Here is a 57,671-nt window from a genome sequence, read left to right as displayed (position 1 = left end):
TACTTCACCACATTAATTAACTAGGTGAAATTAAAAATCTTTATTACACACATTATGAAATAAAGGAATGATTAGTTTGAGTACAGGTGTAAAAGCAAACGACGTGAAAACAAAAACAAGAGGAGCAGATCTTGTTGTTGATTGTTTAATTAAACAAGGTGTTACACATGTTTTCGGTATTCCAGGAGCGAAGATTGATTCTGTATTTGATGTACTGCAAGAAAGAGGACCAGAGTTAATTGTTTGTCGTCATGAACAAAACGCAGCATTTATGGCAGCTGCTATTGGTAGATTAACAGGGAAACCGGGTGTGTGTCTTGTAACTTCAGGACCAGGGACATCAAATTTAGCGACAGGTCTTGTTACTGCGAATGCGGAGAGTGATCCCGTTGTTGCTTTAGCTGGTGCAGTTCCGCGTACAGATCGATTAAAACGTACGCATCAATCTATGGATAATGCTGCATTATTCGAACCAATCACAAAATATAGCGTAGAAGTCGAGCATCCTGATAATGTGCCAGAAGCACTTACTAATGCATTTCGAAGTGCTACTTCTACAAATCCAGGAGCAACACTTGTAAGTCTTCCGCAAGACGTTATGACTGCGGAAACGACAGTAGAGTCTATTGGTGCGCTTTCTAAGCCACAGCTTGGAATCGCTCCCACAAATCATATTGAATACGTAGTAGAAAAAATAAAATCAGCAAAATTACCAGTAATTTTACTCGGTATGAGAGCAAGCACCAATGAAGTGACGAAAGCAGTTCGTGAGTTAATTGCGGATACAGAACTTCCTGTTGTTGAAACGTATCAAGCAGCTGGTGCAATTTCACGTGAGTTAGAAGATCATTTCTTTGGCCGCGTTGGATTATTCCGTAACCAACCAGGTGATATTTTACTAGAAGAAGCGGATTTTGTTTTATCTATCGGCTATGACCCAATTGAGTACGATCCGAAATTCTGGAATAAACTTGGCGACCGAACGATTATCCATCTTGATGACCACCAAGCAGATATCGACCATGATTATCAACCAGAGCGTGAATTAATTGGTGATATCGCTTTAACTGTAAATAGCATTGCGGAGAAATTACCGAAGCTTGTATTAAATACGAAATCAGAAGCAGTTTTAGAGCGATTACGCGCGAAATTATCAGAGCAAGCAGAAGTTCCAAATCGTGCTTCAGAAGGTGTTACGCATCCACTTCAAGTCATTCGTACACTTCGTTCTTTAATTAGTGACGATACAACCGTTACATGTGACATCGGTTCCCATTCTATTTGGATGGCAAGATGTTTCCGTTCTTATGAACCACGTAGACTATTATTTAGTAACGGTATGCAAACGTTAGGTGTTGCACTTCCTTGGGCAATTGCTGCTACTTTAGTAGAACCGGGTAAAAAAGTAGTCTCAGTGTCAGGTGACGGTGGTTTCTTATTCTCAGCGATGGAATTAGAAACAGCGGTACGTTTAAATGCTCCGGTTGTCCATCTCGTATGGAGAGACGGTACGTACGATATGGTTGCGTTCCAACAAATGATGAAATACGGCAGAACATCAGCTACAGAGTTTGGCGATGTCGATCTTGTGAAATATGCGGAAAGTTTCGGGGCGTTAGGTCTTCGTGTCAATACACCAGACGAATTAGAAGGTGTATTGAGAGAAGCGTTAGAAGCAGAAGGCCCTGTCATTGTTGATATTCCAATCGATTACCGTGACAACATTAAATTAAGCGAAAAACTATTACCAAACCAATTAAACTAATGGGGGCATGAGTGAGATGACTGTTGCGCAATTAATTGATATTGATGCAAAAAGAACGAAAACGAATAATGAAGTATATCAAACATCTACAATGCTTGCGCTATTAGATGGTATATATGATGGTGTGATTAGCTTTGAGGAATTGAAAGAACGTGGTGATTTCGGCATCGGCACATTTGATCAATTAGATGGTGAAATGATCGCGTTTGATAACGAATTTTACCATTTACGTTCAGACGGCTCCGCAGAAAAAGTAGAGCCAGAGGAAACAACACCGTTTGCGACTGTAACGTTTTTTGAAAAAGAAATGAGTTATACGGTAGAGCATCCGATGAATCGTGAAGAAGTGGAAGCGTTATTACATGAATTAATGCCAAGTAAAAACTTATTTTATGCGATTCGAATGGATGGTACGTTCCGTGAAGTAAGAACGAGAACTGTTCCAAGACAAGAAAAACCGTATACGCCGCTCGTTGAAGTGACGAAATCACAACCGATCTTTTCATTTAAAGATACAGAAGGTACGCTAGCTGGATTTTGGACACCAGATTACGCGCAAGGTATTGGTGTAGCTGGTTTCCACTTACATTACATTGATAATGAAAGAAGCGGTGGCGGACATGTTTTCGACTATGTTGTAGAAAACTGTACGATCCAAATTTGTCAAAAAGCTCATATGCATTTAGCACTTCCTGAAACAGCTGATTTTATGGCGGCGGAATTATCAAGAGAAAACTTAGAGAATGATATTGCGGCCGCGGAAGGTGCGGAGTAAAAAGGAATCGAAATTATGTATTCTCTATATAAAGAACCGAAGTCTTGTTCAGGCTTCGGTTTTTTTCATTGATTTGCAATCTTCGAGTGAAATTCCCCTATCCAATTTCACTGCACCGCCTCATTATGTTTCTTTTGTAAAATGAAAACTCAATTTTGAAGCAAAAGAAATATAAATTTCTCTCCAAACATATACATCAAAAGGATAGGGGGGATATGATGGAAAACTCCATTACTATTAGTTTATGCATGATTGTAAAAGATGAAGAACAAACTATATCAAAATGCTTAGAATCGGTTAAAAGTGTTGTGGATGAAATTATTATTGTAGATACAGGTTCAACAGATGGTACAAAAGAAATTGTGAAGAAGTACGACGCGAAAGTTTATGATTTTCAATGGATTGAAGATTTTTCAGCGGCACGAAATTTTGCGTTTTCTAAAGCTACAAAAGAATATATTCTTTGGCTAGACGCAGATGACATAATAGATATGGAAGATATAAAGAAATTGTTGCAGTTAAAACATACGTTAGATCGTAGTACGGATGCAGTATCTATGAAATATTATTTAACTTTTGATATAGAAGGAAATCCAACACATTCTTTAAGGAGATATCGATTAGTCAACAGAAGTAAAAATTTTCAATGGTATGGATTTGTTCATGAATATTTAGAGGTGTATGGAAATCTTATAAATAGTGACGTAGGGGTAAGTCATAAAAAAGAAAAAGCATATACTAATCGTAATTTAAAAATATATGAAAAACATCTTGAGAGTGGAAAAGAGTTTAGCCCCCGCGATGTTTACTATTATGCAAATGAATGTAAGGATCACAGATTATTTGATAAGGCTGTTAAGGGGTATTCTAAATTTTTAGATGAAGAAAAGGGTTGGGTTGAAGATAACATTCAAGCTTGTTTAAAAAGAGCCGAATGTTATTTAGAATTGGGGGACTTAAAAAAATCTATACAGTCTTGTTTGCAATCATTTACGTATGACACGCCTAGAGGAGAACTTTGTTGCCACTTAGGACGTGTATTTTTGCAACAAGGGGAATATTCTAAAGCGATATATTGGTACCATGCAGCAATTGATGGGCCAAGGCCAAAGGATTCTCCGTTTGTCCGAGAAGAGTGTCATACATGGTTGCCGCATATTCAACTATGTATTTGTTATGATCGAATAAAAGAATATGAAAAGGCAATTCATCATAACGAACAAGCTGCACAGTTCATACCTAATAATCCAAGCATTGAATATAATAGAAAATATTTTGATAGTTTATCGGAAAAATAATATTTAATAATACTAGATAATCATTTTGGCTGCTGAGAGGAGTTTGATTCATGCTCACAAGTATAATTATATTGACTCATAATCAATTACAATATACAAAAGAATGCATCCAAAGTATTAGAACTTATACAGTGGAACAAGAGTATGAGTTAATAGTTGTGGACAACGCGTCAACAGATGGTACTGTAGAATGGTTACAAAAACAATCGGATATTATGCTAGTGGAAAATGCGGAGAATATGGGTTTTCCAAAGGGATGCAATCAGGGAATTAAAGAGGCAAAAGGTGACAATATTTTATTATTGAATAATGATGTGGTCGTAACTGAAAATTGGCTAAGCAACTTAATTCGGTGTTTATATGAAAGTAAGGATGCTGGAGCGGTAGGGCCCGTAACTAATAATGCCGCTTACTATACTGCTATACAAACTTTTTATAAAGATATTGAAGGAATGCAGAAGTTTGCAACTTTATATAATCAAAGTGATAAAGATAAATGGGAAGAACGTATGAAATTAATCGGATTCTGTATGCTTATAAAAAAATCAGTGTTAGATGAAGTTGGATTATTAGATGAACGATTTACACCGGGGAATTATGAAGATGATGATTTGTCACTAAGAATGTTTGAAAAAGGATATAAATTGTATTTATGTAAAGATACATTTATTCATCACTACGGAAGTGTCTCATGGAGAGAAGATAGTGTTAAATTTTCTATTTGTTTACATGCGAATAATATAAAATTGTATGAAAAATGGGGATTTTATGGTGAAAGTTTATATATTCATTGTGACTTACTAGCGATTTTAGAGCGATTTGCGCCTGATAAAGTAAATATTCTTCATATAGGAGCTGGATGTGGTGCCACTTTATTAAAAATGAAAGGGTGTTATCAGGCAGTTTCTTTATTCGGAGCGGAAAGTAATGAAAAAGCGGCAGCTCTTGCAAATAGGGTAGCTCCTACAACTTCTGCTGCGTATGACAAGTTACATGAGGTATTTATAGATGAAAAATTCCAGTACATCCTACTATCACATCCCATTGAGCCAGCGAAATTACCGCATGTTATACAATCTATGGCACAACTTTTAACGCCAACAGGAACTTTCGTTATGTCGAAATTCAATTTGGAAAATTATTATGCATTAAAAAAATAATGCTTTTAAGATTTTCTCTTTGGAGATGAACTGTATTTGGAAATGCTTTAGGAACAACGGTTTCTTTTATAGAAACAAAACCGAAATCCGATCCCGGATTTCGGTTTTTCGACGTGTGATGAATTACGAAAAAAGAGCTATCCTATAAGTTGGTTTCACTTACTTATAGGATAGCTTCTTTATTTTGAAACAAACGGGTGCTTTTCATAATAAAACCGCCATGGATAGTGAACGGCTTCTTCTGCATAATCAATGTTAATACGAGGGCCCGCTATTATGTTATGTGTGGATGATAAATGGTCTTCTTCAGGAACTAATTCAATATGTAACGTATCACTTTGAAGTGGTACGCCGCGCTCTTCTAAAGTGATTCCGAGCGCGCGGCATAGTTTTCCGGGGCCATTTGTTAAGTTTTTATACTGAGCTTTCGTAATGTCAGTTTTGTTGTAGCGCGCTAGTTTCATGTCTTCGATTCCATCTACAGGTTCAAGAGCACGAATGAGAACTCCTTGCGGGGTACCGATTGGTGCTGTAATTACGTTAAAGCAATGATACATGCCGTAAATTAAATATACGTAAGCATGTCCTGGTGCGCCGAACATTACTTCTGTTCGATTAGTCCGTCTGCCTCCGTAACTATGAGCGGCCTTATCATCTGGACCTTTGTATGCTTCTACTTCTACAATAATTCCGCTCCGCTTTATGCCGTCTACAATATGAACGAGTTTATGTCCGAGTAACTTCTTTGCGACCACTAACGTATCGCCTTCATAAAAAGAAGGTGGTGCCTGCATTGTGCTATCTCCTTTGCCAGTTGTATATGTATATAGTAAACCAAATTTTCAGTAGTAATTCTAACTCGTTCTATTTACTACATTTATTTCATAAATTATGGATAGAGTACAACAGCGAAGAGGGGGAGTGCGACATGATTTATCGCTTACTAGCTCTTAATATAGATGGGACACTACTATACAACAACGGAAAAATCGCAAAAGGGTTACGGGAGACAATTGACTTTGTGAAAAGAAAAGATGTATACGTTACATTGTTTACGAATCGTAATTTTCAATCTGCTCATAAAATAGCGAAGGCGTTAAAATTAGATTCTATATTAGTTACACATGGTGGTGCTTTCGTTTCAGCAACGTTAGATAAGCCGTTCGCTCAAAGGAGATTATCTGAAGAGAAAACCTTTAATATCGTGCAAGTGTTAGAGCATTTTGATTGTAATGTTCGCATTTCTCATGAACGATATTCAATTGGGAATCGTGAAAGAAATACACCAAACTTAATTGCGCGTACTGTATTATCAAGCGCAGATCCATTGTTTTATCCGGTTCAATTTGTAGATTCGCTAGGGGATGCACTGCGTGATCATCCAGTAGCTGCACCAAAAATTGATATTGTTTTCCATACGAAAGGTGAAAAAGAAAGAGGGATGAATACGTTAAGAAAGGCATTTCAAGATGTGGAGTACGTTGAGTGTGATGAGAGACGTATAGAAATTCTCCCTCAAAATGTATCAAAACTACGTGGTTTACAATTACTTGGGGAGCATTTAAATATTAACCTTAGTGAAATGGTTGCGATTGGAGATAGCATAGAAGACTTAGAGGTAATTGAAAATGTTGGGCTTGGGGTAGCGATGGGGAACGCTCCTGTAGAATTAAAGAAAGCCGCAGACTGGATTACACGTTCTAATACTGAGAACGGCGTAGAGTATATGATTAAAGAGCATTTTCGTAAGCAATTCCCGCTTCCTTTTTTAAAGAATCATAAACATACACCGAAACGATGAAAAAAGAAACGTAGCATTTTCGCTACGTTTTTTTGTCGACTTTATTTGAAAAGTTTAAATCAATATTCCAATAGGGAATGAAAGCTTTTCAGGGGATGAATTGTGTCTGGAATCTATACAATTCACTTGAATACTCTAGGAAACTGTTGTAGAGTGGATGATGTTGCCGAAATATTTACACCACATGAAATATTCTTCAGATTAATTTTATTGAGCTCCCGTACGTAAAAACATTTCCGCGTGATAGTTTAGTTCACGTATTATCTCAAAAATGAATTGTAGTAATTTTATTAATTAGTTGTAGAGTTTCTTTGTTTTATTTAAATGGATTATTTTAAATTAATGTGAGTAAGACTTGGTACATATGAAATGTACTTCTTTTGTGGGTTTAGGAAGCTTAAAAGGGGGAATGAATTTCTTGAGGAAATCATTTAATCAAAAAGTAAAAAAAATAAGTAGTAGTTTTATAGTTGTATTACTAATATGTATGAATTTTTTAATCCATTTACCATTTAAAGCAGAGGCAGCTACAACAGAATTAAAAGGTTTAGGTGATGTATCTTATTACAACGCCATCATTTTTGGAGATCATAGTGCAACGAGTGCGGATATTGAGGGTGCGATGGCTGTTCAAAAAAATATGAACGCATCAAGTTATACAGTCCTAGCGGCTGCAACTGGAGCAAACAACTTAGCTGGAGCAACATGGAAAGATGAAGGATATCCATCATTATTACTAGGTGGTCAATTTACGAAAGCGGGAGCAGGACAAGTAATCATCCAAGATGGAACAGTGGCGATGACAAAAGATGGTGACCCAGAAGGTGCAATGAAATCATCTTATGACCGTATCTCTTATAAAGAGCAAGCAGAGATTGATGCCAAGTTCAAAGAATTTAGAAAAGACGTTGATGGTGTAATTGGGGATGCGGGTCAATTGCAAACTGATAAGCCAAAACTTAATATGAGCTTTGGAATCGGTGAAGATGTAAACAACCCTAATATTTACGTTTCTTCAGGCTTAACAGGAAAGAAAATATTTGATGTAAGAGATGTTTATCTTCCGAATGTAAATAACAAAGACTTTATTGTTATTTATTCAGACGCAGAAGAAGTGAATTTTGGTAGCGGTGCAATTTTGTACGATACGAGAAATACTGGGATGGCAACAGACTTAATTAATACATCTCAAGCATATGACCCTAATTCAGCTTTTACTGAGTTAGCTAATAAAGTCATTTGGGTGTTCCCTAATGCTACAAAGATAACAACTAAAGGTTATGGTGTAGTAGGTAGTTTGTTTGCGCCTAATGCTGTTGTAGAGACAAAAGGTGGTTCTATTAACGGACAAGCCTATGTTGGAGGATTACACCAAAGAGATGGATTTGAGGTTCATAACTTTAAATTTAATTGGCCAAAGTGGAATAAGCCAGTAGTTGAAAAAGGAAACTTACAAATTAAAAAAGTTGATGCAAATGATGAAAATATTGTTTTAAAAGACGCAAAGTTTGATGTTATAGACAAAGATAATACTGTTGTGGCTACTGTTACAACGAATGAAAAGGGTATTGCTGAAGTCAAGGATTTACCACTTGGTGACTATTTTGTAAAAGAAATAAGTGCACCAGAAGGATATATAAAAGTTGATACACCAGCAAAAGTAACAATTGATAGTACAAACGTAATTGAAATTGTTATGAAGAATACGAAAAAAGTAGAGAATGGCCAATTTAAATTATTGAAAAAAGATAGTGAATCTGGTCAACTTCTACCAGGTGCAAAATTTGATGTTATAGATAAAGATGGAAATGTTGTTGAAACAATTATTACAGATGGTAAAGGTGCAGCTTTATCAAAACAACTTCCAGTTGGAACATATACATTAAAAGAAGTTGAAGCACCAAAAGGTTATGAACTATCATCTAGTTTAGTTCATGTTGATGTAGCTGCTAATAAAACAGTAACTGTAGATGTGTTGAATAAAAAGATCGTTGAAAAAGCTACAGGTCAATTTGAAATCGTAAAAGTAGATGCAGAAGATAAAGCGAAAGTATTATCAGACGCAGAATTTGAAGTGTACAAAGATGGTAAAAAAGTAGATACGTTACGAACAGATAAAACAGGTAAAGTAATATCTACGAAATTAGAACCAGGAAAGTACACATTAAAAGAAACGAAAGCACCACAAGGATATAAGTTGTTAAAAGAAGAAATTGAAGTCGTTGTGGAGGCGAACAAAGTAGTACAAGTACAAGTAGAAAACGCAAAAGAGCTAGGAAGCTTACAAGTAGTCAAAAAGGATGCAGAGAGTGGAAAAGTTCTAGAAGGCGCGGAATTTAGACTGAAGAACGAGAGTGGTCAGGTAGTTGGAGAAGCGAAAACAACGAATAAAGATGGTGTAGTTCAATTCGAAAACTTAGTACCAGGAAAATACACGTTAGAAGAAACGAAAGCACCAGAAGGCTACAAAGCAGTAGAAGTAACAGTAGAAGTAAACGTTGTAGCGAATGAAATGGTAAAACAAGAAGTTACGAATGAAAAAGTAACAGGTCAATTTGAAATCGTGAAAGTAGATGCGAATGATAAAACGAAAGTGTTATCAGGTGCAGAATTCGCATTGTATAAAGATGGCAAAAAGGTAGCGGAACTGAAAACAGATGAGAGTGGAAAAGTGATGTCACCGAAATTACCATTAGGTGAATATACAGTGAAAGAAACGAAAGCACCAGAAGGTTACAAGCTTTCTAATAAAGAATGGAAAGTAACAATTCAAAATGAGAACGAAATAGTAAAAGTAGAGGCAGAAAATGAAAAAGTCTTAGGTTCTCTACAAATTATTAAAACGGATGATAAAGATCAAGCGAAACGTTTAGCAGGCGCAGAATTTACATTGAAAGATGTGAAAGGAAATGTTGTAAAAGAAGGAATTACAACAGATGAGTCTGGAACTGTTAAAGTAGACGGACTAGTGCCGGGTGAATATACGTTAGAAGAGACGAAAGCGCCAGAAGGTTATGAGTTAACAAAACAAGTAATTCATGCAACAGTTGATGGTGAAAAAGTTATTGATGTAAAAGTAACGAATAGTAAGAGCCTTGGTCAATTCGAAATCGTAAAAGTAGATGCAAATGATAAAGCGAAAGTATTATCAGACGCAGAATTTGAAGTGTATAAAGAGGGTGAAAAAGTAGAGACATTACGAACAGATAAAACAGGTAAAGTAATCTCTAAGAAATTAGAACTAGGAAAATACACAGTGAAAGAAACGAAAGCACCACAAGGGTATAAGTTGTTAAAAGAAGAAATTGAAGTCGTTGTGGAAGCGAACAAAGTAGTACAAGTACAAGTAGAAAACGCAAAAGAACTAGGAAGCTTACAAGTAATCAAGAAGGATGCAGAAAGTGGAAAAGTTCTAGCAGGTGCAGAATTTAAATTAAAGAACGAAGCTGGTCAAGTAGTTGGAGAAGCGAAAACAACAGATAAAGATGGTGTTGTGAAATTCGAAAACGTAGTACCAGGAAAATACACGTTAGAAGAAACGAAAGCGCCAGAAGGTTATAAAGCGCTAGAAGTAACAGTAGAAGTAAACGTTGTAGCGAATGAAGTAATAAAACAAGAAGTTACGAACGAAAAAATAGCAGGTCAATTCGAAATCGTGAAAGTAGATGCGAATGATAAAGCGAAAGTATTATCAGACGCAGAATTTGAAGTGTATAAAGAGGGTAAAAAAGTAGAGACATTACGAACAGATAAAACAGGTAAAGTAATATCTACGAAATTAGAACCAGGAAAATACACGTTAAAAGAAACGAAAGCACCACAAGGATATAAGTTACTAAAAGAAGAGATTGAAGTCGTTGTGGAAGCAAACAAAGTAGTACAAGTACAAGTGGAAAACGCAAAAGAACTAGGAAGCTTACAAGTAATCAAGAAGGATGCAGAAAGTGGAAAAGTTCTAGCAGGTGCGGAATTTAAGTTAAAGAACGAAGCTGGTCAAGTAGTTGGAGAAGCGAAAACAACAAATAAAGATGGTGTTGTGAAATTCGAAAACGTTGTACCAGGAAAATACACGTTAGAAGAAACGAAAGCGCCAGAAGGCTATAAAGCGCTAGAAGTAACAGTAGAAGTAAACATTGTTGCAAATGAAGTAGCAAAACAAGAAGTATTGAATGAAAAAGTGAAAGAAAAAATTACAGGCCAAGTAGAAATTACAAAGGTAGATGCTAATGATACAGATAAAACATTAGCAGGCGCAGTCTTTGAAATTTTGAAAGACGGAACAAAAATAGACACATTAACAACAGATAAAAATGGTAAAGTAACTTCGAAAGAATTGGAGCCAGGAGATTATATTTTAAAAGAAGTTCAGGCTCCAGAAGGATACACTTTATCTGATAAAGAAATCAGATTTACGATTTCTAATCAAAAAATTGAAGCTATAAAACTTCAAATTACAAATCAAAAAGAGCCAGGTGAAGGAACGGAAACACCAGGTGAAGGAACGGAAACACCAGGTGAAGGAACGGAAACACCAGGTGAAGGAACGGAAACACCAGGTGAAGGAACAGAAAAGCCAGGCGAAGGAACAGAAAAGCCAGGCGAAGAAACAGGAAAGCCTAATTTACCAGAAAAAGGACCGGGTTCTTCTAATAATCAACAACTGCCAGCTACAGGGCATGATATGAATTATCTTCCATTCGTCGGTTTTGTTCTTCTGTTATTAGGAATACGTTTAAGATTTATGACTAAAAATAGTTAATAGATGTATAAAAGGCATAAGAGGAATGTTATCTCTTATGCCTTTAAGTTATTAATAGAAGAAATAAGGTAAAAGCTTCTGTATTGACCTGCAAACGCCCTTCAAGTAAACTAAAGAGAGTTTGCAAATGAAAAGGTGATAATGTTGTTAATTTCAATTAAAACGTTACAAGACGATCGTTTTTTACGTCCGCTACAAAATATTGGCGGTTTATTTTTTGAAGAGAGCACGATAGGGTTTGATAAAGAAGAAGCAAATCTGATCGTTGATATACAGATAGAAGGTAATGTGACAGCATCGGCTCGTTTAACAGATGTTGCAACCGGAAATGTATATGAAGAAACATTCGCAAAAGATTTATCTGCTTTCACAGAAGAAAAAGAACGTATGAAGCAAGTGAAACATGTTGTTTCTTACGTATATCTTTCTGTACTTCAACAGCTAACTGGACTTGAACAGAGCTGGGGAATATTAACTGGGGTACGCCCAACGAAACTTCTTCACAAACTGCTTCAAAATGGTATGTCAAAAGAAGAAGCACATAAAGAACTTCGTGAAAGTTATTTAATTCATGAAGAGAAAATTGAACTTCTTCAGCGTATTGTTGATTGCCAATTAGCGGTTGTTCCGGATTTATACCGTTTGAAAGAAGAAGTAAGTATTTACATCGGTATTCCGTTTTGTCCTACAAAATGTGCGTACTGTACGTTCCCGGCTTATGCAATTAACGGACGCCAAGGATCAGTTGATTCGTTCTTAGGCGGGTTACATTATGAAGTTCGTGAAATTGGTAAGTTTTTAAAAGAAAAAGGTGTTACAGTTACGACGATTTATTACGGCGGCGGTACACCGACGAGTATTACAGCAGAAGAGATGGATATGTTGTATGAAGAAATGTACCAAGCTTTCCCTGATGTGAAAGATGTACGTGAAGTAACAGTTGAGGCAGGTCGCCCAGATACAATCACACCAGCAAAGCTAGAAGTGTTAAATAAATGGAACATTGACCGTATTAGTATTAATCCGCAGTCATACCATCAAGAGACACTAAAGGCAATTGGACGTCATCACACTGTAGAAGAAACGATTGAGAAGTATCATTTAGCACGTGAAATGGGAATGAACAATATTAATATGGATTTAATTATTGGTCTTCCTGGTGAAGGATTAGACATCTTCAAGCATACGTTAGATGAAACAGAAAAGTTAATGCCAGAATCGTTAACAGTTCATACGTTATCATTTAAACGTGCTTCTGAAATGACGCAAAACAAACGTAAATATAAAGTAGCAGGTCGCGAAGAAATTACTGCGATGATGCATGAGGCGGAAGAGTGGACGAAGAACCATAATTACGTACCATACTATTTATATCGTCAAAAAAATATTTTAGGTAACTTAGAAAACGTTGGGTATGCAATACCGACGCAAGAAAGTATCTACAATATTGTTATTATGGAAGAAGTACAATCGATTATCGGACTTGGTTGCGGGGCATCAAGTAAATTTGTTCACCCACAAACAGGAGCAATTACACACTTTGCGAATCCGAAAGATCCAAAATCATATAACGATGGCTTCGTGAAATATACAGAAGATAAACTGAAAATTTTAGAAGAGCTATTCGTGTAAGAAGAAGGGGGTTGTTCCGATTTGGAACAGCCTCTTTTTATATTGTCAGTTTTTGTCGGTAAGTCGATATATTCGAAAAATAGCTGATATAAATTTGGTTGCGTTCGATATATTCAAAAAATCACCGATATAATTTCATTTACCATCAAACGGTCCATTTGTAAAACTATGTCGATAATAATCAGAAAAATTAGTCAGATTATTAGAGGACAATGTCTACTTATAGACGAAATGATAGATTTATGAAAGAGAAAAGGGGGAAATTGTTGGCATGTACATGACGATAGGGAGAATTTTTGATTTGACAGTTGGCAAATATCCGAATAAAGAGGCGTTAGTAGAACCAGAAAAAAATATTCGTTGGACATATAAACAGTGGGATGAGCAAATAAATAAAACGGCGCAAGCTCTATTGAAAGAAGGAGTAAGAAAGGGAGATTGTGTATCTGTTTACCTATATAACTGTCGTGAATTTGTAAACGTTTACTTAGCCTGTGCGAAAATTGGCGCGATCTTCAATCCAATTAATTTCCGCTTAAAAGCAAAAGAACTATCGTATATCCTCCAAGATGCAGCCTCGAAAGTAGTTGTCTTTGAAAAAGCAGTCGAATCAACAGTTGCTATGATTGAACGAGATTTTCCAAATTCGTCTTTTTGGTACGTGGAAGACGATGCACCTTCCTATGCTAGTTCTTACCATGAAAAAGTAAATGAAGCATCAGCTGAAAAAGTAGATATTGTAGTCGATGAAATGGATTTTTGTTCTATGCTTTATACGAGCGGAACGACTGGTCATCCGAAAGGCGTACTACATCGTCATCGTGATATGGCTGAGCATAGTATGATTTGTACGTATTTCATAAAATATAACAGGGATAGCGCCGGGCTTGTGGTAGCACCTTTATATCATTGCGGCGAGTTAAATGCTGGAATTATACCGCGCATTCAAGTTGGCGGAAAGAATGTTATTTTACATCATTTTGATACGGATAGAGTATTACATACCATTCAAGAAGAGAAGATTACGACGTTTTTTGCAGCACCGACGATGTGGAATATGTTACTGCAAAAAGATCTAACTAAGTATGATTTAACTTCAATGAAAATCGGTGTATATGGCGGGGCTGCAATGGCACCAGCGCTAGTGAAGGAATGTAAAGAGCGCCTTTATATTGATCTTGTTCAAATTTACGGAATGACAGAAATGGGACCAGTTGTTGCGTTTCTCGTAGAAGAAGATCAAATTACGAAAGCAGGTTCAGCAGGAACACCGTGCTTTAGCCATGAAATTCGAATTGTGAAACCGAACGAAGATGGACCAGCAGAGCCAGATGATACGTTGCCTCCTTATGAAGTAGGGGAAATTATTTTGCGCGGTCCAACTATGATGGCTGGTTATCATAATCGAGAAGAAGCAAATGCAAAATCGATGTATAAAGGCTGGTATCATTCTGGTGATTTAGGATACTTCGATAAAGACGGCTATTTATTCGTTGCAGACCGCGTTGATGATATGGTAATTAGCGGTGGCGTAAATATTTATCCTCGCGAAATTGAAGATTTTCTTCATAGTCACCCTGGGGTATTAGATGTTGCAGTACTTGGTGAGCCAGATGAACTATGGGGAGAGCGTGTCGTTGCGGTTGTTGTAAAGAAAGATAAAAATATTTCAGAAGCTGATTTAGAAATGTATTGCAAAGACAGTGATGAATTAGCAGACTATAAACGTCCGCGTCATTACTTATTTGTAGATGAACTTCCTCGTAATGCGAGCGGGAAATTACAAAAATTTGTGCTAAGAGAGTCGTTAAAAGGCGCGAAAAAATAGGGGGCTATCTTTACAAATAAGATTATCTTTCTTAATAAGGAAATAGTGTCAAGCTCTTGTGTTTTTAGTTTGAGAACGGGCAGTATATAAAAAGCGGAGACTATGTGTCTCCGCTTTTTATTGTTTTTGTACACAGCAATCTGGATAAAACGTATTGCTGAAAGGTTTTAATAACATGCTGCGCGTTTAATTTAGATTTTTTATAAACACATGTTTTATTTTTTTGCGAAATCGGGTGATTAGCGTAATGATAATAATACCGAAGATAATTTTCCAAATGTGTTGTTCAAGTACGATGAATATATCTTCTAAGTTTTCCCCTAACCAGTAACCACCGATTAAGAAGAAGGATACCCAAAATAGGGCACCTGAATAAATTGTCATCGCAAAGCGGCGAAACGGTAAGTTGATAATTCCTGCAAAGTATCCAGTAAAGTGGCGGACGCCTGGAATGAAAAAGGCGATAAAGATTAGAAAATATCCGTATTTATCAAACCATATTTTCGTTAAATTAATTTTTCGTTCTGTTAAAAATACATATTTCCCGTATTTCTGAATGAAAGGCATGCCAAGTTTATTTCCTAAAAAGTATTGGAATGTCATACCTACACTTGTCCCAATAAAGGATAAAATAATTAAAATTGGTAAACTTAAATCACCTTGATGTGATAAAAATCCTGCATAGGCTAATGTTGGCTCTCCTGGAAACGGAAGAGCAATATATTCTAAAAGTAATCCAATAAGTACTACATAATACCCATATTGCTGAAATAATTCGTGAATCCATTCCATGTTGTGCGCTCCTTTTTAAATTGAAGTTGTTACACATCTTCCTCTTTTTCACGCTAATCGAACTGAAACAATAGTAGTAGAAGAGTTTGGCTGGAGGATTTAAGCTAGTATGATTTTTTGACAACCACTCGCGAGTGATATCATACTTAATATAGCTCTTTGCTAATTAGCAAAGAGCATTGAAGTGTAAATGTTACTATTAGTTAAAGTTATAGCGGTACAAAAACACGTTGAAATCTTCTTCTTTTGGTCCAAAATTAACTGCTTTTTCTTGTATACGTTGGAAGTTTTGTCTGTCATAAAATTCATAGTTGCATTCATTATCTGTATATAAATATAAAGATGTCACTTCTTCTTTTGTCATGTATTGGAATAAGTGATTTAATAAAGATTTCCCAACTCCAAGACCTCTAGATTCTTCGGATACGATGAATAATTGTATACAGCCTTGAAAATGATCTTCTTTTCCTTGAATTAGTTCTTTATATGTTTTTTGAACTTTTATAAATGCTTTTAAAAACTCTCTATTCTCTTTATTCGTCATGAATAGTTTCAGCGTGTTAAAGGCAAAGCTAACAGTATTATGGAATCTCTTTAAACGGTTTTTATCTTTTTCGGAATCGCCTAAAATGACACCGATAATTTTATTATCTTTTTCAGCTACCTTACTAAAGGAGCTTCCTAAAATGCAACTGTGTAGGTAGAAGTTTAATATTGAATTTAAAAATTTTTTATCTGTAATGAATTCATTAAATCCAAATGCCTCACCAATTAAATGTTTTATAGGCTCATAGTCTTCTTTGACAAGATTTCTATATTTTACTGTGTTCATAATTGTATACTCCCTTTATTAATGTAAATGACTTATTATAAATAGTAAGGTCTCCTCTAAGGGGAGAGTCAATAGTTGCATGCGAAAAAATAAAAAGGAAGAGATTCAGGTGAAAACATTATTTTCTATTGGAGAAGTTGCAAAAATAAAGGATATTACGATAAAAGCGTTAAGGTACTATCATAAGATGGGGATTCTTATTCCAAAACATGTTGATGAATCAACAGGATATAGATATTATTCTATAGATCAATTCATTCACATTGATATTATAAAAAGCTGTAGAGAGTTGAATACCAGTATAGTAGAACTTCAAGAGATTTTTAAGGAATGTGATATGGATAAATTGCTGCAATTTTTACAATTAAAGAGGGCGGAAGCGGAAGAGCATATAAAGAAAATGAAAGAGGTAATTGAAACGATTGATGGGTTAAATGAGAAAGTAGGGAGTTCACAGGAAATATTAAAAGGTGATGAAGTGTGTATTCAGTTCTTTGAGCAGCGGAATGTGATTGTAGCGCCATGCAAAGAGGTGGGGAGTTTACAAGAGTTACTGTATTATTCTAATTTAGAGAAAATCATTCAAGAGTATGAAGATAAGATGTCAATGGAAATGGGTATTCTATATAATGTCAATGAAAAGTGGGATGTAGAGCCAAAGTATGTTTTTAATAAGGTGCAAGATCATGTACATATGGAAGAGATGCCAAATATAAAAGTATTACCGGGCGGGAAATATGTAACATTAGCGTATAGTAAAGAAAATGAAGAAAAACGTCGAAATACTATAATTAAATATATAAAAGAAAATAATATAGAAGTGGCGAGTTTTATTGAAGTAGAGTTAGTTAATGATTTTTTTAATACGGAGTCTTATAGTTGTCAAATTCAAATTTTTATAGGGGATAGTGAAAATAAGAAGTTTTGATTCCATAATTTTATGGGGGACTGTCTCAAAAGCCTAACCCTAAATATATCGGCTTAACTACAAAATAAGACAATGATAGCCTACCTATTAATAAAAAGAGGGCCATCCCCAAAAAAACTGGGACGGCCCTCTTTAGTAGTAAGGAACGTATTATTTGCGTGAGAAACCTTCTTCATCAAGGTATTCCTCAGCTTCTGGATAAGAGTTGAATGTACCGTCTAAGTTTACGCCAGCGTAAACGTTCCACATGTCATCCTCTTGAATAAGAGTTAGGATATGACCGTCTTCGTTCTTCCATTCTTCTTCTGCAGCAGGTTCCATTGGTGCTATAATTTCCTCTGGCTCCTGTGATAGACGTTCAATTACTTTTTCAATTAATGAACGCAGTTCTTCTTCTGAAAACTCACGGATGTTAATCATACCTTTAGCATCTGTTTTATAACCTTTAATGAAGTATGCATATACAAATCCGTTTCCGTTTGGGTGTAAATGATATACAACGTTCTTTTTATCTAAACGACTTTCTTCAAAGTGAAAGTTTACGCGTTTTAATGATACGTTCTTTCTTTCTAATTCCGGGAAAGATTCAATAATTGATAATTTTTCTTCAAAAGTTAGCATAGTGCCTCCAAGTATATAGTAAAAGATTTAATTTGTTCATTATAGCATAGTCAAGTTTGTTTCCAAAGGTAGATTCGTCATATTGCTGTTTTTTAGTTTGACTTTGGAAGGCTATTTGTAAATGTAGACGTTTACTTCACGAGACTGTAAAGAGTTTTTTATAAATACGCTAACGAATGATTTGTTTTAGATGTACAATGGAACATGGACTTTATCCCGCTATTTGCGGGCTAATAATCAGTGGGGATGAACAAAACCCCACTGATTAAAGTTTCACTTTATACGAAGGTGGTTATTTATATGTTTCAAAAAATAGCAAAGGAATGTTTAGCAGGGTTTACTGTTGCGATTGTTGCCTTGCCGCTAGCGATTGCATTTGGTATTGCTGCAACGGGAACGTCTGAGGGAGCACTGGTCGGATTGTATGGTGCAATTTTTGCAGGTTTGTTTGCGGCGTTATTTGGCGGTACACCGGGGCAAGTAACGGGTCCTACTGGGCCGATTACAGTAATTGCAACAGGCGTTATTGCAACTCACGGATTAGAAGCAAGTTTTATTGCATTTATGATGGCGGGGTTATTTCAAATTTTATTTGGTGTATGTAAGCTCGGCTCTTACGTTCGTTACATTCCGTATCCTGTTGTTTCAGGGTTTATGAATGGGATTGCACTGATTATTATTTTAGGTGAAATGAAGCACGTACAAAATAGCTTTCTGCTTGTGTTATTAACGATCATTGTAATGATTGTTTCTGGAAAATGGATTAAGGCCATTCCATCAAGTTTAGTAGCATTAGTAGGTGTTACAGTAACGTTGCCGTTATTTTCTTCTATGCTACAAGGGATTACAGTGCAATTACCATTTATAGGAACTCTTTCTTTAAATAAGATGATTGAAAAGATAGGTGCAATTCCAGAGGCGATGCCATCTCTTCACGTACCGACTTTAGACGCAAATGGCATGCTAGCACTTGTATTACCAGCACTTAGCATTGCTTTACTAGGATCAATTGACTCGTTATTAACGTCTGTCGTAATGGATAATGTGACGGGGACACGTCATAAAAGTAATAAAGAGTTAATCGGACAAGGTATTGGCAATATTGCGAGTGGTTTGTTCGGTGGATTAGCAGGAGCAGGTGCAACTGTTAGATCTATCGTCAATATAAGAAGCGGGGGGAAGACGGCACTGTCGGCTTGTATGCATAGTGTCATATTATTTATTTTCATTATGGGACTCGGTTCAGTAGTACAATATATTCCGCTTGCTGTATTATCAGGTATTTTAATTTTAACTGGCATCGGGATGTTTGATTGGGAAAGCATGAAGAAAGCACATGTAGCACCAAGAGGTGATGTGATTGTTATGTTCGTGACGATGGTTGTGACAGTGAAATTCGATTTAATGGTTGCTGTTGCGTTTGGCATTATTCTTTCCTTTATTATATACATGGTGAAGTGTAAAGAACGTAAAGCTTCTATTATAAAAGAAAAAGAAGCGACGTATACGATTCAGGGACCACTTTCATTTCTATCAGTAGATCGTATTTTTGCTTCTTTACAAGATGTGAAGTCACCAGTTAGTTTGCGTATGAAAGATGTACATTATATGGATGTATCAGGAGCTATGGCGTTATTAAACTTTGTTGAGCAATCGGATAAAGCAGGAGCGAGTGTGACACTTGAACATGTACATCCGCATGTTGAAAAGACGATAATAATGATGGCGAATGATGAGCAAAAAGAGAAACTACAGTTTTTGAAAGCTGAGACAATATAGGAATAGGAACCTTCACATGAACTGTATTGTAGAGTGTGAGGGCTCTTTTTATTTGGACATGTGTTGTTTATGTGAGAAACCCTTATATCTGGATGTTGTAAATCCGTTGAGCATCAATTACATCGTCTAACTTCAAATTATATTCACGCGTTGAGAAATGGCTACCTTCACAAATTAATTGTGTACGGTTAACGAAATCATAAACTTAGGATGGTTGAATAAGCCCTATTTCGTCTGATTTTTCGACTTTCTCAACTTCTTCGTATGCAAAGCACTTTAGTATCTCGTTTTCTAAAGAAAGGGAAATTCGAGAATTTTTTACTAAATTTAGCATGTTGTAAACACTCCTCTTACTGACAAGAGCTACATTATATTACAGGTTTATCTTGAATAAGTAAAAGTAGTAAATTTAAGGGAAAACAGGATGGAAATAATCTTATTTTGTACATATTATATTTGGAACGAGAGTATTCAATATATAAGAAATTTGGTATGATAACTAAATGAAATAGAGTGAAGTTTCTCTAGATTAAGCAAGAATACTGGCTTGATATTTATTTAAATCATATTTGAAAGAAAAGAGATAGAAGATGAATAAAAAGTTTGTAAAAGGCGCTGCGATTTTAACCGTTACAACGTTTATATCGAAAGTAGTGGGGAGTTTTTTTCAAATTCCATTGCAAAATATAGCAGGGGATGAAGTGCTTGGGATTTTTCGTCTCGTTTTTCCTGTATATATGATAGCCTTAACTTTATCAGTAGCGGGGGTTCCGCTAGCAATATCCCAGTTAATAGCTGATCTTCATGAAAAGAATGATCGTGATGGAATAGCTAAATTGTTTACGTCCGCATCTATTATCGGTGTTATATTTGGGGTGCTCGGATTTTTAATTATTATCATTGGATCGAGTAGCATTGCAAATATGCTTGGTGGGCAAGAGACGAGGCTAGCATTAATTGTTACTTCGTTTGCTTTATTAATTGCACCATATATGGCAGTGTACCGTGGATATTTCCAAGGGTTTGGAGATATGATACCTACTGGTGTATCGCAAGTAATTGAACAGTTGATTCGCGTATTCTTTATGCTAACAATTGCTTATATATTTGTATATTGGAATAAAAGTAGTGATATCATAACAGGCGGAGCGATGATCGGTTCTTGTTTTGGTGTTATTACGTCACTCATATATTTGCGAATGAAATATGTAAAAAGCACGTATCGCTATAAGAGCGAAACATATTCATTACAAGATTTTAAGACAAACGCAAAAAACATACTCCGCGTTTCAATTCCAATTGCAATCGGAGCGTTATCGATGCCTGTTTTAAATTTAGTTGATTCTGTAACAATTCCACATGTATTACATGAATCTTCTACAACGATTCAGGAACAATTTGGTATATATAGCCGTGGTTTTGCATTTACGCAATTAATCGTTGTATTTGCAAGTGCGATAGTATTTCCGTTAATTCCATTATTAACAGCGGCTTTAACAAAAAAAGATATAGCTTTAGCTAAACTGACAGTAAAACGTACAAATGAGTTTGCACACGTTTTAACAATGCCGATAACGATATGGCTTATGGCGCTTGCAGTACCGCTTAATGTTGCATTATTTACAGATACAAAAGGAAGTGGCATGTTAGCTATTTTAATTGGTAGCTCGTATTTCACATCACTTATGGTATTATCAATAGGAATCTTGCAAGGGATTAATCGTTCGATGCGAGCAGCATGGATTGTCATCGGTGTAAGTTTCGTGAAAATTGTATTAAATATAGCGCTAGTAAACCAATTCGGTATAAATGGAGCAGCGTATAGTACTCTAATTATTTATATAATGATTTGTATCGCAAATCATATTTATATTAGAAAAGATCTTTCCTATTCAATAGCTATAGGGAAATTTTTGGCTGTGATTGGAGTATCTAGTATTTTAGGTATAGTATTATACTTTGTGTCCACATTAATCAATGTGACAGATTCCAGGATTTTAGCAATGATATATAGTGCTGTGGCGCTAAGTATAGCTTCAGTGTTATATGGCATATGTGCACTGAAACTAAACTGGATATCGAAAGAACAAATTCCATTTTTACGTAAATAAAATCGTTGATTATAGAAAATGAACAATATTATACATGGGTATGACTTGTTAGATGTTTGTGAAAGAAATCAATTTGAAGTTATCAAACCTTCCTCGGCAAGGAATGGATAACAATTTGTTTAATTACAAAAAGAGTTGATTGCGAAATGTTGGAGGAGATTAAGAGTGCGGTTAGTTTTATCAGGATATTATGGTTTTTATAATGTTGGGGACGAAGCAATTTTGCAATCAATTATTAAAGCGCTACATGAAGAGGATCCTACTCTTGAGCTTGTTGTACTTTCAAATGACCCCAACTATACAAGGAAAATGTACGGTGTAGAAGCAGTAAACCGCTGGGATATAAGAGCGATTTACCGAGAAATAAAGAGAAGTAATGGTTTAATTAGCGGGGGCGGAAGTCTCTTACAAGATAAGACGAGTATTAGGAGTATTCTATATTATACAGGTATTATGCGGCTTGCTCGTTTTTTGAAAAAGCCGTATTATATTTACGCCCAAGGAATCGGACCTATTACGAAGAAGCAAAATCGTTTATTAGTGAAATGGCATGTATCAAAGGCTGAATATATATCAGTACGTGATGAAGACTCTTTTTTGTACTTAAAAGAAATTGGTATTAAGAAAGACATCGAACTTGTTCCAGATCCAGTATTAGCTTGTCAGCCAGAAGAAAAGAAATCCGATTGGCTTCAAAAACATGCGCTGCAAGGAAAGGTCGTTGCGGTTAGTGTAAGGTACTGGGATGCAAAAGAAGATTATATGAAGAAGTTAGCAGATACGCTGAAAAAGCTTAAGCAAGAGGGATACCATATTTTATTTGTACCGATGCATGGACCATTTGATCAAAATGCATCAAGGGATATCATTAATTTGATGGGAGAAGAAGCGCACATGCTCCCTTATAAAATGGATATTCATGAGAAAATCTCTATTTTATCAGAATGCTCTCTTTTAATAGGAATGAGACTGCATGCTCTTATATTATCGGCAGTTGCAAACACGCCTATGGTTGGAATTTCATATGATCCAAAGATCGATTCGTTTTTACAACAAGTAAATCAGCCGATTATTGGGAATGTGGATGGAGAATGGACGACAGAAACATTACATAGTATGGCGATTAAACAATTAGAGCAGACAGAATATGTACAGGAAACGTTAGGGCAAAGGGTGGAGGAATTGCGAGAGCAAATTTCCATAGCGTCCAAATATATTATTAATGACTTACATGCAAAAGAGTCTATAAAAAGAGGAATGGAATCTTAGGATTAGAGGCCATTCCTCTTTTTATTTAGTGCGTTGTCATTAAATAAAAGAGATAGAGGGAAATTTCCTATCTCTTTCTCCTTTTTGTATTTGAAGGTAGTGATTAAAAAAGAGAAGGGACAAGTGAAATAATAACAATGTCGTAATCTATAATGGTTTAAGTTGTTACTGCCGGAAAATAGCGGAAATAATATAAAGAAGCCTCTTGTAAATTTACAAGAGGCTTCTTTTATTGTTTAAACTTAAACATATCACCACTCAAATTCGAATCACTATACACAAACAATACCATGTTAATGTTGTTGTCTTTAATGTATTGATATACATCCTTTTCGTGATAGTGACGAAGGTCGAGGATAGATGTGTGTTTGAAGCTTTGTGCTAAGTGAGGCACGATTGCGTTTGCGAATGAGTCTTTTAGGACTAAAGCTCGTACATCATTTGGTGCATTGTTGTTTTCGATAACGATTTCTGGATAGTCGTTTGTGTAATAGCCTGCGTATGATGTTGTATCATTTTGCTTTTCTACGCCGTATAGCTCGTCTAGTGTGCGATATACTGTGCCATTTACATCTTTTGCAGCTACGCTCGTAAAGTTGAAACCGTCTTTCGGTGTGTAGTAGCATAGTTTTTCTCCAGTCGCATCGATCAGTTGGTAAAGCTGGTTGTTAAAGCTTCCGACTAGATGTTTATTTGGAGCACACGTACGAGTGTAATCTTCTTTTTTTATTTCTTTTCCTTTATATATAGAAGATTGCTCTGCGATTGTGTTCATTATATATTGATAGCCTAAGAAGGCACCATCCATATTCCAGTGATGGTCTGTTTTAAAGTACATACTTTGTATTTCTTCATTTGTATAGTTTTTCTTAAAATAATCCATGAGTTTAATTGGCTTTACGTCTGCAGGAAGTTTATTTAGAAAGTAATTTAAATTTTCCTGTGCATATGTGTGAATATGAGAAGGTAATTTAAATGATAAAGCATTCGTTTTGGACGGTGGTAAAGCAAAGTAAAACTCAATATTTTGTTCTTTTAAAAACTGAGATAAGTCGTTTACAGCTGGCATAGCTTGGTCAATCTCATTATATTTTGTAGCCCAAGCAGGGTTTTTTAGAAGCCATTTATCATCTGTTAGAATAATATCGTTAATGAGAGACTTGCCCATTTTAATTTGGGTAAGTGTATAATTTTTTATGAGATCATCTCTTCCGATTAATTGATCGTTTGTATATGTCTCAAAGTCTTTAAAGAAACTACCATTTAAGGCAGCTTCTTTTGTAAGAGCTGGTTTTTGAGCGAGCGGACGATTTTCAACGGGCGAAACTGCTCGGTCAGTTTTGAGAAGCGATAATATGCCAAATGAAAAGATAATGGTGAGAAAACCGATAAATAGGACGATGTTCCCCAATTTTTTCATAATAACTTTTCCTTCCTACATAAAGTGGAACTTTAATTAGTGGGGGTTTTGTTCATCCCCGCTGATTATCAGCCTTAACCAATCGGGCTTTTACAGGCAGCCCGTCCCCGACCTAACTTCTTTGCTTTCGCTGAATTTTGAGGTGGGGGTCTTACTGCCCGGAAAATAGCGGGATAAGTTAAAACCTGAAGTAAATAAATGGATTATACGTCGAATTAATTAAATACATAATCGAAACCATAAATAATGTTAGTAATAATATAGGACGTACAACTTGCATCGTGAATATATACGTTTTGGGTGCAAGTTCTAATATGTTTTTAACACGTTTCAAAATTGGTGTCGCTGCGATAAAGGCAATGATAAATATGATAATGTATTCATGTATATATAGCATTGTGTTGTCATCGATGAAAGATTGCCTCTCTATGCCAAACATCGCTTTTAAATATTGGAACGAGTATGCGAAGTTATCAGCTCGGAAGAAGACCCAACCGATCATAACGATGATTAGTACATATGCATGTTGCAGCGGCTTCCATAGCTTATTTAATATTTTCTCGAATCCAGCTTTTTCAATCGAGATAATAAAGCCGTAATATAATCCCCAGGCGATAAATGTCCAGCTTGCTCCGTGCCATAAACCGGTTAATCCCCATACGATGAAGAGGTTACGGTAATTTGCTAGTTTGGATACACGGTTTCCGCCGAGCGGAATGTATATATAGTCGCGGAACCAAGAGCCTAGTGTAATGTGCCATCTTCTCCAAAATTCTGAAATGGATTTTGAGATGTACGGATAATTGAAGTTTTTCGGGAAATCAAATCCGAACATTTTTCCAAGTCCAATTGCCATATCAGAGTATCCTGAGAAATCGAAATAGATTTGAAGTGTATAGGCGATAATACCAATCCAGGCCGTTCCAGCGCTCATTTCAGACGGTGGTAAGGCAAAGATTTTATCTGCGACAAATCCAACTTGATTGGCGATTAACATTTTTTTCGCTAGTCCTAGAATGAAAATTTGGAGACCTTCTGTAAATCGTTCAAAAGAATGGATGCGCGTTTTAATTTGATCAGCAACGATATTGTAACGAACGATTGGTCCGGCAATAAGCTGCGGGAAAATTGATATATATAGTGCTAAGTTAAGTGGATTCTTTTGAACTGCGCCATCTTTACGGTATATATCGATGACGTATGACATCGCTTGGAACGTATAGAATGAAATTCCAATTGGTAGTGGAATAGGTTCCACATGAATAGATAAATGTAAAGTTTGATTCAAAATATCTGTGAAAAAGGAAATATATTTAAAATAAGAAAGTAATAAAATATTTCCGACCACAGCCATAATTAAAAATGTGACTTTCATATTTTTTCGTTTATCATAATGATGCACGAGTAGGCCGAAGCAGTAGTTTAAAAGAATAGAAAAGAGCATTAAGAGGACGAATCGTGGTTCTCCCCATGCATAGAAAATTAAACTAAATGCAAGTAATACGAAATTACGTAGCTCGGCACGCACTATAAAATAGAAAAATAATACGAGAGGTAAAAAGATAAATAAGAAAACAGAACTACTAAATACCAAAGGACTCTCCTCACTTTTTTCAAAATACATTTCGTGCAAAAAACCGACATTTTTATTATATATTCTTTTAAATAAAAGTGCCTTTAATATTTTATCATGTTAATAATTCGATTGAAATGATTATCCTATATAATAGAAGAAAAGGGGAGCGGAATCCTTTTGACACTCACTATTTGGATAAGATAAGATGAATAAGTTGTGATTTGTTTAGAAGGGAAGAGATGGTGTGTTATTTAACTCATTTGAGTTTATTTTTTTATTTTTACCGATAGCATTTCTTTTATATTTTCTATTAAATAAATTTGGACATGCTACATTAGCGAAAGCTTGGCTCGTTGCGGCCTCTTTATTTTTCTATAGTTATTGGAATGTGAAATATTTACCGCTTATGTTAGTGTCGCTCATTGTGAACTACTTTATCGGAATGAGGCTCGTAAAACATAAGAGTAAACTTCTTTTAACGGTAGGGTTAATATTTAATATAGGAATGCTTAGTTATTTCAAGTATTATGATTTTTTCTTGCAAAATGTTAATGCATTAATTGGAACTCATTTTACATTATTATCATTAACGTTACCGCTCGCGATTAGTTTCTATACGTTTCAAAAGATTGCATTTTTAGTAGATACGTATCGCGGGGAAACGAAGGCATGTCATTTTCTTGATTACGCATTGTTTGTAACGTTTTTCCCGCAGCTTATTGCAGGGCCGATTGTACATCATGCACAAATTATGCCGCAGTTTGCGGATAGTAGCAAAAAGCGCTGGCAATCGAAGTATATTGTTCTTGGTATATTTGTATTTGCAGTTGGTATTTTCAAAAAGGTAGGTATTGCAGATGTATTATCACCCCTTGTACATGAAGGGTTTGATGTGCAGCAATCATTAACATTTGTCGAAGCATGGCTTTCGTCGTTAGCGTTTACGTTCCAATTGTATTTTGATTTTAGTGGATATAGTGATATGGCAATTGGAATCGCTTTAATGTTTAATATTAAATTACCTCAAAATTTTAATTCACCGTATAAAGCAGTGAATATACAAGATTTTTGGCATCGTTGGCATATGACGCTTAGCCAGTTTTTAACGAAGTACGTATATATTTCTCTAGGAGGAAATCGAAAAGGAATTACGCGTACATACGTAAATATTATGATTGTATTTTTAATAAGTGGACTTTGGCACGGAGCTGGTTGGACATTTGTTTTTTGGGGATTCTTGCACGGTTTGGCTTCTGTTATTCATCGCTTATGGAGTAAAGCAGGAGGGCGCATGCCAGCCTTTGCTGGTTGGTTCGTTACGTTTTTCTTCATTAATATAACGTGGGTATTCTTTAGGGCAACATCTATGCATGATGCGGTGAAAGTGTTAAAAGGAATGTTCGGACTAAATGGAATCGAATTAGCAAATAGCGTATTCCCGGCATTTATAATAGAGAAGCTGCAATTTTTAAAAGAGTACGGTGTTTCATTTAGTGAAGGGTACCATGTCTCTTTATTAGATCCAAAAATGGTAGCGTATATTTTCGGAGCGTTATGTATTAGTTTCTTCTTAAAAAATTCAATTCAGTTAAAGGATTCATTCCGTCCGAATGTATGGACTGCTTTATTTACTGCAGTATTGCTCGTATATAGCGTGTTACATTTAACGAGTATTAGTGAGTTTTTATACTTTAATTTCTAGGTGGAGAATATGAAAAACAAACATTGGCTTATTTTCGTTTTTGTATGTGTTTTTGTTCCTCTGGCAGGTGTCGGGATATTTAATAGCTATATAGATTCACTTTGGTTATTCCCGCATAAAAATAAGTGGAATGATGTTCAGTACGGGTTTAACGAGAGACAACAGAAAACAAATTATATAACGTACCGTCCGTTTACATATGATGGAGTTATACTTGGAAGTAGTAGAACGACTTTTATTAACGAGAATGACTTCACCGGGTTAAACGCATTTAATTATGCGGTAAGCAGTACAGATCCGCGTGAGTATGATGCATATATTGAATATGCAAAAGAACAAAAAGGTAGTGGACTCGAGTCTATTGTACTTGGTTTAGATTTCCTTGGAACGAACAAAAATAGGGAAATTGGTTTTGATAAACCAGAAGCGTATATTAAGCAGGCGCAAAGTTTATTGTATCCGATTAAATCGTATGTAAGTATGGACGGGATTACTTATTCAAAGAATACAATTGCAAATTCCACCCATCATATTACGAATCTTGACCGGTACAATCGAGAGAATATAAAATCGATGCGCGATTATACGAAAGAAGAACGTGATGCGCAAATAGCGGCGCAAGTAGATAAGTTTAGTAAAGAGATTTACGGCGGGAATTATGAGTATCAAAATATGAAAGAAATATTAGGAACAGTAAAGGCTCATAATCCGAACACGAAGTTTTATATTTTTACAACGCCTGTTTCAGAGCCTCTGTTCCGTACGATGATTCAATCAGGGCGATGGGAAGATTATAAAAAATGGCTTCATGACGCTGTAGATGTATTTGGAGAAGTGCACCATTTCATGTATCTTAATTCCGTTACAACGAATTTAGATAACTATATGGATGGGCATCATTTCAGACCGGAAGTTGGAAAGTTGATTGCGCATAAAGTTGTAAATGAGGAAGATAGCAACGTCCCGAAAGACTTCGGTATTGTTATTACGAAGGATAATATTGATGAGGTGTTGGAGGGGATTCAGGCGTCTTTTCAATAAAAAATAGATCATAAATGTGGTCTATTCTTTGCCGAGTAGACTGTATACCAAAATGAAGCAGCCATCAGATCTCGGTGGCTGCTTCATTTTATTCTACCTCTAAATCAACAATTAAGTAAGCGAGTATAACAACGAAGAAAATACTAACGGCCGGCGCTGTTAGTACGTGACCGGACATAAAGGCAATTCCAAGTGATAGTATAACGGCACTAGCTAGTAGCATATATTTCACAGTTAATATTTTCTTAAAGTTTGTTATGATGCTGAGTAATAATTTAATACCGAAGTAAAGGAATGGTATGAAGTAAATAAGAGAACCGATGATTCCGAATGCAAAGAATATGTCATGGAAGTCCATTTCGATTAATTTAATTTTAACCGTATAGTTACCAGCATAGCCCATTCCGAATAATTTTTGTGATAGTGGTGCGTCTTTATAGTATTGTTTGTATACTTTTAAAAACTTATCGCGATCACTGTAAATTAAACTTTTGACCTCAGAGTCTGTTAGTTCACCTTTTGCATGTTTTTTCTCTGCGTCAGGATCTTCTTTAATTATTTTTCCTTCTTTTCTATCCTTTTCTTCTTGTACTGATTTTTTGTATTCGTATATTTGCATGTGGATGCCCATATTTTTTGCGATAGGAGTATGCGGTGTAAGGGCAATTAAACCTCCTAGTATAATAGCGGCAACAACTGTATTTACGAGATATGTGAATCCTTTTCTTTCTTTTTTGCGATGAACCATATATTCAATGAATGAGAATAAAAGTGCCACGCCAAGCGTTAGAACAATTGCACCATATCCTACTTTAGTTCCGACCATAATACTTGCATACATCGCGAGTATTGTTGGAATCCAGTAATAGATTTTCGAGAAAGAAGTTGTTTTATGAATCGAATATAACACTACGATTGGGAACATAATTGCAAAAATAGAACTTAAATCATTCCCAGCAAAGAACCAACCTCTTGAACCAATCTTTGAGTGAGGGTAGCTTGGGAAATCTGTACTAGTTTGCATCGCAACAATCAGTGTGATGCTTAAAATTAAAGTTGTATATAAGAAATATGTAATGATTTTATGAAATGCATATTCTTTATTTTTTAACTCTTTAAAGGCGATAATATATCCAAACAGTAGCACAATTGGATATATGCTCTTTAAAATAAATTTCACTTCTTCGCCAAATGAAACTGGAGATTTAATCATCATATTATTTACAAGACCAATTGCTAGTACGATCCCGAGTAGGCATAAATAGAGAATGTACTTTTTCGCCCCATGTTGTTTTCTATGAAGAAGTAGATAACCTAATGCAAGAAGCATAAAGGCGAAACGGACTACGATTCCAACTGTTGCGCTCATGTGTAATACATAGATTGAAAAAGACGTTAATAAATCTAAAATTGGTTGAAACACAATGAATAGCAATAGGAAATGCGGGAAGTAGTTATCCGTTTGTTTCAACTTATTAACCATATATTCCTCCATTTCTTCATTCCTTTAGTTCAATACCCAAGAGATGGGGATAAAAGCCTTATTTACATAATAAGGCGAATGAATTTCAATATTTGTTTTTTTGAATCAAACTTAAGAATACACCATTTCATTGTAATGGTAAATAGATGAAAAGCATGGATAAACCGACTTTAATTTCTATATTTTTTAACGAAATTGTATGTTTTATACGGAGATACATACAAATTACGAGAATATTAGACAGAAAATTAAGAAAAAGAAGGATTTTCAACATGCTTTCTATAATTATATAAGTATAATCTTTATGTGGAAAAGAGGGGTATATATAATGGAAGTAACAAGTAAAACAGAATCTGTTGTTGTGAAATATGAAGGGCGCGTAGCAACGGTTATGGTTAATCGTCCAGAGGTTTTAAATGCATTAGATGAACCAACGTTAAAAGAGTTATTACAAAAGTTGAAAGAAGTGGCGGAAAGTTCTGTTCACGTTGTTGTGTTGTGTGGAAGTGGCCGTGGTTTTTCTGCGGGTGGAGATATTAAATCAATGCTTTCAAGTAATGATGAAAGTAAGTTTGAAGGCATCATGAATACAATTTCTGAAATCGTTGTGACGTTATATACGATGCCGAAGCTTGTTATTAGTGCAATTCATGGGCCGACTGCTGGACTTGGATTAAGTATCGCATTAACAGCTGATTATGTCATGGCAGATATATCATCAGTTATTGCGATGAACTTTATTGGAATCGCTTTAATTCCAGATGGTGGTGGCCATTTCTTCCTTCAAAAGCGCGTCGGTGAAAATATGACGAAGAAAATCATTTGGGAAGGGAAGAAATTATCAGCGACAGAAGCGCTAGATATCGGTTTAATTGACGAAGTAATCGGTGAGGATTTCCAAACGGCTGTGAAGCAAAAAATTAATGAATGGTTACAAAAACCAATCAAGGCAATGATTCAAACGAAACAAATTTTATGTGAAGTAAATCGTTCTAATTTAGAACAAACGCTTCAGCTCGAAAAGCGTGGTCAATATGCGATGAGACAAACAGCGGACCATAAAGAAGGTATTGCTGCTTTTCTAGAAAAACGTTTACCAGCATTTAAAGGGGAATAAAGTGAAACTTTAATCCGTGGGGATTTGTTTATCCCCCGCGGATTATTAGTCTTACTGCCCATTAATTCGAGATAAAGGGAAGAAAGTGCTAACACATTTTAGTATAATTGTGTTAGCACTTTTTTTAGGAGTAATAAATGAAGAAAATTATCGGTGTTATCGTTATTATTTTACTTACATATTATGCTTTGCATAGTACACCATCTCTTGCGGTACGGACTGCATTATTCTTTGAGGGACATCCAGCTGTTGCTTTCTCTGGTGAAGTGAAGAAAGAACGGGATGTGAAAAAAGAGGCGATTCCTGATGAGTACGGGACCTTATACGGCGATAAGAAAGAAGAACCAGAGCATTACTTCTTTCCGGTAGTAAAGGCGCACGGATCAGGAATTGATATGTTAAGTGCTTGTGTGAAAAAAGAGTGGTTTTTCTATAAAACAGAGCTTGGGTGTTATTAAAAGTGGGAGGAAAAGTGATGTCAACTTATAACAGGTTAGTAAGAGATCGTGTCCCGGAGAAAATTTTGATGTCTGGAAAAACATATACAGCACAAAAATTAACAGGACAAGCTTACATACAAGCGTTAGCGAAAATTGGTACAGAAGAAATTCGTGAATTTGCTTCGATGAAAGAGCGTGAACATGCGCTAGATTCACTTGCAGATGCACTTGAAATTATTATTTCATTAGCGCGTGCAGAAGGTGCAACAATGGAAGATGTAGAGCTTATTCGTAAGCAGAAAGAAGAAGAGCGCGGCGGATTTACAAGAGGGATTTATTTGATGGACGTTTCGGAAGAGTAGTTTTATCCCGCTATTTGCGGGCAGTAAGACCCCAACTCAAAATTCGGCGAATGCGAAGGAGTCGGGCTGATTAAAGTTTCACTTTATAGAAAAAGCACAGTGTTAATGGAGATAATGCGGTGCTTTTTTGTCATTGAGATTAGGATAAAGTGAATTTTATTATAATTTAGAAAATTAAGCTATATGAGTAGAGGTTTTATCGTAATTTCGCTATACTAAATAGTAGAGAAAATGAGGAGGAAACGACAATGGCACATCATACGAAAGAAACGATGGAACTTATTAAGGAGCTTGTCTCTATTCCAAGTCCATCTGGAAACACGGCGAAAATTATTAGTTTTATTGAAAACTATGTAAGTGAGTGGAATGTAGAGACGAAGCGTAATAATAAAGGTGCTCTTATTTTAACGGTTAAAGGAAAGAATGATGAGCAGCATCGTTTATTAACTGCACACGTTGATACGTTAGGGGCAATGGTGAAAGAAATTAAGCCTGACGGTCGTCTTCGTCTATCTATGATTGGTGGATTTCGCTGGAACTCTGTAGAAGGAGAATATTGCGAAATTGAAACGTCAAGCGGTAAGAAATATACAGGCACAATTTTAATGCATCAAACTTCTGTCCATGTGTACAAAGATGCAGGGGAAGCGAAGCGTGATGAGAAAAATATTGAAGTGCGTATTGATGAGCGTGTCTTTTCAGCAGATGCAGTACGTGAGTTAGGAATTGAAGTAGGAGACTTCGTTTCATTTGATCCACGCGTTCAAATTACAGAGAGTGGATACATAAAATCACGTCATTTAGACGATAAAGTAAGTGTAGCAATTCTATTAAAATTAATTAAAAGATTGCAAGATGAAAAGGTAACATTGCCATATACAACACATTTCTTAATTTCTAATAATGAAGAAATTGGATACGGTGGAAACTCAAATATTCCAGAAGAAACGGTAGAATATTTAGCAGTTGATATGGGAGCGTTAGGTGATGGACAAACATCTGATGAATATACAGTGTCCATTTGTGCGAAAGACTCTAGCGGTCCATACCATTACGCTTTACGTAAGCATTTAGTTGAATTGGCGAAAGCGAATGCTATTGAATATAAAGTGGATATTTATCCCTACTACGGATCAGACGCATCAGCTGCGATTCACGCTGGATTTGATGTGAAACATGCATTAATTGGAGCTGGTATTGATTCTTCTCACGCATTTGAGCGTACGCATGAAAGCTCGATTGCACATACAGAAGCACTTGTTTATGCATATGTGTTATCAGAAATGATAGTAGAATAGTGAGAGGGTGGTTGATTCTATGAATCAGCCACTTTTTTGTGCATAAAAAATACTTTAATTGTATTTTATTGTACAATATTAAGAAAGTAGGTTTACTACAGGATTCTAGTATTATAGAATGATAGAGGAGCACTAATTTTTTTTGCTCGCATTTGTTATAATTTGTATATTAAGATTACGCGTTATTGTAAATGATTTTTGAGAGGAGTACTATTTTTTATGAAGTATCGTGCAGTCGCGGCTGGTATTTTAGCCGCAAGTTTATTATCGTCTCCAGTTAGTAGTTTCGCAGCAGGGAAAAAGTTTTCGGATGTTCCTACATGGGCGCAGGAATCGGTTGACTATTTAGTAGGGAAAAAAGCGCTTGATGGAAAACCAGACGGAACGTTTTCTCCATCTGAAGCAGTAGATAAAGGATCAGCTGCAAAAATATTAGCAGCAGTTCTTGGCTTACCAATTGATCCAAAAGCGAAACCATCTTTTAAAGATTCGCAAGATCATTGGGCAGCACCATATATTGCCGCGGTAGAAAAAGCGGGTGTAATTAATGGAGATGGTACTGGGAAATTCAATCCATCAAGCCAAATTAACCGTGCATCAATGGCATCTATGCTTGTACAAGCATATTCATTAGATAAGAAAATTATTGGAGAACTTCCAACGCAGTTTAAAGATTTGGAACCTCATTGGGGTAAGAAACAAGCTAATATTTTAGTAGCTTTAGAGATTTCAATGGGTACAGGAAATGGCTGGAATCCTGACGGTACTGTAAGTCGTGCTGAAGCAGCTCAGTTCATCGCGATGGCAGATAAAAATAAAACAAATACATCGAAAAGAATGTATATGAATAGAAACTTTATTACATATCATCAAGCATCGTTATCATCTGGTATTACTGACACTCAACATAAGCCACAAATGCTTGAAGTGAAAGAGCAAAGAGCGGACGGTTGGTTGAAGGTTGTAACAAGTAAAGGTGAGAAGTGGACACCATTACAAGAAAAAACAGAGTCTATTAATCAAGAATTCACTACATATCAAGAAGCTTCACATACGTCTACAGTGGCAGGCACACATAAAGCACAACAAGTAACTGTTATTGAAGAGAAAGATAGCTGGCTTCGTATCCGTATGGGAGCTGGCTTCCAATGGGTGGATAAAAATCAATTAAATCCAGTGAAGCAAGGTAATTTCCTAGAAGGTAAAGCGATTATTATTGATCCAGGTCATGGTGGAATTGATTCGGGGAACCCTGGTTATTATGAGAAAGAAAGTCAAACCGTATTAGATGTATCATTACGATTACAGAAAATATTTGAGAAAAAGACACCGTTTACTGTGTTATTCACTCGTACAGATGATACACGTCCAGGAACAAGTGCTTCTGATTCTTTAAAGAAACGTGTAGAATTTGCTCAAAAAAATAATGGGGATATCTTTGTAAGTATCCATGGTAATGGTACGGAAAGTAAAAATGGACAAGGTACAGAAACATTCTACTATGAATCAGCGACAGCAAGAGGGACAAACCCGAATGTATCAGAAAGTCGTTTATTAGCAGAGAAAATCCAAGAGCGTCTTGTAGATGCACTTGGAACAAAAGATCGCGGTGTGAAGAAAGGCGATTTATATGTAATTAGAGAAAACACGATGCCAGCTGTATTAGCAGAATTAGCATTTGTAGATAATAAAAACGATGCAGATAAAATTGCTACACCAGAACAGAGACAAAGTGCAGCAGAAGCTATTTATCAAGGTATTTTAGATTACTACGAAGCAATGGGTAATGACGTATCTTCGTACCGTTAATAAATAGAGAGAATGATAGAAGAGATTGCTGAGATGCAGTCTCTTTTATTTGTTAAATGAATTATAAAGGTTTCTCTTTATTTCGAGCATATGATATCATTTAATTTTACGTAAAAAAGGTATTCGAGTAATTGTGATCATAACAATTTTAAACGATAAAGGATGATAATAGATTGAGTAATCATAGTAAAACACCTGCATGTATATATACGTATGCATTTCGCGAAGAGGAGCGTGCTTTATGTTACTTGGAAATGCGCTCGTTCTTTGGGATGGAGTCTCACGTTAATATTTTAAAAAGTGAAGTCAAGATTGCTCCGAGTAGAAGTCCGTTTATTAAAGAGCGCGTCGAGGTTATGTATGAAGGGGACGACTTAGAAAGCATTTTAGAACAAGTGGAACAAATTGATTTAGCAGGAGCGACATTCAAAGTTATCTTCGTTAAAATCAATGATCTTGGTAAAGAAAATAAAATTGAATATGGAGAAAGACGCCTTATTGAACGAGACCTCGGTATGCATATTGAAGGAGAAGCGGATGTTCGTAATCCAGAGCGTGTATTCGGGATTGTTCCTCTTGGAGGACGCTGGTACTTCGGACACTATGTAGAAAGTGATCCGGTTTGGTATCATCACATAAAAAAACCGCATAGCTATTCGACATCACTGAGCACACGTGTTGCTAGAGCTGTCGCAAATATCGCTGTACCGAACCCAGAGGGAGTACGAGCGATTGACCCGTGCTGCGGAATTGGAACAGTAGTAGTAGAAGCACTTTCTATGGGAATTAACATCGTTGGTAGAGATATTAATCCACTTGTAGTTCTTGGAACGAGAAAAAACATCGCACATTTCGGGTTTGAAGGAACAGTAACAAAAGGTCCAATTGAAGAAATTACTGAGAACTACGACGTCGCAATTATCGATATGCCGTACGACCTATTTACGCACGCAACACCAGAAGACCAGTTCTCCATTCTCTCAAGTGCGCGCCGCATTGCAAAAAAAGTAGTCGTTGTCACGATGGAAACAATGGACGACATGATCCATGAAGCAGGATTTGAAATTACAGATCGCTGTATTACAAGAAAAGGATCATTTTCTAGACAAATTCTTGTTTGTGAATAGGAAAGAAAGGTCACCCGTTTGGGTGACCTTTTTTTTGTTTGTATTGATGTGTGATTGGTTGGTGGAATGGAGGGATGATTTGGCGGGATTTGTTGATAAGTCGATATTTTATGTCGAATCGCTGATATATTCAGAGAATCAACCGATATCAAATTACTCTTCTTTCGTTGTCTCTTGTTGTGCAATTAATAAATTGCGTAATACGTGTGCACGGTAACTTTCTAGTTTTCGTCCTTCATGATAGCGAACACCTAATTTTTTAAGTTCAGCTACATACCAGCCCTTCGTTCCATAATACATGAGACCACTTCCTTTTTTCTTTTGAACAGTATATGTGCCGGGGCGAGAGAATTTTCTTTTTTTATTCATGAAATTTGCGGAATTTAATATTGAATATTCAGTTTATTTTTATTATGATTAACTTATTATCGGATGACAGTGATTAGCCTCGCTGTAGGCCCGGATTTATGTTTGAAAATGAAGAGAGTAAACTTCTTTCCACTTGAGCTTCTTTAGCAGAAGTACGAGCTATAAGGATAAGGGTAGTAAAATTCAATGCAAATGTGTACATTGTTTTTCTGGCTCTTAACATAGTAACGGAGGATGAAATATGCGTAAAGGGACATTTTTTATGGCGGGACATTCGAGACTTCCGAAAGGGATGGCTGTTCGCAGTATGTATGAAACATTAACAATTACAATTGAGGCAGATCATAAATATCATGTCATTATTGAAGCGTCATGTACGCTTGCGACAGAGCATGGTAGAGACTTCGTCGCTCAAATGTTGAGAGGACATAGTTTGCAAGATGGTATTGAAGAAATCGTTCAAGATATTATGGACCATTATCAAGGAAAAGCGCAAAATGCTATCGTCAGTGCGGTGAAAGATTTACATCGCCAATATGTAAGTTATTTAAATGATGAACAGCCCAGGGGAGAGTACGAGGAAACAACACCATAAAAACTATCTAGTTTACAACCATAAACGAGAGCCAGTTGTATTTCTTTTAAAGAGATACGACTGGCTTATTTTATTGAGGAGGCAAGAACTATGAAAAAGTTAAATGAAGTGTAAGTTGTAAAACAAGAGATGAAAAAAAGAGGGTGCGTAGAAAGTAAGGGGATTTTTAAAACGTATAAAGTGTGTAGAGAAAATAATAAAAAACGAATTGACAGTTGGAATATTTTGAATTATTATTTAATTAATTAAGATCCATACGAGAAATTAGCCTTCTCTATATTCGATCTTGTTTTCCTGTTTTACAAATATTTTCATACAAACTGTCTATTATTATTGTACTTTAAGAGATTAAAGAACACTCGTAATTATGAGCCAGTTGTACGTTTCTACGATTTTATGTCGTGGATGCGTATGACTGGCTTTTTCGATGTTAGGGCAGTAAGACCGAATCTCAGCATAAGAAGATAAGGATAACTGTCTGTAAAAAGCGTCCATAAGTTCTTCATATTTAAATTAGGGAGGAATTGAAATGTCGATTATTACAGAACAAAATGCAAAGATGAAATTTGCAAAGAAATATGAGGGGTATGAAATTGCTCCTCATCCAGAGCATAAACGTTTATATCATATTACGCTAAACCAGCAATTGCTTAAGCAGTTTTTTGAAGAGGTAAAAGAGCATTCAGAGCAGTCACTGCAATACATTCCTTATTCTCGGTTTAATCTTGCGGATGGAATGAGAAAGATTTTTGGGCAATCATTTATGGATAACATTCGCGGCATTGTTCATGACCGTGAAACGGGCGGATTTACAATTGGGGTACAAGGTGAAACGTCAGATCCAGCAGACTACGTGAAATTTGCAACAGCATTAACACATTTAATCGGGGAGCCAAACTTTGATGCAATGACAGGAACGTATTATGCTAGGTTTAATGTGAAAGATACGGATAGTAGTGATTCTTACCTTCGTCAAGCGTACCGATTGTTTACACTGCATACAGACGGTACATTCGTTGATGAGCCGACAGATTGGCTTCTTATGATGAAAATTGAAGAGAAAAATGCAGTAGGTGGAGAATCTCGTTTACTACATTTAGATGATTGGGAAGACCTTCAGAAATTTAGAAATCATTCGCTCGCATCTGTTAAGGTTACGTATAAAGCACCACCAAGTAAAAATGCGCAAGAAATCGTCTATCGTGAAACATTTTTTGATGTGAATAACGCACCATGTATTTGCTTTATTGATCAGTTCGCTTATCCAGATAATATTGAACAAGCAAACTATCTGAAAGACTTATCATATTCTGTTGAAAACTCACCAGCAACACATGCATTGAAATTACCAATTGGTGACTTAGTTCTTTTAAACAACTTATTTTGGATGCACGGAAGAGCTGCATTTGAAAAAAATAAAGATTTATATAGAGAACTAATGCGTCAACGTGGTTGTTTTTCTAAATAATATGTACGGCGGGTCTTAAAAAAGGCCTGCCTTTCATCATATTAAGGGGGAAGTAGGATGTATGACTTTATAATTATTGGCGGAGGAATTGTTGGGCTTTCAACGGGAATGGCTTTAACGAAAAAATTCCCTCGTGCGAAAATCGCGATCATTGAAAAAGAAAAGGAACTTGCACATCATCAAACTGGACATAATAGTGGAGTAATTCACTCTGGAATTTATTATAAACCAGGGAGTTATAAAGCGAAGTTTGCCAAAGAAGGAAACGCAGCTATGGTTCAATTTTGTAAAGAAAATGACATCGCTTATGACATGTGCGGAAAAGTAATTGTCGCTACAGAAAAGGACGAACTTCCTCTTTTACATAACTTATATGAAAGAGGCTTACAAAACGATTTACATATTGAAAAAATAGGTGAGGAAGAATTAGCTGAAATTGAACCCCATGTAAAGGGACTTGGGGCAATCCGCGTTCCTTCTTGCGGAATTGCTGATTATAAAGGCGTAAGTTATGCATTTGCCCGTTTGATTCAAGAAAGCGGGGGAGAAATACATTTAGGAACAGCGGCGGAGCGTATTACTGAGAAGAAAGACGCTGTAACAATTGAGACGAATCAAGGTGTATTTAAAACGAAATTTCTCATTAACTGCGCTGGATTACATAGTGATCGCATTGCGAAAAAGACAGGAATATTAACGGATATGAAAATTGTTCCGTTCCGCGGTGAATATTACGAACTTGTCCCAGAAAAACGCCATCTTGTAAAACATTTAATCTATCCAGTTCCAAATCCAGAATTTCCGTTTTTAGGTGTTCATTTCACAAGAATGATAAACGGAGACGTACATGCAGGACCAAACGCAGTATTAAGCTTTAAGCGAGAAGGCTATACGAAAACAGACTTTGATATAAAAGACTTCATGGAAACAATGACATACACAGGCTTTTGGAAAATGGCGATGCCAAATATGAAAGAAGGCATAAAAGAAATGGTGCGCTCATTTAGTAAACAATCATTCCTAAAAAGCTTACAGCGCTTAATACCAGAACTTACAGAGAAAGATATCATGCCAACCCATGCAGGAGTAAGGGCACAAGCCATTTTATCAAACGGAAATATGGTTGATGACTTCTGCATTATCCCCGGCATCAATTCTCTGCACATTTGCAATGCACCATCCCCGGCCGCAACGGCTAGTATAAAGATTGGTGAGGAGATTGCTAAGCAAGTGCCGGATGTGGTGGCGGTTAGGGTTTGATGGGGTCCCCCCGAGCGGGGCTGGTTGTAGCTTAATGGCCGCTAACTGTCTACTGTATAAAAAAGTAGACAGTAGTGTATGCTTTTTTAAAAAATGTATACAGATTTATCCCGCTATTTGTGGGTCGGGCTGCCCGTAAAAGCCCGATTGGTGTGGGCTAATAATCAGTGGGGGATGAAGACCCTCCCACTGATTAAAGTTTCACTTTATACTCTATGCGTTGGCATGATACTTGCAATGAAAATAGTATTAACATATAGGGGAGAGATAGAAATGAAGGTTAGTAAAATATACACAACAATTGATGCTCACGTAGCTGGGGAACCACTTCGAATCATTACGGGCGGAGTGCCAGAGATAAAGGGAGAAACGCAACTAGAAAGACGCGCATACTGCATGGAACATTTGGATCATCTTCGCGAGGTTCTTATGTATGAACCGAGAGGACATCACGGCATGTACGGTTGTATCATTACTCCGCCCGCAAGTCCTCATGCTGATTTTGGCGTATTATTTATGCACAATGAAGGCTGGAGTACGATGTGTGGTCACGGAATTATCGCTGTTATTACAGTTGGAATTGAAACAGGTATGTTTGAAGTGACAGGAGAAAAACAAAAATTCATTATTGATAGCCCTGCCGGGGAAGTTATTGCGTATGCAAAATTTGACGGGAGCGAAGTAGAGGCAGTATCATTTGAAAACGTTCCTTCGTTCGTATACAAGAAAGACGTTCCTATCAAAATAGATGACTATGAATTTCAAGTAGATATCGCGTTTGGCGGAGCATTCTACGCTGTAGTGGATAGTAAAGAGTTTGGTTTGAAAGTTGATTTTAAAGATTTAGCTGCAATTCAAACGTGGGGCGGTAAAATTAAACACTACATTGAAAGTCAAATGGAAGTAAAACATCCACTTGAAGAAGATTTAAAAGGAATATACGGCGTTATTTTCTCAGATGAACCGAAAGGAAAAGACGCTACTTTACGAAATGTAACGATCTTTGCTGATGGGCAAGTGGACCGTTCTCCTTGCGGTACAGGAACTTCCGCAAGAATCGCAACTCTTTTTGAAAAAGATGCGTTACAAAAGGGAGAAACTTTCATTCACGAATGCATTACTGGCGGCCAATTTGAGGGAGAAGTATTATCTTTAACAGAGGTAGATAAATATGAAGCTGTCGTCCCGAAAGTAACGGGGAATGCATTTATTACAGGGTTCCATCAGTTTGTTATAGATCCGAGGGATGATTTGAATCGGGGATTTTTGTTAGGATAAAGTGAAACTTTAATCAGCGGAGGGGGTTTATCCTCCACTGATTATTAGTTGAACCAATCGGGTTTTTACGGGCAGTTGATCTCCCGTATAACGTCTTTGTCCAACCTAATTTTCAGATGGGAGTCTTACTGCCCGTTAATACGGGGTAGAAGGAGGAGGTGGAAAGATATGCTAGTCATAAGCGCAAACGAACAAAGAAACTTAGTAAATATAAATGAAGTCATTGAATACGCGGCGCTTGCTTTAAAAGAATTTTCAGCAGAAAGAACGATCACACCAATTCGCGGCTCATTACCATTTGCGAACGAGAAAAATACGGCATTAATTATGCCTTCAGTAGCTGAAGGACTTGAGGCACTTGGCTTAAAAGTAGTAACAGTAGTCCCGCAGAACAAAAAGATAGGAAAGAAAACGATAAACGGGATTGTTATGCTTTCAGACTTTCAAACGGGAGAACCGCTTGCACTTTTAGAAGGATCGTACTTAACGATGATCCGAACAGGGGCCCTATCAGGAGTAGCGACAAAACATTTAGCTCGTCATAATGCAAAAACCTTATGCATTATCGGTACTGGTGAACAAGCGAAAGGAATTGCAGAAGCTGTACTTGCAGTTAGAGACATCGAAAAAGTCATCCTATATAACCGAACGGAAGAAAAAGCGTATGCATTCGCGCAATATATCCAGGAGACATTAAACAAACCAGCTTACGTCTACAGGGATCCAAATGAAGCAATAAGCGAAGCGGACATCATCGTCACAACAACGAATGCATCCACACCAGTCTTCTCAGAAAAACTACAAAAAGGCGTCCACATAAACGCCGTCGGTTCATTCAGACCGAGCGTGCAAGAACTACCATCTCACGCTATCGCTAACGCAAACAAAGTAGTAGTCGAATCAAAAGAAGCGGCATTAGAAGAAACAGGTGACCTTCAGGTTCCTATAAAAGAAGGCTTGTTTGAGGCAAGTGACATCCATGCTGAACTTGGTCAAATTATAAGCGGGGAAAAGGCTGGTAGGGAGAACGATGAAGAGATTACTATTTTCAAATCAGTAGGTTTGGCGGTAGTAGATATAATTGTTGCGAAGTATTTGTATGAAAAAGCGGTGGAGAATGGAATGGGTACTATGATTCAGTTGTGAGGCTGCCTTTTGGTGGTCTTTTTAATTTGGGTTATAAGTTGCTCTATTTGGAAATCTATATATATTTTTACATGAAAGTGTGTTGAAATTGTGGTGTTCTTTTTGTTTATAATGCGCTTTTGCATCTCAAATACAATGCAAAAGCTAGGGGTTAAATGACGTTCATCAGCAGTTGTTGAGCTTCTTCGCATGGGAGGGCTCGAATTCTAAGAAAGCAGCAGACTTTTATACAAAGAGTCGGCTGTTTTTCTGTTTATTTAATACTCTGAATGTGCAGATATTAAAGGGTATAAGATATTTATGTTCAAAACACCTTGGTAATTGATTAGAGAAATGAGTTTGGAAAATAGATTAATTTTAGTTAGAGAAGAAGAACTTAGAAAAATATCAGTATTGGATTCTATTGGAGTTGTCTTTGTTTGTCCCTTATTTTCCAATTGGAGAATAAGGGACAAAGTTTTATGAAGGAGTAAATTTAGACATCAAGTATGCAGCTTTTTTACCACTCCCGCCATTCTTCTGTAATATCTTCTTCGGATTCTAAGCCAGCTATTTGTGCTCCTGCATCGATAAATTCATAGAGATCTTCTCTTTCCATTGTTTCGATAAAATGGTCATGTTCGATATTTAGTTCATTTAGTTTAATAACTACCTCTTTAACAACTTGCATTACTTCGACTTCGGTTGGAGTCTCGCCTAATTGCTCTAAATTGTTAATGTAGGTGTCGAGGACTTTGTTTGTTGCACTTATATTTTCTTCAGTGAAAAATTCCCCATCTTCATCATGCTCAACCCATGGGGTTGTTGGTTTGTTTTTTTTCAATTCATCAAACGTCATGATAATCTCCTAAAAATGTTTTTTTATCTTTAATCTCATTCTACATTTTCAATTATATATAACAACCATTTCAGAGAAACTTTCTGTAGGCTGCTAGTTTTTCAACGCATTTTACGAGGCTACCTATTCGTGGTCTTTTTATTTTACCCTCCGCATAAATATATTTTATCGCAAGAATTCATTAATAGATTTCAAACTGTCTATCTTTGCGAAAAAGTTTGACAATACATACGGGTAGTGGTAATTTAAAACCTATAAGAAAACTCGGTATTAATCCCGAGTTTTCTTATAGGTGTAAATAGTCGAGAGGGGTCGAAATATGAAGAAGTTGTTTGCATTACCATTTGTCCTACTATTATTTATTGCATTAGCGGCTTGCTCAGGGGAGAAAGATTCTTCGAAGCAAGCGAACACTAGTAAATCAGGGACTCCGAAAGATGGAGGAACGTTAACAGTTGGTGTTAGTGATAATCCAGATACGATGAACCCGCTTTATGCGAATGATCGTGTCTCGCTCACGATACAGCAAGCTTTATATGCACCGCTGTATCATATGGAAGACGGTAAGAAAAAGTTTGTTCTTGCTGAGAGCTTTACGCCTTCAGAGGATCAATTAACATGGACTTTAAAACTAAAGGATAATTTGAAATGGCATGATGGTAAGAAAATTACATCAGACGATATTGTATTTACATTCCAATCTATTTTAGATGAGAAGCAAAATAGTTCAAGCCGTGAAAACTTTATTTTTAAAGGAAAGCCGCTTGAGGTGAAAAAAGTGGATGAGCTAACGACTCAATTCGTTTTACCACAAGTAAGTGCATCTTTCGAAGGGGTTATGAACGATTTCTTCCCAATTCCGAAACATGTATTTGAAGGTGAAGCGGATTTAGTGAAGAGTAAGAAAAACTTACAACCTGTAGGATCAGGTCCATTTAAGTTTAAAGAGTATAAATCAGATGAGTATGTTGCATTAGATCGATTCGATGATTATGTCGGTGGTAAAGCTAAATTAGACTCTATCGTATATCGTGTTGTAAAAGACCGTAATACAGCAAATGTTTCACTACAAAATGGTCAAATCAACATGAAGATGATTGAGCCGCAAGACTTTAAGAAATTAGATAGCACTGGGAACTTCTCAATGGTGACATTCCCTGAAGGTAGATTATTCTACTTATCTTATAACCAAAATACAGATCTTATGAAGAAAAAAGAAGTGCGCCAAGCAATTGCGCATGCGTTAGATAAGAAAGAAATGATTAACTCAGCATTCGTTTCTAGTCAATTCGCAGAACCAGCAAATTCAATCTTAACGCCAGACGCTATGTATTATGCAAAAGACATTAAAGATTATAAGTATGATAAAAAAGAAGCGAAAGATTTATTAGCGAAAGCTGGCGTGAAAGATAAAGAAAAAGTACGCGTTATGTATGTAACGAATAATAAAATTATGGAAAGTTTAGCGCTTTATACACAACAAAAATTACAAGAAGTTGGCTTAGAAGTTGAACTGAATGCATTAGATGCTAGTGCAGCAAGTGAAAAAGGCTTAGATAAAGAGAATAAAGAATATGACATTACATTCGGTGGTTACATAATGGGACCAGAGCCAGATTCATATAAGAGCTTATTCTTAAGCAATGCAGAATACAATTATGCACGTTATAAAAATGCTGACTTCGATAAGTTATGGGAAGAAGCTGCAGTTGAAACAGATAAAACGAAACGCGCAGAGCTATACCATAAAATCCAAGATACAGCTAGAGAAGACTTACCTTATCTTCCAATCGCATATCCGAAAGCAGTTATTGCAGTAGATAAAAAGTTTGATGGGTTAAAAGAAGCAAAAGCAATTCCAGTTACAATGTTTGAAGATCTATCGAAGATCTATCGAAGATTTATGAAGTGAAATAAGAAACTATGAAGAAGCTGGTGGAAATCAGCTTCTTTATCCCGCTTTAATGGGCAGTAAGACTCTCACCTCAAAATTCAACTGAAGCAAAGAGGTGAGGTGGGAGATCAACTGCCCGTAAATGCCCGATTGGTTCGGGCTAATAATCAGTGGGGGATAAACACCTCCCACTGATTAAAGTTTCACTTTATCTTGAGGGGGGAAGTTTGTGTATAAAGTAATTGCAAAGAGGCTTTTAAATGCGATTCCGCTTTTATTTGTTATTTCTATTATTTCTTTTTTATTAATAAAACTAGCGCCGGGCGATCCCGTTCGAAACTTTGTAACGCCGAATATGAGTCCAATTGATGTCGAGCGTATTCGCAAAAGTTTAGGACTAGATCAGCCGATTTACGTGCAATATTTTTTATGGTTAAAAAATATTTTAACAGGGAATTTTGGATACTCACTTCAAAACCATCGTCCTGTTTTAGAACTTATTACAGAAAGATTACCCGCAACAATCGGGTTAATGGGATCATCTTTACTCGTCTCATTTGTAATCGCAATACCGCTTGGATTATTTACAGGTGTGAAAAAGAACTCGTTCTTTGACCGCATTGTGAACTTCATCTCCTATGTGGGAATCTCAATGCCAGTCTTTTGGTTCGCGTTACTATTAATCTACTTATTCTCTTTAAAGTTGAACATGCTTCCGAGTATGGGTATGCGCACAGTCGGTCAAGATTCCTTCTTGGATATTGTCCAGCACGGCATTTTACCTTGCATGGTGCTAGCGTTCCAAAACATCTCTGTCTATATGAGATATATTCGCTCAAGTACAATTCAGCAATTAGAGGAAGATTACGTACAAATTCAATATGCGTACGGTGCTTCACAGAAAACAGTTTTATTTAATCACGTACTTCGAAACGTATTAATACCGATCATTACAATTTTCGGATTATCCATTCCGAGTTTAGTAGGCGGAGCGTTCATTACGGAAACAGTATTCTCATGGCCGGGACTTGGTTCACTCGGGGTAAATGCTATTTTTAGATTTGATTATCCAATTATTATGGCAATCACATTATTATCATCGTTCATGTTAATTCTCGGTAATTTAATTGCTGATATTTTATATGGCGTTGTAGATCCGCGCATTCGAATGAGGGGGTGATTTGGAATGAACAATAGGAGATTTCAAACGATAAAAAATAGTTTTACAAAAAATAAGTTTGTAGTAATGGGAGTTATTATACTGGGTGTTTTAACAATCGCGTCTCTTTTCGCATTCGTATCACCGTACGATCCTAGTAAAATGTCGATTCCAGATCGTTTACAAGAACCGAGTATGAGTCATCCGTTCGGCACAGATGATTACGGAAGGGATTACTTAACGAGAGCGTTATATGGCGGACGAGTTTCCCTTGCGGTTGGTTTTCTAGCGATGGTCGTTTCCATTACAATCGGAACCGCAGTAGGAACAATTAGCGGATATTTTGGCGGAAAGTTAGACAACTTCTTAATGCGAATTGTTGAAGTTCTTATGTCGATTCCATCATTCTTCTTAATGCTGTTATTAAATGCGTATTTAAAACCAGGAATTACAACGCTTGTTCTTATTATCGGATTATTAACGTGGATGGACACCGCACGTATTGTAAGGGCAGAAACGTTATCTGTAAAAGAGCGTGAGTACGTTTTATATGCAAAAGTATCTGGACAAAAATCATTGATGATTATTGTAAGACATATAATTCCTAACATTTTATCGACGATTATAATCGCAGCGACATTAACAATTGCGACATCGATTTTAATGGAATCATCACTTAGCTTCTTAGGATTAGGTATTAGAGAACCAGATTCTTCTTGGGGCAGCATGCTAAATAATGCGCAAGGATACATAGGTGAAGCTTGGTATTTAACACTCTTCCCAGGGTTCCTTATTCTATTAACGGTACTAAGTTTTAACGTAATCGGTGAAGCGTTGAAAAAAGCTTTCGCACCAAAAGGGGCTCATCATGAGAATTAAGGCTGTAAGTGAGGGGGAGTGAAAAGCGTGTCTGAAAAACTATTAGAAGTAAAAAACTTAAAGACTTCTTTTTTCATAGAAGACGGCGAAGTAGAAGCGGTTCGCGGCGTTTCATTTAGTTTGAAAAAGGGTGAAGTTGTTGGGATTGTTGGCGAATCGGGGAGCGGAAAGAGCGTTATGGCGAAATCCGTTATGGCTCTCGTTACGTCGCCAGGGAAAGTGAAAGAAGGAGAGATTCTTTTTCAAAATGAAAACGTGCTTTCTAAATCGGAGAAAGAATTACGCTCTATTAGAGGAAATCAAATTTCACTCATCTCCCAAGATCCAATGTCGGCATTAAACCCAGTTGTGAAAATTGGTAAGCAAATGACGGAAGTAATTATTCGGCATCAAAAAGTGAAAAAGAAAGAAGCACAAAATATCGCGGTTAACTTACTAAAACAAGTCGGTCTTTCTTCACCGGAAGAAAGGGTAAAACAATATCCGCATGAACTAAGCGGTGGTATGAAGCAGCGGGTTATGATTGCAATGGCGATGTCTTGTAACCCAGACCTTCTCATTGCGGACGAACCGACGACTGCGCTTGATGTAACGATACAAGCACAAATACTAGATTTAATGAAAAACTTAAAAAACGAAACGAATATGTCGTTACTTCTTATTACACATGATCTTGGAATTGTTGCGCAAAACTGTACACGCGTCATCGTTATGTACGGCGGACTTATTATGGAAGAAGGACATGTACTTGATATATTCCAATCGCCGAACCATCCATATACGAAAGGGCTATTAAACTCTCTGCCAAAAATATCGAACGGCGTAAAAGAAAGACTAGCTCCAATTCAAGGTGTAACGCCAAACTTACTACATCCGCCGGAAGGATGCCCATTCGCAGAGCGTTGCCCGCATAAAATGGACATTTGTGAAAAAGAACGTCCGCCATATTTTGAAATCGGAAACGGAAGACGCTCTATGTGCTGGCTAAACGATAGGGCGGTAGGTGATTCACATGCATGAAGAAAACTTAATTGAAGTTCGGAACTTAAAAAAGTATTTTCCTATTAAAAAAGGACTATTCGGCAGAAAAACAGAGCAATTAAAAGCAGTCGATGACCTAAGCTTCACAATTAAAAAGGGTGAAACATTCGGACTAGTAGGGGAATCCGGCTGCGGGAAATCAACGACAGGAAGAAGCATCATTCGTTTACACGACGTAACTGCAGGTAACATCCTATTTGACGGAAAAGATATCGCAGATCTAAAAGAAAGTGAACTAAAAGAATACAGAAAACGAATGCAAATCATTTTCCAAGACCCATACGCATCATTAAATCCGACAATGAACGTATTCCAAATTATTAGCGAACCGATGAACATTCATGGCTCTTACACGGCGGAAGAAAGAAAAGAAATCATTCTAGACCTTCTCAAAAAAGTAGGACTAAAAGAAGAACACCTATATCGCTACCCGCACGAATTTAGCGGAGGGCAAAGACAGCGAATCAGCATAGCGCGCGCACTATCTGTAAAACCAGACTTCATCCTATGTGACGAACCAATCTCAGCACTAGATGTCTCAGTCCAAGCACAAGTCGTAAACATGCTGCAAGACATTCAAGAAGAAACAGGCGTCACATACTTATTCATCGCACATGACCTATCCATGGTAAGACACATATCAGATAGAATCGGAGTCATGTACTTAGGAAACATAGTAGAAATTGCCGACAGCGAAGACCTATACACAAAACCGGCACATCCATACACACAAGCACTACTCTCATCCATGCCAGAACCAGACCCAACAAACACAGGAAAAGAACGGATCATCCTGCAAGGTGAAGTACCAAGCCCACTCAACTCACCATCCGGCTGCAAATTCAGAACGCGCTGCAAATTCGCCACTGAAAAATGCGCGCAGGAAGTACCAAAGATGGTTGAGATTGCGAAGGGGCATGAGGTGGCTTGTCATTTGTTTTAGAGGGAGAGCATCGGGGGACCTGGTGGTATTTCAGTTGGTAATATGATAGCGCTTCTAGCGTTAAATAATTTATATAATAAACAATAAACATAAAAAAGAGCTAAGGTTCTCATACAGCCGTAGCTCTTTTTTATGTTTGTTAAACAATATCCTTTCAAAAAAATATTTAAGTCTATATTTATCCCGCTATTTGCCGGGCAGTAAAACTCCCACCTCAAAATTCAGGTGGAGCAAAGAATTTAGGTGGGAGATCGACTGCCCGTAAACGCCCGATTGGTGAAGGCTAATAATCAGTGGGGGATGAACAAAACCCCCACTGATTAAAGTTTCACTTTATAATTTTTTCTATCTTAATGCATAAAGACAAGGAAGGATTATATTTAATTCCCTTCCATACTTCTGATGGGGTGGACATCAATGAGATGTGGTTTTTTGTTCACGGATTTTTAACATCTTTATTTACGGTGTTTTGAATGTAATAATAAAAAGTTTGCTTTCATATTAGAAAAGGTTAGTCCCTCACTTCACTCCAGTTAAAAACCTCACACCCAAAAACAAAGGGGAACTCAATTGTTCAAACTCATATAAAGTTTCAATCTTGTCTAAGCATCCATTAGGATATACAATTGATCATCTATTTTTCTTTACATAATCTCCAGATACAGTCCATATCAACTATAGATTCTTGTCTTATGCTAAATGTAATCAAAAAGCAAGTAGATAAAGATAATGACTAAAACATTAACTCTAGATACTTTTTTGATGAATATTACAAATAAACAGGAGGTAATGAAAAATGATTAAAACATTATTAGCAGGAGCACTTTTAAGTACAGGATTGGTAGCGGGAGGTGCAGTAGGTGCAGATGATGCGAAAATGGACAATTTAAAGTCAAATGAAAATAGTTCCAATCAAGTAATTACACAGAGTGCAGATGGAACAACGTCTTTCTCACAAAACTTTGATTTACCTAAAGATGCAGTACCAGCAACGCCTAAAGGAGACGTAAAAACTGTTGAAAGAACAGAAGGTACAGGTTCTCAGGAAGGAAAAATGGTACCAGCAAAAGAAGGTGCAGATTCTCAATCTGGATTTGAAATGGGAGCCCCTGAAAAACCAGAGCATGCAAAAACTGTTGAAAGAACAGAAGGTACAGACTCTCAAGAAGGAAAAATGGTACCAACAAAAGAAGGTACAGATTCTCAATCTGGATTTGAAATGGGAGCCCCTGAAAAACCAGAACATGCAAAAACTGTTGAAAGAACAGAGGGCACAGACTCTCAAGAAGGAAAAATGGTACCAACAAAAGAAGGAAATTAAATAATATATAGTTATGACGAAGAGCATCCAAAAAGTGGTGCTCTTTTTATATTGTAGGGATTAACTAGTTTTACTCAATATAGAACTGTAGGAGGAATTGAGGCTAGAACATGAGGGACTATCTCTTCAAATCATGGTGTTTGAAGCACTAGTTTTGGTGGTAACGTTACAACATAAACATTTTATTAGAGATTTTTTAAATTTACATACACTCTAGATAGACTACATATCAACTTCAGATACTTGTTTTATGATACAAGTAATCAAACAAAAGGAGGGCAATACAAAATGATTACAACAGTATTAACAGGCCACTCTTTTAAGTACAGGAGATTATTAACAGGTGGAGAAAATGTTGAAGATGTACAGACAGATAAACATATTCCATATGAACAAAATGAATTGCAGCGGACTCTAGAAAAGTACGATTCGAAGAAATTTGAGTTATAAAAAGAAAATAGATAAATATAGTGGAAATAGATAAATTGACAAGAGAAAAGCACTTTGTGTATATCACAGGTGCTTTTTATTTTAATTTTGATATAGGGCTTGAATTAAATTTTTACACTAAAATATATACGGCAAAAAGGGGGGAGTTCATTGTATAAAGTTATTTATGGAATATTAATTTTAATTTATACTTTGTATTCATTTTTTGTAAGTGATGGAAGTGAAGTAAGGTTTATTATGGTGTTAACTATAGTGCTTATCTTTTCTGTGGTTTTAGAAAAAGGAAATGCAAACAAAACGACTGATTAAAGGTCTTTTTGTTTGCATTTTTTAGTTGGCTATTAAAGTCCAGATGTTTTAGGGACACTATCAAATTTTTATTTGATGAAAACACCCGCCTAAAATAGAAAACTTTTAACCTATTATCATTTATTCCGTAGCTTTTAAGGTATTTAACACGACTTTGGTTGCGTCTGCAATAAGTTTATCATCGTATTTAGCATCTTCTTTATCATGATTAGAAAGTATAGCAAGAATAATCGGCTTTTTATTTGGTGGCCAAATAATTGCGATATCATTTCTTGTTCCGTAAGATCCCGCGCCTGTTTTATCAGCTACTTCCCAGCCTTTTGGTACGCCCGCACGAATCAATTTATCTCCAGTTGTATTTCTCTTCATCCAATCTACTAATAGTTCACGTTTTTCTATTGGAAGTGCAGTTCCTAATGTAAATGATTGAAGTGTCTTAGCTATCGCTTCTGGTGTACTGGTATCGTGTGTTTCTCCTGGATGCACTTCATTTAATTCAGGTTCAAATCGTTCTGAAGTAGTAACAGTATCTCCCATTTCTCTCAAGATTTTTTCAAATTCAGAGGGGCCCCCTAACTGTTTAAGAATCAAATTATGTGCTGTGCTGTCACTATATCGAACAGAAGCATCTGCAAGTTCTTTTAACGTCATTCCTGTATCAACATGCTTTTCAGTAATTGGATTGTAATTAGAAAGATCTTCATGAGTATACGTAATCCTTTGATCAAGAGCTTCTAATGAGTTCTTGCGTAAAAGAGCGCCCACAGCTAATGATTTAGATGTGGATGCAAATGCAAAACGATCATCTGAATGATAAGCAACAGTTTGATTCGTACCTGTGTCCAGTGCATAAATACCAAGCTTAGCATCATATTCTTTTTCAAGTTTAGCGAAAGATTGATTACCTGTATTTTCTTGTTTAATTTGATTAGCTTGATTCGTTTGTTTAGGTGGTTCAGATTGAGTGTTACTATTGGAACAACCTATAAGTGATACACATGAAAGTAATACTACAGGCACAATCTTTTTGTAATGTAAAATGTTAAAGAACTTGTTTAAAACGAACATAAATTTTCAACCTCTTTCAAGAATATATGGATTTTGTCTAGGTATTCTAAATACCAATGCAATTAAGGATGGCATAGGATAACAATACTACTGCAGCTAAAATTTCATAGGTTAAAGGACATCCAAAACGTTTATATGATTGATAAGTCACGGTTTGGGCGGTTTCTTTTTTGTTTTCACTTGTAATGGTTCACCTGTGAAAGTATTAAACTTGTAATACTTAACAGTAGTATTACGATGCATATTTTTCACTTTTTGGGATAATAAGTCCTTTCTTTTTTTTTGTAATACATAAAAATAGATGTCAAACGGGATATGTTGTATCCAATCTGGACAACTAATGTTAGAAATACACTTATTAGACACTCTAAGGGATAAATTTGTTCCACTTTAAGATGAGGAAGAATTTGGGGTTTGTAAAATAACAATGGAACTACGTGTTTTTTCTTCATACAAAAACCTCTACATATAAGTAGAGGTTTTTAAATTGTATATTAATGAATTATGCTTTTTTAGATAAAGCAAATCGAGTTCGGGTAAACGAAGAACATAGAATACATAATTTTAACTAGATTTATTATTAGCTAGTTTATCTCCACCACCAAGCTCCGCCTCAATCTGCGAAGTTTTCGATGACTCATCCATACGCCAATACGTAATAAAGCTTATCGCGATACATCCAGCTACGTAGAAGTAAAATAGTGATTCCATTCCGATACTTTTTAGCCATAATGCGATGAACTCGGCTGTTCCGCCAAATATCGCAACAGTTAGTGCATATGGTAAACCTACGCCAAGTGCGCGAATTTCAGTTGGAAAGAGTTCGGCTTTTACAATCGCATTAATGGAAGTGTAACCAGTAACGATAATGAGGCCGACCATCATGAGTAAAAATGCTACCATTGGTCCTGTCGTTTTTTCCATAAAGAAGAAGATTGGTGCTGTTAGTAACGTTCCGAGAATACCGAAAGCCATTAATAGTGGGCGGCGTCCAATTTTATCGGATAATAGCCCTGCAATTGGTTGAAGTACGACGAAAAGCAGTTTAGAAGATCGACCGTTGTAAGGTGAAGAAAGTGAGTGGTATAAGAGATGGATATGTTAACCTCTCTAAATTAGAGAAACTACAAAGCAGAAAAGAAGATAAGAGAATGAATTTAATTTGCTATCTTTTATATGAATATCAAGATTAAAGGACAACGCATGTATTTCATAAAAATATACCAGGACACAATCGTTAACCGAAAAAATCTGTTATTGACCAAATCTTGACCAAACAGCAAAAAGTTTATTTTTCAAAAAGAGATAAAAGTTTGCTACATAAAGAAACCCCCTTGATTATCAAGGGGGTTTTCATATGACCCCGACTGGCCTCGAACCACCGACCTCCACCCTGTCAAGGTAAAGATCTGATTTTATCTATATCGGTATCAATTAATTTTTTCTATACATTCCCCTTGCACCTACCCCAACGTCACCCCCTAACCTAAAGAAGACAAAACAAATAGGGGGGACAAAACCACTCATGAAAACCACCACAAAAGAAAAAAGAAACACCACCATCATGCTACTACTTTCAGCCGCAATAGGAATCTTTTCACCACTACTCATGTACATCACACTGGCACGTAAAAATGAGGTGTACAAATATCATTGCCGAAAGGCGTTCAACTTTCATTTGTTAATCTTTCTTCTATTTAATATTAGTTCGCGTATTAGTGATGTTTTGTTTTGGATTGTGTTTGCCTTTGAGGTCGTTCAAGTGATCATTGTTGCGTGGAAAGTAATACGCGATGAGCCATATCGTTATTTCATTCGAATTCCGTTATTTAAAGAAGATAAGTACGCAGTGGAAGGAGAATAGGTGATGAAACAAGAAGTTGAGATAAAGGGAAAGCGATCTTTCGTTATGATTGCAGTGTTATTTATTGCGATTTATATCGTTTTACGAAGACGAAAGTATGAGTGCTTTTATGATGGTATTAGCGAGTATGAAAATCCTTATAGAGGGAATATTCCTTTTTTATTGCTTGTTGTAGGCTTGTTTCAATATTGTAGGCAGAATGAGCTGAGTTTTTCTCATATGATTCAGTATGTGAAAGAGAAGTTAGCGGAGTAGGTGATGATATGGCGTGGATGATTAGTGAGTTTGCAAGTGTTGGGGATGTTACGGTGCGGACACTTCGTTATTATGACAAGATTAATTTATTAAAGCCGAGCGATTATACTGAGGGTGGGCACCGGTTATATACGAAAGATGATTTGTATGTGCTGCAGCAAATTCAATCGTTTAAGCATCTTGGTTTTTCGCTTGGGGAAATTCAAAATATTATATTGCAGCGTGATATTGAGACTGAAGGATTTTTAAGACAAATGAATTTTCAAAGAGAGATGCTTTTGGCAGAGCAAGAAAGAATTGCGAAGGTACTTTCGCATATGGATGAGATGACGAAGAAGTTTCAAAAGGAAGAACGAGTGGATGTTGCTTTGTTTTCTTCTTTTCTGCAAACTTTTATATGGGAGAAAGAAAATAAAGCATGGTTAGAGGAACACTTTTCAAAGGAGAGTGTTCAAGCGTTTTATAACAATAAGGATTTAAAAGAAGAATTTGAGCATCGTTTTATGGATGTGATAGGGAAATTGAAAAAGTATAAGGGAGAAGAGAAGGATCCGAGTCATCATGATGTTCAAGTTACCTTGAAGGGATTTTTCAATTTAATAGAAGAAGTAACGAACTATATTGATACATCTCAAAGTGATATAGAAGATATAATCAACCAATCAAAAATCCCATTAGTCGAATTCCCCACTCTTTTTACGGATGAGGAAGAACAGTATATAAAAGAAGCAATGAATAAAATATAGCCTGTAAGTAAACAGTTTCTCTATTAGTAATAAAATGGGGAAGCTGTCTTTCTATTTTATTAGGACTAAAAACTATTTTCGATATGATGCTATATTCTTTTTTTCATTGATTATCATTGTAATACAAACCCTTCCGTTTACTACCTTTACAAGTATTTTTACAGGTAGTTCATTTGATAAGTGTTAATTTGTATTATCTGACAAATCAATCAAATAATTTTGTATTGAAAAAAATTAAAACATGGGAATATATAGTTTGAATGAAATTAATTGTAATTAAATAAAAGAATGAGAGGGATAAGTGATTTGAATACTTTATTTTTATTATTGTTTTTTGTATGCTTAATCGCATTAATTATTGGGATTATTAAACCTCAAGCAGTAGTTAGATGGGGATCAGAAGAAAAAAGAAATAGAAAAAGTGTACTAAAGTTCTACGGAATAGGCGTAGTAGCAATGTTTATTTTATTTGGTGTAACTTCTGAGGGTACGAAAAAGACAGAAGAAGCGAAAACTGAGGCTAAGCCAGCTAAAGCTGAACAGAAGAAAGAGTTAACAGCAGAGGAAAAAGCAGCAGCAGAACAAGCAGCGGCAGAGAAAGCGGCGGCAGAGAAAGCGGCAGCAGAGAAAGCAGCAGCAGAGAAGGCGGCTGCAGAACAAGCAGCGGCAGAGAAAGCAGCAACGGAGAAAGCAGCAAAAGAGGAAGAAGAGCGAATTGGATATGAAACAGGAATTACATATGATCAATTAGCTAGAACACCAGATGAGTTTAAAGGAAAGAAAGCTAAATTCACAGGAAAAGTCCTTCAAGTAATGGAAGGACAAGGCGAGACGCAATTAAGAGTAGCAGTTAATGGAGATTATGATAAAGTATTATATGTTGCTTACAAAAGTGATATTTTAAATTCAAGAGTGTTAGAAAAAGATAATGTTACTATTAAAGGGAAATCTGCAGGTATATATACTTATAAATCTACTATGGGTGGCGAAATTAGTATCCCAGCAATGTTAGTAGAAAAGATTGATATTAATTAATAAGAAGCAACAAAGCAGTTTAACACCTAGTTAAACTGCTTTTCCATTATAATAGAAGAAAAACCAAACGGAGGAAAATCCCATGCCAACCTACAACAAACTAATCCGAAACAAAATCCCACAAATCATAAAAGCTAACGGAAAAACACCCACAACAAGAATCCTATCCGAAGACGCATACATACAAGAACTTTGCAAAAAAACAGAAGAAGAACTAACCGAATACCTAGAAGCAGACACAAAAGAAAACAAACTCGAAGAACTATCCGACCTACTAGAAATAATCAAAGCCCTAGCCGAACACGAAGGCACAACACTAGAAGAAATCAACAACATCCGTAAAAAGAAAGCAGAAGAACGAGGTGGCTTTTCAAATCGATTCTTTCTAATTGAAGTAGCCGATAACTAGCCCCTCATAAGCCCCTTACAAGCCCCTACCAAGTAATAAATCACTAAGAAAAAACACAACAAAACAAAAACAAACACCGTAGTAGTAGTCAAAAATTTTTTTTGAAATAACACGCCAAAAACCCACCCCTCCTTCCTATATATAGTACAAAGAAGCATTTTTTACTTTTGAATCGGGACAGGAGGAATTGGGATGGCGGTGTATCGTAATGTGCAGGTGAATTTTTGGCAGGATGATTTTGTTTTGGATTTGACGCCGGAGGAGCGGTATTTTTATGTGTATTTGTTAACTTGTTCGAAGACGACGCAGTGTGGGATTTTTCCGTTTCCGAAGCGGTTAGCTGAGATGGAGACTGGTTATAACAGGGGGACTGTTGATAAGCTTGTGCAGCGCTTCATTGATTATGGGAAGATTCTTTATGATGCGGAGACGCGGGAGTTATTTATTTTAAATTGGCTTCGTTATAATCCGGTGACGAATACGAATGTGGAGAAGTGTGTGCTTCGTGAGCTTAAGGGTGTGAAGAATAAGGAGTTTGTACATATGTTTCTTCAGAAGTGTGTAGAGGAGGAGCTGAATGTTCCGATGCTTTTAGCACATTTCGGTATGCCGAGTGATT

The 57,671-nt window shown here is 36.3% G+C and carries 49 protein-coding genes and 3 pseudogenes (1 of these 52 cut by a window edge); 40 read left to right on the top strand and 12 right to left on the bottom strand.

Annotated elements, in window-relative coordinates:
- Positions 1-76 precede the first annotated feature (76 nt).
- The 4 genes from alsS (at position 77) to DET63_RS10670 (ending at position 4,998) form a co-directional block, all read left to right on the top strand.
- The gene (gene alsS, locus DET63_RS10685; protein WP_113936702.1) at positions 77-1,765 is read left to right on the top strand and encodes an acetolactate synthase AlsS; all 1,689 of its coding nucleotides are present in this window, start codon (positions 77-79) and stop codon (positions 1,763-1,765) included.
- Positions 1,766-1,781: 16 nt separating this feature from the next.
- Positions 1,782-2,540, top strand: coding sequence for an alpha-acetolactate decarboxylase (gene alsD / locus DET63_RS10680; RefSeq protein ID WP_113936701.1), 759 nt, complete (start codon positions 1,782-1,784; stop codon positions 2,538-2,540).
- Positions 2,541-2,758: 218 nt separating this feature from the next.
- A complete protein-coding gene (locus DET63_RS10675) occupies positions 2,759-3,838 on the top strand; it encodes a tetratricopeptide repeat-containing glycosyltransferase family 2 protein (RefSeq protein ID WP_113936700.1) in 1,080 nt (359 codons plus the stop codon).
- 50 nt (positions 3,839-3,888) lie between these two features.
- Complete coding sequence (locus DET63_RS10670) at positions 3,889-4,998, top strand: glycosyltransferase family 2 protein (RefSeq protein ID WP_113936699.1); 1,110 nt, start codon at positions 3,889-3,891, stop codon at positions 4,996-4,998.
- A gap of 179 nt (positions 4,999-5,177) precedes the next feature.
- On the opposite strand, the gene DET63_RS10665 is transcribed toward DET63_RS10670, so the two are convergent.
- Positions 5,178-5,792, bottom strand: coding sequence for a DNA-3-methyladenine glycosylase (locus tag DET63_RS10665; RefSeq protein ID WP_113936698.1), 615 nt, complete (start codon positions 5,790-5,792; stop codon positions 5,178-5,180).
- 134 nt (positions 5,793-5,926) lie between these two features.
- Here DET63_RS10665 and DET63_RS10660 point away from each other — a divergent pair, with 134 nt between their 5' ends.
- The 4 genes from DET63_RS10660 (at position 5,927) to DET63_RS10645 (ending at position 15,018) form a co-directional block, all read left to right on the top strand.
- Entirely contained in the window at positions 5,927-6,799 is an 873-nt protein-coding gene (locus tag DET63_RS10660) for a Cof-type HAD-IIB family hydrolase (RefSeq protein WP_113936697.1), read from the top strand.
- A gap of 418 nt (positions 6,800-7,217) precedes the next feature.
- Complete coding sequence (locus DET63_RS10655) at positions 7,218-11,558, top strand: SpaA isopeptide-forming pilin-related protein (RefSeq protein WP_113936696.1); 4,341 nt, start codon at positions 7,218-7,220, stop codon at positions 11,556-11,558.
- Positions 11,559-11,699: 141 nt separating this feature from the next.
- A complete protein-coding gene (locus DET63_RS10650; RefSeq protein WP_060750045.1) occupies positions 11,700-13,190 on the top strand; it encodes a coproporphyrinogen III oxidase in 1,491 nt (496 codons plus the stop codon).
- A 271-nt stretch (positions 13,191-13,461) separates the two neighbouring features.
- Positions 13,462-15,018 (top strand): fatty acid--CoA ligase, encoded by a 1,557-nt coding sequence (locus DET63_RS10645; RefSeq protein ID WP_113936695.1) that lies wholly within the window; start codon positions 13,462-13,464, stop codon positions 15,016-15,018.
- 186 nt (positions 15,019-15,204) lie between these two features.
- Here DET63_RS10645 and DET63_RS10640 read toward each other — a convergent pair whose 3' ends face one another.
- Positions 15,205-15,810: a DedA family protein gene (locus DET63_RS10640; protein WP_113936694.1), complete on the bottom strand. Its 606-nt coding sequence runs from the start codon at positions 15,808-15,810 to the stop codon at positions 15,205-15,207.
- Positions 15,811-16,009: 199 nt separating this feature from the next.
- Positions 16,010-16,642, bottom strand: a complete 633-nt coding sequence (locus DET63_RS10635) for a GNAT family N-acetyltransferase (protein WP_113936693.1) — start codon at positions 16,640-16,642, stop codon at positions 16,010-16,012.
- A gap of 79 nt (positions 16,643-16,721) precedes the next feature.
- On the opposite strand from DET63_RS10635, the gene DET63_RS10630 reads away from it, so the two are divergent.
- Complete coding sequence (locus tag DET63_RS10630; protein WP_113936692.1) at positions 16,722-17,570, top strand: MerR family transcriptional regulator; 849 nt, start codon at positions 16,722-16,724, stop codon at positions 17,568-17,570.
- Between the two features lie 150 nt (positions 17,571-17,720).
- Here the strand turns inward: DET63_RS10630 and DET63_RS10625 are convergent, their stop codons facing one another.
- Positions 17,721-18,191, bottom strand: a complete 471-nt coding sequence (locus tag DET63_RS10625) for a hypothetical protein (RefSeq protein ID WP_113936691.1) — start codon at positions 18,189-18,191, stop codon at positions 17,721-17,723.
- Between the two features lie 300 nt (positions 18,192-18,491).
- Between DET63_RS10625 and DET63_RS10620 the strand changes: the two genes are divergently transcribed.
- Positions 18,492-19,970: a SulP family inorganic anion transporter gene (locus DET63_RS10620; RefSeq protein ID WP_113936690.1), complete on the top strand. Its 1,479-nt coding sequence runs from the start codon at positions 18,492-18,494 to the stop codon at positions 19,968-19,970.
- A gap of 88 nt (positions 19,971-20,058) precedes the next feature.
- On the opposite strand, the pseudogene DET63_RS30620 reads toward DET63_RS10620, so the two are convergent.
- Positions 20,059-20,286, bottom strand: a pseudogene (locus DET63_RS30620) (hypothetical protein); the annotation flags it as partial.
- Between the two features lie 274 nt (positions 20,287-20,560).
- Between DET63_RS30620 and DET63_RS10610 the strand changes: the two are divergent.
- Positions 20,561-22,081, top strand: coding sequence for a putative polysaccharide biosynthesis protein (locus DET63_RS10610; protein WP_113936688.1), 1,521 nt, complete (start codon positions 20,561-20,563; stop codon positions 22,079-22,081).
- A gap of 165 nt (positions 22,082-22,246) precedes the next feature.
- Entirely contained in the window at positions 22,247-23,350 is a 1,104-nt protein-coding gene (gene csaB, locus DET63_RS10605) for a polysaccharide pyruvyl transferase CsaB (RefSeq protein WP_113936687.1), read from the top strand.
- Positions 23,351-23,579: 229 nt separating this feature from the next.
- Here csaB and patB1 read toward each other — a convergent pair whose 3' ends face one another.
- Complete coding sequence (gene patB1, locus DET63_RS10600) at positions 23,580-24,770, bottom strand: secondary cell wall polysaccharide O-acetyltransferase PatB1 (RefSeq protein WP_113936686.1); 1,191 nt, start codon at positions 24,768-24,770, stop codon at positions 23,580-23,582.
- Positions 24,771-24,948: 178 nt separating this feature from the next.
- Positions 24,949-26,364, bottom strand: coding sequence for an MBOAT family O-acyltransferase (locus DET63_RS10595; protein ID WP_113936685.1), 1,416 nt, complete (start codon positions 26,362-26,364; stop codon positions 24,949-24,951).
- A 226-nt stretch (positions 26,365-26,590) separates the two neighbouring features.
- On the opposite strand from DET63_RS10595, the gene DET63_RS10590 reads away from it, so the two are divergent.
- Together DET63_RS10590 and DET63_RS10585 are read left to right on the top strand one after the other, a co-directional pair.
- Complete coding sequence (locus DET63_RS10590) at positions 26,591-28,048, top strand: MBOAT family O-acyltransferase (protein ID WP_060752223.1); 1,458 nt, start codon at positions 26,591-26,593, stop codon at positions 28,046-28,048.
- 9 nt (positions 28,049-28,057) lie between these two features.
- Positions 28,058-29,089: a hypothetical protein gene (locus DET63_RS10585; RefSeq protein WP_113936684.1), complete on the top strand. Its 1,032-nt coding sequence runs from the start codon at positions 28,058-28,060 to the stop codon at positions 29,087-29,089.
- Positions 29,090-29,177: 88 nt separating this feature from the next.
- On the opposite strand, the gene DET63_RS10580 is transcribed toward DET63_RS10585, so the two are convergent.
- A complete protein-coding gene (locus DET63_RS10580; RefSeq protein WP_113936683.1) occupies positions 29,178-30,572 on the bottom strand; it encodes an O-antigen ligase family protein in 1,395 nt (464 codons plus the stop codon).
- Positions 30,573-30,900: 328 nt separating this feature from the next.
- On the opposite strand from DET63_RS10580, the gene DET63_RS10575 reads away from it, so the two are divergent.
- From DET63_RS10575 to DET63_RS10550, 6 genes are all read left to right on the top strand, one after another.
- Positions 30,901-31,689: an enoyl-CoA hydratase gene (locus DET63_RS10575; RefSeq protein WP_002010905.1), complete on the top strand. Its 789-nt coding sequence runs from the start codon at positions 30,901-30,903 to the stop codon at positions 31,687-31,689.
- A 137-nt stretch (positions 31,690-31,826) separates the two neighbouring features.
- Positions 31,827-32,147, top strand: coding sequence for a hypothetical protein (locus DET63_RS10570; protein ID WP_113936682.1), 321 nt, complete (start codon positions 31,827-31,829; stop codon positions 32,145-32,147).
- 17 nt (positions 32,148-32,164) lie between these two features.
- Complete coding sequence (locus DET63_RS10565; RefSeq protein ID WP_002125566.1) at positions 32,165-32,491, top strand: nucleoside triphosphate pyrophosphohydrolase; 327 nt, start codon at positions 32,165-32,167, stop codon at positions 32,489-32,491.
- 248 nt (positions 32,492-32,739) lie between these two features.
- Entirely contained in the window at positions 32,740-33,789 is a 1,050-nt protein-coding gene (locus DET63_RS10560) for a M42 family metallopeptidase (protein ID WP_044438509.1), read from the top strand.
- A gap of 219 nt (positions 33,790-34,008) precedes the next feature.
- Complete coding sequence (locus tag DET63_RS10555; protein WP_113936681.1) at positions 34,009-35,598, top strand: N-acetylmuramoyl-L-alanine amidase; 1,590 nt, start codon at positions 34,009-34,011, stop codon at positions 35,596-35,598.
- Between the two features lie 173 nt (positions 35,599-35,771).
- Positions 35,772-36,725 (top strand): TRM11 family SAM-dependent methyltransferase, encoded by a 954-nt coding sequence (locus DET63_RS10550; RefSeq protein ID WP_002186611.1) that lies wholly within the window; start codon positions 35,772-35,774, stop codon positions 36,723-36,725.
- Positions 36,726-36,878: 153 nt separating this feature from the next.
- Here DET63_RS10550 and DET63_RS10545 read toward each other — a convergent pair whose 3' ends face one another.
- Positions 36,879-37,094 (bottom strand): YflJ family protein, encoded by a 216-nt coding sequence (locus DET63_RS10545; protein WP_003187606.1) that lies wholly within the window; start codon positions 37,092-37,094, stop codon positions 36,879-36,881.
- Positions 37,095-37,335: 241 nt separating this feature from the next.
- On the opposite strand from DET63_RS10545, the gene DET63_RS10540 reads away from it, so the two are divergent.
- The 6 genes and pseudogenes from DET63_RS10540 to DET63_RS30615 all read left to right on the top strand — a co-directional run.
- Positions 37,336-37,689, top strand: coding sequence for a DUF3870 domain-containing protein (locus DET63_RS10540; RefSeq protein ID WP_002134650.1), 354 nt, complete (start codon positions 37,336-37,338; stop codon positions 37,687-37,689).
- A 529-nt stretch (positions 37,690-38,218) separates the two neighbouring features.
- Positions 38,219-39,157: a glutarate dioxygenase GlaH gene (gene glaH / locus DET63_RS10535; protein ID WP_113936680.1), complete on the top strand. Its 939-nt coding sequence runs from the start codon at positions 38,219-38,221 to the stop codon at positions 39,155-39,157.
- Between the two features lie 57 nt (positions 39,158-39,214).
- The gene (lhgO, locus tag DET63_RS10530; RefSeq protein ID WP_113936679.1) at positions 39,215-40,417 is read left to right on the top strand and encodes an L-2-hydroxyglutarate oxidase; all 1,203 of its coding nucleotides are present in this window, start codon (positions 39,215-39,217) and stop codon (positions 40,415-40,417) included.
- 225 nt (positions 40,418-40,642) lie between these two features.
- On the top strand, positions 40,643-41,695 hold the full coding sequence (locus DET63_RS10525) for a proline racemase family protein (protein WP_113936779.1): 1,053 nt from the start codon (positions 40,643-40,645) through the stop codon (positions 41,693-41,695).
- Between the two features lie 168 nt (positions 41,696-41,863).
- Positions 41,864-42,841 carry an ornithine cyclodeaminase family protein gene (locus tag DET63_RS10520; RefSeq protein ID WP_113936678.1) on the top strand — a complete coding sequence of 326 codons (978 nt, stop codon included), beginning with the start codon at positions 41,864-41,866 and terminating at the stop codon, positions 42,839-42,841.
- A 123-nt stretch (positions 42,842-42,964) separates the two neighbouring features.
- Positions 42,965-43,051: pseudogene (locus tag DET63_RS30615) on the top strand (helix-turn-helix transcriptional regulator); the annotation flags it as partial.
- A gap of 289 nt (positions 43,052-43,340) precedes the next feature.
- Here the strand turns inward: DET63_RS30615 and DET63_RS10515 are convergent.
- Positions 43,341-43,679, bottom strand: a complete 339-nt coding sequence (locus DET63_RS10515) for a hypothetical protein (protein ID WP_113936677.1) — start codon at positions 43,677-43,679, stop codon at positions 43,341-43,343.
- Between the two features lie 319 nt (positions 43,680-43,998).
- On the opposite strand from DET63_RS10515, the gene DET63_RS10510 reads away from it, so the two are divergent.
- The 8 genes from DET63_RS10510 to DET63_RS30210 all read left to right on the top strand — a co-directional run bounded on the left by DET63_RS10510 (position 43,999) and on the right by DET63_RS30210 (position 51,675).
- Positions 43,999-45,591: an ABC transporter substrate-binding protein gene (locus tag DET63_RS10510; protein ID WP_113936676.1), complete on the top strand. Its 1,593-nt coding sequence runs from the start codon at positions 43,999-44,001 to the stop codon at positions 45,589-45,591.
- A 211-nt stretch (positions 45,592-45,802) separates the two neighbouring features.
- Entirely contained in the window at positions 45,803-46,753 is a 951-nt protein-coding gene (locus DET63_RS10500; RefSeq protein WP_002125592.1) for an ABC transporter permease, read from the top strand.
- A 6-nt stretch (positions 46,754-46,759) separates the two neighbouring features.
- Positions 46,760-47,611 carry an ABC transporter permease gene (locus DET63_RS10495; protein WP_002035185.1) on the top strand — a complete coding sequence of 284 codons (852 nt, stop codon included), beginning with the start codon at positions 46,760-46,762 and terminating at the stop codon, positions 47,609-47,611.
- Positions 47,612-47,638: 27 nt separating this feature from the next.
- Positions 47,639-48,631 carry an ABC transporter ATP-binding protein gene (locus DET63_RS10490; protein WP_113936675.1) on the top strand — a complete coding sequence of 331 codons (993 nt, stop codon included), beginning with the start codon at positions 47,639-47,641 and terminating at the stop codon, positions 48,629-48,631.
- The gene (locus DET63_RS10485) at positions 48,624-49,595 is read left to right on the top strand and encodes an ABC transporter ATP-binding protein (protein ID WP_113936674.1); all 972 of its coding nucleotides are present in this window, start codon (positions 48,624-48,626) and stop codon (positions 49,593-49,595) included. Before DET63_RS10490 ends, DET63_RS10485 begins: the two co-directional genes overlap by 8 nt.
- A 796-nt stretch (positions 49,596-50,391) precedes the next feature.
- Positions 50,392-50,916: a hypothetical protein gene (locus tag DET63_RS10480; RefSeq protein WP_012260416.1), complete on the top strand. Its 525-nt coding sequence runs from the start codon at positions 50,392-50,394 to the stop codon at positions 50,914-50,916.
- 288 nt (positions 50,917-51,204) lie between these two features.
- Positions 51,205-51,366, top strand: coding sequence for a hypothetical protein (locus DET63_RS30215; protein ID WP_165689461.1), 162 nt, complete (start codon positions 51,205-51,207; stop codon positions 51,364-51,366).
- Positions 51,367-51,516: 150 nt separating this feature from the next.
- Complete coding sequence (locus DET63_RS30210) at positions 51,517-51,675, top strand: hypothetical protein (protein WP_176525352.1); 159 nt, start codon at positions 51,517-51,519, stop codon at positions 51,673-51,675.
- Positions 51,676-51,795: 120 nt separating this feature from the next.
- On the opposite strand, the gene blaIII is transcribed toward DET63_RS30210, so the two are convergent.
- A complete protein-coding gene (gene blaIII, locus DET63_RS10475; protein ID WP_113936673.1) occupies positions 51,796-52,743 on the bottom strand; it encodes a class A beta-lactamase BlaIII in 948 nt (315 codons plus the stop codon).
- 564 nt (positions 52,744-53,307) lie between these two features.
- A pseudogene (locus DET63_RS10465) lies at positions 53,308-53,787 on the bottom strand (MFS transporter); the annotation flags it as partial.
- A gap of 481 nt (positions 53,788-54,268) precedes the next feature.
- Between DET63_RS10465 and DET63_RS10460 the strand changes: the two are divergent.
- The 6 genes from DET63_RS10460 to DET63_RS10435 all read left to right on the top strand — a co-directional run.
- Positions 54,269-54,607 carry a DUF4870 domain-containing protein gene (locus DET63_RS10460; RefSeq protein ID WP_113936671.1) on the top strand — a complete coding sequence of 113 codons (339 nt, stop codon included), beginning with the start codon at positions 54,269-54,271 and terminating at the stop codon, positions 54,605-54,607.
- Positions 54,608-54,862 (top strand): hypothetical protein, encoded by a 255-nt coding sequence (locus tag DET63_RS10455; protein WP_309473008.1) that lies wholly within the window; start codon positions 54,608-54,610, stop codon positions 54,860-54,862.
- Between the two features lie 8 nt (positions 54,863-54,870).
- The gene (locus DET63_RS10450) at positions 54,871-55,608 is read left to right on the top strand and encodes a MerR family transcriptional regulator (protein WP_113936669.1); all 738 of its coding nucleotides are present in this window, start codon (positions 54,871-54,873) and stop codon (positions 55,606-55,608) included.
- A gap of 306 nt (positions 55,609-55,914) precedes the next feature.
- Positions 55,915-56,643 carry a hypothetical protein gene (locus DET63_RS10445; protein ID WP_113936668.1) on the top strand — a complete coding sequence of 243 codons (729 nt, stop codon included), beginning with the start codon at positions 55,915-55,917 and terminating at the stop codon, positions 56,641-56,643.
- A gap of 82 nt (positions 56,644-56,725) precedes the next feature.
- On the top strand, positions 56,726-57,052 hold the full coding sequence (locus DET63_RS10440; RefSeq protein ID WP_113936667.1) for a nucleoside triphosphate pyrophosphohydrolase: 327 nt from the start codon (positions 56,726-56,728) through the stop codon (positions 57,050-57,052).
- A 192-nt stretch (positions 57,053-57,244) separates the two neighbouring features.
- Positions 57,245-57,671, top strand: the start of a protein-coding gene (locus DET63_RS10435) for a DnaD domain-containing protein (protein WP_113936666.1). Its footprint extends 434 nt past the window's final position; 427 of the gene's 861 nt are visible here — the first part of the coding sequence; the start codon lies at positions 57,245-57,247; its stop codon lies beyond the right edge, outside the window.

The sequence above is a fragment of the Bacillus sp. DB-2 genome (assembly GCF_003315125.1).
Lineage (GTDB): Bacteria > Bacillota > Bacilli > Bacillales > Bacillaceae_G > Bacillus_A > Bacillus_A mycoides.
Note: the sequence above shows the minus strand (reverse complement) of the source record. Positions and strands in the feature narration are given on the sequence as shown.

Bases quoted from the DNA above. Each gene is read 5' to 3' on its own strand.
- DET63_RS10480 (WP_012260416.1), top strand. From the start codon at position 50,392: ATGATTAAAACATTATTAGCAGGAGCACTTTTAAGTACAGGATTGGTA.
- DET63_RS10495 (WP_002035185.1), top strand. From the start codon at position 46,760: ATGAACAATAGGAGATTTCAAACGATAAAAAATAGTTTTACAAAAAAT.
- DET63_RS10635 (WP_113936693.1), bottom strand. From the start codon at position 16,642: ATGAACACAGTAAAATATAGAAATCTTGTCAAAGAAGACTATGAGCCT.
- DET63_RS10645 (WP_113936695.1), top strand. From the start codon at position 13,462: ATGTACATGACGATAGGGAGAATTTTTGATTTGACAGTTGGCAAATAT.
- DET63_RS10670 (WP_113936699.1), top strand. From the start codon at position 3,889: ATGCTCACAAGTATAATTATATTGACTCATAATCAATTACAATATACA.
- DET63_RS10575 (WP_002010905.1), top strand. From the start codon at position 30,901: ATGGAAGTAACAAGTAAAACAGAATCTGTTGTTGTGAAATATGAAGGG.
- DET63_RS10565 (WP_002125566.1), top strand. From the start codon at position 32,165: ATGTCAACTTATAACAGGTTAGTAAGAGATCGTGTCCCGGAGAAAATT.
- DET63_RS10675 (WP_113936700.1), top strand. From the start codon at position 2,759: ATGGAAAACTCCATTACTATTAGTTTATGCATGATTGTAAAAGATGAA.
- lhgO (WP_113936679.1), top strand. From the start codon at position 39,215: ATGTATGACTTTATAATTATTGGCGGAGGAATTGTTGGGCTTTCAACG.
- DET63_RS10570 (WP_113936682.1), top strand. From the start codon at position 31,827: ATGAAGAAAATTATCGGTGTTATCGTTATTATTTTACTTACATATTAT.
- DET63_RS30215 (WP_165689461.1), top strand. From the start codon at position 51,205: ATGATTACAACAGTATTAACAGGCCACTCTTTTAAGTACAGGAGATTA.
- DET63_RS10640 (WP_113936694.1), bottom strand. From the start codon at position 15,810: ATGGAATGGATTCACGAATTATTTCAGCAATATGGGTATTATGTAGTA.
- blaIII (WP_113936673.1), bottom strand. From the start codon at position 52,743: ATGTTCGTTTTAAACAAGTTCTTTAACATTTTACATTACAAAAAGATT.
- DET63_RS10660 (WP_113936697.1), top strand. From the start codon at position 5,927: ATGATTTATCGCTTACTAGCTCTTAATATAGATGGGACACTACTATAC.
- DET63_RS10545 (WP_003187606.1), bottom strand. From the start codon at position 37,094: ATGAATAAAAAAAGAAAATTCTCTCGCCCCGGCACATATACTGTTCAA.
- DET63_RS10555 (WP_113936681.1), top strand. From the start codon at position 34,009: ATGAAGTATCGTGCAGTCGCGGCTGGTATTTTAGCCGCAAGTTTATTA.
- DET63_RS10585 (WP_113936684.1), top strand. From the start codon at position 28,058: ATGAAAAACAAACATTGGCTTATTTTCGTTTTTGTATGTGTTTTTGTT.
- DET63_RS10540 (WP_002134650.1), top strand. From the start codon at position 37,336: ATGCGTAAAGGGACATTTTTTATGGCGGGACATTCGAGACTTCCGAAA.
- DET63_RS10485 (WP_113936674.1), top strand. From the start codon at position 48,624: ATGCATGAAGAAAACTTAATTGAAGTTCGGAACTTAAAAAAGTATTTT.
- DET63_RS10525 (WP_113936779.1), top strand. From the start codon at position 40,643: ATGATACTTGCAATGAAAATAGTATTAACATATAGGGGAGAGATAGAA.
- DET63_RS10580 (WP_113936683.1), bottom strand. From the start codon at position 30,572: ATGGTTAATAAGTTGAAACAAACGGATAACTACTTCCCGCATTTCCTA.
- DET63_RS10440 (WP_113936667.1), top strand. From the start codon at position 56,726: ATGCCAACCTACAACAAACTAATCCGAAACAAAATCCCACAAATCATA.
- DET63_RS10450 (WP_113936669.1), top strand. From the start codon at position 54,871: ATGGCGTGGATGATTAGTGAGTTTGCAAGTGTTGGGGATGTTACGGTG.
- DET63_RS10520 (WP_113936678.1), top strand. From the start codon at position 41,864: ATGCTAGTCATAAGCGCAAACGAACAAAGAAACTTAGTAAATATAAAT.
- alsD (WP_113936701.1), top strand. From the start codon at position 1,782: ATGACTGTTGCGCAATTAATTGATATTGATGCAAAAAGAACGAAAACG.
- DET63_RS10460 (WP_113936671.1), top strand. From the start codon at position 54,269: ATGAAAACCACCACAAAAGAAAAAAGAAACACCACCATCATGCTACTA.
- DET63_RS10560 (WP_044438509.1), top strand. From the start codon at position 32,740: ATGGCACATCATACGAAAGAAACGATGGAACTTATTAAGGAGCTTGTC.
- DET63_RS10630 (WP_113936692.1), top strand. From the start codon at position 16,722: ATGCGAAAAAATAAAAAGGAAGAGATTCAGGTGAAAACATTATTTTCT.
- glaH (WP_113936680.1), top strand. From the start codon at position 38,219: ATGTCGATTATTACAGAACAAAATGCAAAGATGAAATTTGCAAAGAAA.
- DET63_RS10620 (WP_113936690.1), top strand. From the start codon at position 18,492: ATGTTTCAAAAAATAGCAAAGGAATGTTTAGCAGGGTTTACTGTTGCG.
- DET63_RS10515 (WP_113936677.1), bottom strand. From the start codon at position 43,679: ATGACGTTTGATGAATTGAAAAAAAACAAACCAACAACCCCATGGGTT.
- DET63_RS10665 (WP_113936698.1), bottom strand. From the start codon at position 5,792: ATGCAGGCACCACCTTCTTTTTATGAAGGCGATACGTTAGTGGTCGCA.
- DET63_RS10610 (WP_113936688.1), top strand. From the start codon at position 20,561: ATGAATAAAAAGTTTGTAAAAGGCGCTGCGATTTTAACCGTTACAACG.
- DET63_RS10650 (WP_060750045.1), top strand. From the start codon at position 11,700: ATGTTGTTAATTTCAATTAAAACGTTACAAGACGATCGTTTTTTACGT.
- DET63_RS10625 (WP_113936691.1), bottom strand. From the start codon at position 18,191: ATGCTAACTTTTGAAGAAAAATTATCAATTATTGAATCTTTCCCGGAA.
- DET63_RS10510 (WP_113936676.1), top strand. From the start codon at position 43,999: ATGAAGAAGTTGTTTGCATTACCATTTGTCCTACTATTATTTATTGCA.
- patB1 (WP_113936686.1), bottom strand. From the start codon at position 24,770: ATGAAAAAATTGGGGAACATCGTCCTATTTATCGGTTTTCTCACCATT.